This window comes from Streptomyces sparsogenes subsp. cuspidosporus (assembly GCF_039532705.1).
GTDB classification, from domain to species: Bacteria; Actinomycetota; Actinomycetes; order Streptomycetales; family Streptomycetaceae; genus Streptomyces; species Streptomyces sparsogenes.
The window spans coordinates 1-55,482 of the sequence record NZ_BAAASD010000038.1 but is presented as its reverse complement, the minus strand read 5'-3'; the positions used below and the strand labels follow the sequence as shown (position 1 = coordinate 55,482).

56 protein-coding genes (1 of these 56 only partly in view) are annotated in these 55,482 nt (G+C 73.8%); 36 read left to right on the top strand and 20 right to left on the bottom strand.

Annotated features, from left to right (window positions below; all coding sequences use genetic code 11):
* The 4 genes from ABFY07_RS32570 to ABFY07_RS32555 all read right to left on the bottom strand — a co-directional run.
* Positions 1-506 carry the start of a DUF6986 family protein gene (locus ABFY07_RS32570; protein ID WP_346177938.1) on the bottom strand. Its footprint begins 793 nt before the window's first position, so the window shows 506 of its 1,299 coding nt (coding positions 1-506); the start codon lies at positions 504-506; the stop codon falls past the left edge of the window.
* 167 nt (positions 507-673) lie between these two features.
* Positions 674-1,636: an electron transfer flavoprotein subunit alpha/FixB family protein gene (locus ABFY07_RS32565; protein WP_346177937.1), complete on the bottom strand. Its 963-nt coding sequence runs from the start codon at positions 1,634-1,636 to the stop codon at positions 674-676.
* Between the two features lie 93 nt (positions 1,637-1,729).
* Entirely contained in the window at positions 1,730-2,515 is a 786-nt protein-coding gene (locus tag ABFY07_RS32560) for an electron transfer flavoprotein subunit beta/FixA family protein (RefSeq protein ID WP_346177936.1), read from the bottom strand.
* A gap of 198 nt (positions 2,516-2,713) precedes the next feature.
* On the bottom strand, positions 2,714-3,052 hold the full coding sequence (locus tag ABFY07_RS32555) for a TlpA family protein disulfide reductase (RefSeq protein WP_346177935.1): 339 nt from the start codon (positions 3,050-3,052) through the stop codon (positions 2,714-2,716).
* 249 nt (positions 3,053-3,301) lie between these two features.
* Between ABFY07_RS32555 and ABFY07_RS32550 the strand changes: the two genes are divergently transcribed.
* Positions 3,302-4,030, top strand: a complete 729-nt coding sequence (locus tag ABFY07_RS32550; RefSeq protein WP_065966660.1) for a lysophospholipid acyltransferase family protein — start codon at positions 3,302-3,304, stop codon at positions 4,028-4,030.
* A gap of 42 nt (positions 4,031-4,072) precedes the next feature.
* On the opposite strand, the gene ABFY07_RS32545 is transcribed toward ABFY07_RS32550, so the two are convergent.
* The 3 genes from ABFY07_RS32545 to ABFY07_RS32535 are packed head-to-tail and all read right to left on the bottom strand — an operon-like array spanning position 4,073 to position 7,415.
* Positions 4,073-5,146 (bottom strand): threonine aldolase family protein, encoded by a 1,074-nt coding sequence (locus tag ABFY07_RS32545; protein ID WP_065966659.1) that lies wholly within the window; start codon positions 5,144-5,146, stop codon positions 4,073-4,075.
* Positions 5,143-5,928 carry an SDR family oxidoreductase gene (locus ABFY07_RS32540; protein ID WP_065966658.1) on the bottom strand — a complete coding sequence of 262 codons (786 nt, stop codon included), beginning with the start codon at positions 5,926-5,928 and terminating at the stop codon, positions 5,143-5,145. The genes ABFY07_RS32545 and ABFY07_RS32540 overlap by 4 nt, the downstream gene beginning before the upstream one ends.
* 44 nt (positions 5,929-5,972) lie before the next feature.
* Positions 5,973-7,415 carry a DUF6421 family protein gene (locus tag ABFY07_RS32535; RefSeq protein ID WP_346177934.1) on the bottom strand — a complete coding sequence of 481 codons (1,443 nt, stop codon included), beginning with the start codon at positions 7,413-7,415 and terminating at the stop codon, positions 5,973-5,975.
* 274 nt (positions 7,416-7,689) lie between these two features.
* Here ABFY07_RS32535 and ABFY07_RS32530 point away from each other — a divergent pair, with 274 nt between their 5' ends.
* Positions 7,690-8,373: a glycerophosphodiester phosphodiesterase gene (locus ABFY07_RS32530; RefSeq protein WP_346177933.1), complete on the top strand. Its 684-nt coding sequence runs from the start codon at positions 7,690-7,692 to the stop codon at positions 8,371-8,373.
* Between the two features lie 18 nt (positions 8,374-8,391).
* On the opposite strand, the gene ABFY07_RS32525 is transcribed toward ABFY07_RS32530, so the two are convergent.
* Positions 8,392-8,946, bottom strand: a complete 555-nt coding sequence (locus ABFY07_RS32525) for a GNAT family N-acetyltransferase (protein ID WP_065966656.1) — start codon at positions 8,944-8,946, stop codon at positions 8,392-8,394.
* Between the two features lie 116 nt (positions 8,947-9,062).
* Here ABFY07_RS32525 and ABFY07_RS32520 point away from each other — a divergent pair, with 116 nt between their 5' ends.
* Entirely contained in the window at positions 9,063-9,455 is a 393-nt protein-coding gene (locus ABFY07_RS32520) for a VOC family protein (RefSeq protein ID WP_346177932.1), read from the top strand.
* A gap of 59 nt (positions 9,456-9,514) precedes the next feature.
* Here the strand turns inward: ABFY07_RS32520 and ABFY07_RS32515 are convergent, their stop codons facing one another.
* Positions 9,515-9,847: an antibiotic biosynthesis monooxygenase family protein gene (locus tag ABFY07_RS32515; protein ID WP_065966654.1), complete on the bottom strand. Its 333-nt coding sequence runs from the start codon at positions 9,845-9,847 to the stop codon at positions 9,515-9,517.
* A gap of 131 nt (positions 9,848-9,978) precedes the next feature.
* On the opposite strand from ABFY07_RS32515, the gene ABFY07_RS32510 reads away from it, so the two are divergent.
* Entirely contained in the window at positions 9,979-10,548 is a 570-nt protein-coding gene (locus ABFY07_RS32510; RefSeq protein WP_346177931.1) for a GNAT family N-acetyltransferase, read from the top strand.
* Between the two features lie 47 nt (positions 10,549-10,595).
* Here the strand turns inward: ABFY07_RS32510 and ABFY07_RS32505 are convergent, their stop codons facing one another.
* Positions 10,596-11,552, bottom strand: coding sequence for an SDR family NAD(P)-dependent oxidoreductase (locus ABFY07_RS32505; RefSeq protein ID WP_346177930.1), 957 nt, complete (start codon positions 11,550-11,552; stop codon positions 10,596-10,598).
* A gap of 155 nt (positions 11,553-11,707) precedes the next feature.
* On the opposite strand from ABFY07_RS32505, the gene ABFY07_RS32500 reads away from it, so the two are divergent.
* The 6 genes from ABFY07_RS32500 (at position 11,708) to ABFY07_RS32475 (ending at position 16,229) form a co-directional block, all read left to right on the top strand.
* A complete protein-coding gene (locus tag ABFY07_RS32500) occupies positions 11,708-12,343 on the top strand; it encodes a DUF5134 domain-containing protein (protein WP_346177929.1) in 636 nt (211 codons plus the stop codon).
* An 84-nt stretch (positions 12,344-12,427) separates the two neighbouring features.
* Positions 12,428-13,363, top strand: coding sequence for a M56 family metallopeptidase (locus ABFY07_RS32495; RefSeq protein WP_065966522.1), 936 nt, complete (start codon positions 12,428-12,430; stop codon positions 13,361-13,363).
* 107 nt (positions 13,364-13,470) lie between these two features.
* On the top strand, positions 13,471-13,923 hold the full coding sequence (locus tag ABFY07_RS32490) for an NUDIX domain-containing protein (RefSeq protein WP_346177928.1): 453 nt from the start codon (positions 13,471-13,473) through the stop codon (positions 13,921-13,923).
* Between the two features lie 54 nt (positions 13,924-13,977).
* Positions 13,978-14,667, top strand: a complete 690-nt coding sequence (locus ABFY07_RS32485) for a phosphatase PAP2 family protein (RefSeq protein WP_346177927.1) — start codon at positions 13,978-13,980, stop codon at positions 14,665-14,667.
* Positions 14,668-14,693: 26 nt separating this feature from the next.
* Positions 14,694-15,404 carry an HAD family hydrolase gene (locus ABFY07_RS32480; protein WP_346177926.1) on the top strand — a complete coding sequence of 237 codons (711 nt, stop codon included), beginning with the start codon at positions 14,694-14,696 and terminating at the stop codon, positions 15,402-15,404.
* A gap of 156 nt (positions 15,405-15,560) precedes the next feature.
* A complete protein-coding gene (locus ABFY07_RS32475; RefSeq protein ID WP_346177925.1) occupies positions 15,561-16,229 on the top strand; it encodes a TetR/AcrR family transcriptional regulator in 669 nt (222 codons plus the stop codon).
* On the opposite strand, the gene ABFY07_RS32470 is transcribed toward ABFY07_RS32475, so the two are convergent.
* Complete coding sequence (locus ABFY07_RS32470; protein ID WP_346177924.1) at positions 16,220-17,677, bottom strand: LVIVD repeat-containing protein; 1,458 nt, start codon at positions 17,675-17,677, stop codon at positions 16,220-16,222. The two genes, ABFY07_RS32475 and ABFY07_RS32470, sit on opposite strands and share 10 nt — an antisense overlap.
* Before the next feature lie 229 nt (positions 17,678-17,906).
* On the opposite strand from ABFY07_RS32470, the gene ABFY07_RS32465 reads away from it, so the two are divergent.
* Together ABFY07_RS32465 and ABFY07_RS32460 are read left to right on the top strand one after the other, a co-directional pair.
* Positions 17,907-18,578, top strand: a complete 672-nt coding sequence (locus ABFY07_RS32465; protein WP_428837051.1) for a DUF305 domain-containing protein — start codon at positions 17,907-17,909, stop codon at positions 18,576-18,578.
* A 149-nt stretch (positions 18,579-18,727) separates the two neighbouring features.
* Positions 18,728-20,068, top strand: coding sequence for an FAD-dependent oxidoreductase (locus ABFY07_RS32460; RefSeq protein ID WP_346177922.1), 1,341 nt, complete (start codon positions 18,728-18,730; stop codon positions 20,066-20,068).
* A gap of 18 nt (positions 20,069-20,086) precedes the next feature.
* Here ABFY07_RS32460 and ABFY07_RS32455 read toward each other — a convergent pair whose 3' ends face one another.
* Entirely contained in the window at positions 20,087-20,461 is a 375-nt protein-coding gene (locus ABFY07_RS32455; RefSeq protein ID WP_065966515.1) for an ArsR/SmtB family transcription factor, read from the bottom strand.
* A 171-nt stretch (positions 20,462-20,632) separates the two neighbouring features.
* Here ABFY07_RS32455 and ABFY07_RS32450 point away from each other — a divergent pair, with 171 nt between their 5' ends.
* From ABFY07_RS32450 to ABFY07_RS32425, 6 genes are all read left to right on the top strand, one after another.
* Positions 20,633-21,730: an NADH:flavin oxidoreductase/NADH oxidase gene (locus ABFY07_RS32450; RefSeq protein WP_346177921.1), complete on the top strand. Its 1,098-nt coding sequence runs from the start codon at positions 20,633-20,635 to the stop codon at positions 21,728-21,730.
* Positions 21,731-21,871: 141 nt separating this feature from the next.
* The gene (locus tag ABFY07_RS32445) at positions 21,872-22,957 is read left to right on the top strand and encodes a WD40/YVTN/BNR-like repeat-containing protein (protein ID WP_346177920.1); all 1,086 of its coding nucleotides are present in this window, start codon (positions 21,872-21,874) and stop codon (positions 22,955-22,957) included.
* 108 nt (positions 22,958-23,065) lie between these two features.
* Positions 23,066-23,728, top strand: coding sequence for a uracil-DNA glycosylase (locus ABFY07_RS32440; protein ID WP_065966512.1), 663 nt, complete (start codon positions 23,066-23,068; stop codon positions 23,726-23,728).
* 39 nt (positions 23,729-23,767) lie between these two features.
* Positions 23,768-24,583, top strand: a complete 816-nt coding sequence (locus ABFY07_RS32435; protein WP_065966511.1) for an LURP-one-related family protein — start codon at positions 23,768-23,770, stop codon at positions 24,581-24,583.
* 3 nt (positions 24,584-24,586) lie between these two features.
* Positions 24,587-25,693 (top strand): N-acetylglucosamine kinase, encoded by a 1,107-nt coding sequence (locus ABFY07_RS32430; protein WP_346177919.1) that lies wholly within the window; start codon positions 24,587-24,589, stop codon positions 25,691-25,693.
* A gap of 11 nt (positions 25,694-25,704) precedes the next feature.
* A complete protein-coding gene (locus ABFY07_RS32425) occupies positions 25,705-26,697 on the top strand; it encodes a sirohydrochlorin chelatase family protein (protein WP_346177918.1) in 993 nt (330 codons plus the stop codon).
* Between the two features lie 96 nt (positions 26,698-26,793).
* Here ABFY07_RS32425 and ABFY07_RS32420 read toward each other — a convergent pair whose 3' ends face one another.
* A complete protein-coding gene (locus ABFY07_RS32420; RefSeq protein WP_346177917.1) occupies positions 26,794-27,846 on the bottom strand; it encodes a lactonase family protein in 1,053 nt (350 codons plus the stop codon).
* A gap of 86 nt (positions 27,847-27,932) precedes the next feature.
* Positions 27,933-29,438: an FUSC family protein gene (locus tag ABFY07_RS32415; RefSeq protein ID WP_346177965.1), complete on the bottom strand. Its 1,506-nt coding sequence runs from the start codon at positions 29,436-29,438 to the stop codon at positions 27,933-27,935.
* A gap of 250 nt (positions 29,439-29,688) precedes the next feature.
* Here ABFY07_RS32415 and ABFY07_RS32410 point away from each other — a divergent pair, with 250 nt between their 5' ends.
* The 8 genes from ABFY07_RS32410 to ABFY07_RS32375 all read left to right on the top strand — a co-directional run bounded on the left by ABFY07_RS32410 (position 29,689) and on the right by ABFY07_RS32375 (position 39,364).
* Positions 29,689-30,204, top strand: a complete 516-nt coding sequence (locus ABFY07_RS32410) for an Lrp/AsnC family transcriptional regulator (RefSeq protein ID WP_346177916.1) — start codon at positions 29,689-29,691, stop codon at positions 30,202-30,204.
* 25 nt (positions 30,205-30,229) lie between these two features.
* Positions 30,230-31,000: an HAD family hydrolase gene (locus tag ABFY07_RS32405; RefSeq protein WP_346177915.1), complete on the top strand. Its 771-nt coding sequence runs from the start codon at positions 30,230-30,232 to the stop codon at positions 30,998-31,000.
* Positions 31,001-31,076: 76 nt separating this feature from the next.
* Positions 31,077-32,009 carry a D-alanyl-D-alanine carboxypeptidase family protein gene (locus tag ABFY07_RS32400; protein WP_065966506.1) on the top strand — a complete coding sequence of 311 codons (933 nt, stop codon included), beginning with the start codon at positions 31,077-31,079 and terminating at the stop codon, positions 32,007-32,009.
* A 145-nt stretch (positions 32,010-32,154) separates the two neighbouring features.
* Positions 32,155-32,613, top strand: coding sequence for a hypothetical protein (locus tag ABFY07_RS32395; protein ID WP_346177914.1), 459 nt, complete (start codon positions 32,155-32,157; stop codon positions 32,611-32,613).
* Between the two features lie 146 nt (positions 32,614-32,759).
* Positions 32,760-34,172 (top strand): family 2B encapsulin nanocompartment shell protein, encoded by a 1,413-nt coding sequence (locus tag ABFY07_RS32390; RefSeq protein WP_346177913.1) that lies wholly within the window; start codon positions 32,760-32,762, stop codon positions 34,170-34,172.
* A 36-nt stretch (positions 34,173-34,208) separates the two neighbouring features.
* Positions 34,209-36,449 carry a family 2 encapsulin nanocompartment cargo protein terpene cyclase gene (locus ABFY07_RS32385; RefSeq protein WP_346177912.1) on the top strand — a complete coding sequence of 747 codons (2,241 nt, stop codon included), beginning with the start codon at positions 34,209-34,211 and terminating at the stop codon, positions 36,447-36,449.
* 77 nt (positions 36,450-36,526) lie between these two features.
* Positions 36,527-38,083: a bifunctional phosphatase PAP2/diacylglycerol kinase family protein gene (locus ABFY07_RS32380; RefSeq protein ID WP_346177911.1), complete on the top strand. Its 1,557-nt coding sequence runs from the start codon at positions 36,527-36,529 to the stop codon at positions 38,081-38,083.
* A 96-nt stretch (positions 38,084-38,179) separates the two neighbouring features.
* Positions 38,180-39,364 (top strand): DMT family transporter, encoded by a 1,185-nt coding sequence (locus ABFY07_RS32375; RefSeq protein ID WP_346177910.1) that lies wholly within the window; start codon positions 38,180-38,182, stop codon positions 39,362-39,364.
* A 6-nt stretch (positions 39,365-39,370) separates the two neighbouring features.
* Here the strand turns inward: ABFY07_RS32375 and ABFY07_RS32370 are convergent, their stop codons facing one another.
* On the bottom strand, positions 39,371-40,378 hold the full coding sequence (locus ABFY07_RS32370; RefSeq protein ID WP_346177964.1) for an NAD(P)-dependent oxidoreductase: 1,008 nt from the start codon (positions 40,376-40,378) through the stop codon (positions 39,371-39,373).
* Between the two features lie 6 nt (positions 40,379-40,384).
* On the opposite strand from ABFY07_RS32370, the gene ABFY07_RS32365 reads away from it, so the two are divergent.
* The 3 genes from ABFY07_RS32365 (at position 40,385) to ABFY07_RS32355 (ending at position 44,891) form a co-directional block, all read left to right on the top strand.
* Positions 40,385-40,744 (top strand): winged helix-turn-helix transcriptional regulator, encoded by a 360-nt coding sequence (locus ABFY07_RS32365; protein ID WP_346177909.1) that lies wholly within the window; start codon positions 40,385-40,387, stop codon positions 40,742-40,744.
* A 366-nt stretch (positions 40,745-41,110) separates the two neighbouring features.
* Positions 41,111-42,472, top strand: a complete 1,362-nt coding sequence (locus tag ABFY07_RS32360) for an MFS transporter (protein WP_428837050.1) — start codon at positions 41,111-41,113, stop codon at positions 42,470-42,472.
* A gap of 91 nt (positions 42,473-42,563) precedes the next feature.
* Positions 42,564-44,891, top strand: a complete 2,328-nt coding sequence (locus ABFY07_RS32355) for a heavy metal translocating P-type ATPase (RefSeq protein ID WP_346177907.1) — start codon at positions 42,564-42,566, stop codon at positions 44,889-44,891.
* 132 nt (positions 44,892-45,023) lie between these two features.
* Here ABFY07_RS32355 and ABFY07_RS32350 read toward each other — a convergent pair whose 3' ends face one another.
* Positions 45,024-45,161 carry a hypothetical protein gene (locus ABFY07_RS32350; protein WP_346177906.1) on the bottom strand — a complete coding sequence of 46 codons (138 nt, stop codon included), beginning with the start codon at positions 45,159-45,161 and terminating at the stop codon, positions 45,024-45,026.
* 107 nt (positions 45,162-45,268) lie between these two features.
* On the opposite strand from ABFY07_RS32350, the gene ABFY07_RS32345 reads away from it, so the two are divergent.
* Positions 45,269-45,940, top strand: a complete 672-nt coding sequence (locus tag ABFY07_RS32345) for a response regulator transcription factor (RefSeq protein WP_346177905.1) — start codon at positions 45,269-45,271, stop codon at positions 45,938-45,940.
* Positions 45,931-47,277 carry a sensor histidine kinase gene (locus ABFY07_RS32340; protein ID WP_346177904.1) on the top strand — a complete coding sequence of 449 codons (1,347 nt, stop codon included), beginning with the start codon at positions 45,931-45,933 and terminating at the stop codon, positions 47,275-47,277. The genes ABFY07_RS32345 and ABFY07_RS32340 overlap by 10 nt, the downstream gene beginning before the upstream one ends.
* A 16-nt stretch (positions 47,278-47,293) precedes the next feature.
* Here ABFY07_RS32340 and ABFY07_RS32335 read toward each other — a convergent pair whose 3' ends face one another.
* Both ABFY07_RS32335 and ABFY07_RS32330 read right to left on the bottom strand, forming a co-directional pair.
* Positions 47,294-48,247: a TAXI family TRAP transporter solute-binding subunit gene (locus ABFY07_RS32335; RefSeq protein ID WP_346177903.1), complete on the bottom strand. Its 954-nt coding sequence runs from the start codon at positions 48,245-48,247 to the stop codon at positions 47,294-47,296.
* Between the two features lie 140 nt (positions 48,248-48,387).
* The gene (locus tag ABFY07_RS32330; protein ID WP_346177902.1) at positions 48,388-48,843 is read right to left on the bottom strand and encodes an ATP-binding protein; all 456 of its coding nucleotides are present in this window, start codon (positions 48,841-48,843) and stop codon (positions 48,388-48,390) included.
* A gap of 215 nt (positions 48,844-49,058) precedes the next feature.
* Between ABFY07_RS32330 and ABFY07_RS32325 the strand changes: the two genes are divergently transcribed.
* The 4 genes from ABFY07_RS32325 to ABFY07_RS32310 are packed head-to-tail and all read left to right on the top strand — an operon-like array spanning position 49,059 to position 51,830.
* On the top strand, positions 49,059-49,916 hold the full coding sequence (locus ABFY07_RS32325) for a helix-turn-helix domain-containing protein (protein ID WP_346177901.1): 858 nt from the start codon (positions 49,059-49,061) through the stop codon (positions 49,914-49,916).
* Between the two features lie 32 nt (positions 49,917-49,948).
* The gene (locus tag ABFY07_RS32320) at positions 49,949-50,221 is read left to right on the top strand and encodes a DUF397 domain-containing protein (protein ID WP_065966686.1); all 273 of its coding nucleotides are present in this window, start codon (positions 49,949-49,951) and stop codon (positions 50,219-50,221) included.
* Complete coding sequence (locus tag ABFY07_RS32315; RefSeq protein WP_346177900.1) at positions 50,218-51,036, top strand: SAM-dependent methyltransferase; 819 nt, start codon at positions 50,218-50,220, stop codon at positions 51,034-51,036. Before ABFY07_RS32320 ends, ABFY07_RS32315 begins: the two co-directional genes overlap by 4 nt.
* The gene (locus ABFY07_RS32310) at positions 51,033-51,830 is read left to right on the top strand and encodes an SAM-dependent methyltransferase (protein ID WP_346177899.1); all 798 of its coding nucleotides are present in this window, start codon (positions 51,033-51,035) and stop codon (positions 51,828-51,830) included. Before ABFY07_RS32315 ends, ABFY07_RS32310 begins: the two co-directional genes overlap by 4 nt.
* Before the next feature lie 86 nt (positions 51,831-51,916).
* On the opposite strand, the gene ABFY07_RS32305 is transcribed toward ABFY07_RS32310, so the two are convergent.
* Both ABFY07_RS32305 and ABFY07_RS32300 read right to left on the bottom strand, forming a co-directional pair.
* Positions 51,917-53,317 carry a HAMP domain-containing sensor histidine kinase gene (locus tag ABFY07_RS32305; protein ID WP_346177898.1) on the bottom strand — a complete coding sequence of 467 codons (1,401 nt, stop codon included), beginning with the start codon at positions 53,315-53,317 and terminating at the stop codon, positions 51,917-51,919.
* A gap of 1 nt (position 53,318) precedes the next feature.
* On the bottom strand, positions 53,319-54,029 hold the full coding sequence (locus ABFY07_RS32300) for a response regulator transcription factor (RefSeq protein WP_346177897.1): 711 nt from the start codon (positions 54,027-54,029) through the stop codon (positions 53,319-53,321).
* A gap of 228 nt (positions 54,030-54,257) precedes the next feature.
* Between ABFY07_RS32300 and ABFY07_RS32295 the strand changes: the two genes are divergently transcribed.
* On the top strand, positions 54,258-55,482 hold a 1,225-nt coding region (locus tag ABFY07_RS32295), incomplete at its 3' end, for a glycosyltransferase family 4 protein (RefSeq protein ID WP_346177896.1).

Genomic DNA, 55,482 nt, shown 5'->3' with positions numbered 1-55,482 from the left:
AGGGTGCGGATGCCCCGGTCTCGGACGGCGGCTTCCATGCACTTCATGCGGATGCCGACGTACGGCGGCGCGGTGCCGTCCGCGACGGCCGCGGCGACCAGGGAGGCGGCGCGGGCGGCCGCGGCGTCCTCCTCGGCGTCGGGGCGCGGGCCGTAGCCGTCCTCGAAGTCGATGCGCAGGTCTTCCACCGGCTCGCGCTCCAGTTTGCCGCGCACCCGCTGGTAAACCGGTTCGGCGAGGTCGTCCCGGAGGCCGAGGACGGCGGCCAGCGCGGCGGGGTCGGGGGCGTGTGCGTCGAGCGCGGCGAGGGCCTGGTCGCCCCAGGCGCGGACGGTGCCCGCGGTGAGGAGGTCGGCGGGGACGTAGACGGTGTGGACGGGCTGGCGGGTGCCGGGGTCGCCGGGGTAGCGGCGCGCGAGTTCGGCGTCCACGCCGGCGAGGGAGGCGGCGATGCCGTCCCGCACGGCGCCGGGAAGGCTTGTCGCGAACGTCTCTGACCGCTCCATCCGCACACCCTCGCCTTTCGCGATACGGAATCCAGAATCCGCCAAGCGAACTTATCGACGGCCGGATCGCAGGTCAACACCGCCGCGGGAACGCGCGGACGCCCGAAAACCCGGACGGCCCCCGCGCACGGCACATCGTCCGCGTGCGGGGGCCGTACGGCGAGGGGTCAGCCCTTGCGCGTCTTGATCTCCTCGGTCAGCTGCGGGACCACCTCGAAGAGGTCGCCGACCACGCCGTAGTCGACGAGGTCGAAGATCGGGGCCTCGGCGTCCTTGTTGACGGCCACGATCGTCTTCGAGGTCTGCATGCCGGCCCGGTGCTGGATCGCGCCCGAGATACCGGTGGCGATGTACAGCTGCGGGGAGACCGACTTGCCGGTCTGGCCGACCTGGTTGGTGTGCGGGTACCAGCCGGCGTCCACCGCGGCGCGCGAGGCGCCCACGGCGGCGCCGAGCGAGTCGGCCAGCGCCTCGACGATCGGGAAGTTCTCCGCGCCGCCGACGCCCCGGCCGCCGGAGACCACGATGGCGGCCTCGGTCAGCTCCGGACGCCCGGTGGACTCGCGCGGCGTACGGGAGGTGATCTTCGTGCCGGTGGCCTGGTCCGAGAAGGTCACGGACAGCGGCTCGACCGTGCCGGCGGCCGGCGCGGCCTCCACGGCCGCCGAGTTCGGCTTGACCGTGATGACCGGCGTGCCGTTGCTGACCCGGGACTTGGTGGTGAAGGCGGCGGCGAACACCGACTGGGTCGCGACCGGGCCCTCGGCGCCGGCCTCAAGGTCGACGGCGTCGGTGATGATGCCCGAGCCGATCCGGAGGGCCAGCCGGGCGGCGATCTCCTTGCCCTCGGCGGAGGAGGGCACCAGCACGGCGGCCGGGGAGACGGCCTTGTAGGCGGCCTGCAGCGCGTCCACCTTCGGGACGACGAGGTAGTCGGCGAACTCGGGCGCGTCGGCGGTCAGCACCTTGACCGCGCCGTGCTCGGCGAGCACCGGGGCGGCCGTGTCGGCGCCCGGGCCCAGGTGGACGGCCACGGGCTCGCCGATCCGGCGGGCCAGGGTCAGCAGCTCGAGGGTGGGCTTACGGACGGCGCCGTCCACGTGGTCGACATAGACGAGGACTTCAGCCATGGGAATCGATCTCCTGCGGGAAAGGTACGGGCGGTTGGCGGTGCGTCGGGCGCGGCCGGGTCAGCGGAAAGGCCGACCCGCGAGACCGCCTCCTCAGATGAACTTGCGCTCCGCGAGGAACGCGGCGAGCTGCTTACCGCCCTCGCCCTCGTCCTTGACGATCGTGCCCGCGGTGCGGGCCGGGCGCTCCGTGGCGCCGTCCACCGCGGTCCAGGCGCCCTCCAGGCCGACCTCGTCCGCGTCGATCTCCAGGTCCTCCAGGTCCCAGGAGGTCACCGGCTTCTTCTTGGCGGCCATGATGCCCTTGAAGGACGGGTAGCGGGCCTCGCCCGACTGGTCCGTCACCGACACGACGGCGGGCAGCGAGGCCTCCAGCAGCTCGCTCGCGGTGTCGCCGTCCCGGCGGCCCTTGACCGTGCCGTCCTCGACCGAGACCTCCGACAGGAGCGTGACCTGCGGGACGCCCAGGCGCTCGGCCAGCAGCGCCGGGAGCACGCCCATGGTGCCGTCGGTGGAGGCCATGCCGCAGACGACCAGGTCGTAACCGGTCTTCTCGATCGCCTTGGCCAGCACCAGGGAGGTGCCGATGACGTCCGTGCCGTGCAGGTCGTCGTCCTCCACGTGGACGGCCTTGTCGGCGCCCATGGACAGCGCCTTGCGCAGCGCGTCCTTGGCGTCCTCGGGCCCGACGGTCAGCACGGTGATCTCGGCGTCGTCCGCCTCTTCGGAGATCTGCAGCGCCTGCTCGACCGCGTACTCGTCCAGCTCGGAGAGCAGGCCGTCCACGTCGTCGCGGTCGACGGTCAGGTCTTCGGCGAAGTGCCGGTCGCCGGTGGCGTCGGGCACGTACTTCACACAGACAACGATCCTCAAGCTCACGCCGGCTCTCCTACTGCATCGTCTCTTCGTCAGCTGCCTTGTGCAGGCAGCATAGGCGCCATCGGTTGCGGATTCCGGCCGGTCGGCGACCGGGACCGCCCTGCACCGATCGAAATATTACTCGCCAGTACATCCAGGGTGTTCCCCGTAGGCAACCCGGTTGAACTGTGACCTTGCCAACGGCCGCGCCCGGTGGGCTCAGATCACCGCGCCGAGCGCCGCGATCACGTCCGCCGTGCGGGGCTGCCCGGCCGCGCGGCGCACCACGCGCCCCCCGGCGTCCAGCACCAGCACCGTGGGGGTCCGTACGACGCCCAGCCCGCGCACCAGGTCCAGACGCGCCTCGGCGTCGATCTCCAGATGCGCCACGCCGTCCACCATCCGGACGACCTCGGCGAGGACCCGCCGGGTGGCCCGGCAGGGCTGGCAGAAGGCGCTGGAGAACTGCACGAGCGTCGCCCGCTCCCCCAGCGGCGCGCCGAGCTCCGCCGCGCCCAGCCGTACACCGTCGTCCGTCCCGCCCTGCCCGCTTCGCACCCGCCGTCCTTCCGTTCGCCGCCGGCTCCGCCCCCCGCCGGTTGCAGCGCCGGGACACCCCCGGGCATTCCTCTCCGCGCCCGCCCCGGCGCACGCTCCGCCCCGACGTGATGAGGATCTCCCGGCCGGAGAGGTCCGCCCGGTAGGCAGACCGGCACGCCATGGGGCACCATCTGCCACAAGACCGAACCTACGGCCGCGTAACTTCAGTCGGGAGAGCCCTCCCAGGAGAAGATGAAGGGTCCCCCTATGGCAGAGCTCGTCTACCCGCCGGTGATCGGTGTCGCCCGCACCATGTTCAAGGCGCTGGACCTGCGCTTCGACATCAAGGGCACCGAGAACATCCCCAAGCGGGGCGGTGCGGTTCTGGTGAGCAACCACATCGGCTACCTCGACTTCGTCTTCTGCGGGCTGACCGCCCGTCCGGCCAAGCGGCTGGTGCGCTTCATGGCCAAGGAATCCGTCTTCCGGCACAAGGTCGCCGGTCCGCTGATGCGCGCCATGAAGCACATCCCGGTGGACCGCGCGGCGGGCATGGACGCGTACAAGCACGCGCTGCGGGCGCTGCGCTCGGGGGAGATCATCGGGGTGTTCCCCGAGGCGACGATCTCCGAGTCGTTCACCCTCAAGAACTTCAAGTCGGGCGCGGCCCGGCTGGCCCAGGAGTCGGGGGTGCCGCTGCTGCCGATGGCGCTGTGGGGCACCCAGCGGCTGTGGACCAAGGGCCACAAGCGGGATCTGGGCCGCAACCACTTCCCGATCACGGTGCGGGTGGGCGCGCCCATGGAGGCCGATCCGACCGAGCCGTCGGACACGCTGACCGAGCGGCTGCGCACCCGGGTGCAGGAGCTGCTGGAGGCGGCGCAGCGGGCGTATCCGGTGCGGCCGAAGAACGCGGAGGACACCTGGTGGGTGCCGGCCCACCTGGGCGGCACCGCGCCGGCCCCGGCGCAGGCGGCCGGGCGGGGCCACCACTGACCCCGCCCTGACCGGGTTCCCGCCCGGTCCCCGCCCGGACCGTCAGGCCTTGCCCATCTCCTCGCGGAGCGCGGCGACGAAGCCGTCCACGTCCTCCTCCGTGGTGTCGAAGGAGCACATCCAGCGCACGTCGCCCGCGGCCTCGTCCCAGAAGTAGAAGCGGTAGCGCTTCTGCAGCCGTTCGGCCACGTCGTGCGGCAGCCGGGCGAAGACGGCGTTGGCCTGGACCGGGTGGAGGATCTTCACCCCGTCCACCGTGCGGACCCCCTCGGCCAGCCGCTGGGCCATGGTGTTGGCGTGGCGGGCGTTGCGCAGCCACAGGTCGCGGGCGAGCAGCGCCTCCAGCTGTACGGAGACGAACCGCATCTTGGACGCGAGCTGCATGGACAGCTTGCGCAGGTGCTTCATCCCGCGCACGGCGTCCGGGTCGAGGACCACCACGGCCTCGCCGAAGAGCATGCCGTTCTTGGTGCCGCCGAAGGACAGCACGTCCACGCCCACCGCGTTGGTGAAGGCGCGCATCGGCACGTCCAGGGACGCGGCGGCGTTGGCCAGCCGAGCCCCGTCGAGGTGCACCTTCATGCCGCGCTCGTGGGCGTGGTCGCAGATGGCGCGGATCTCGTCCACCGTGTAGACGGTGCCCAGCTCGGTGTTCTGGGCGAGGGAGACCACCTGGGGCATCGCCCGGTGCTCGTCGTCCCAGCCGTACGCCTGGCGGTCGATGAGCTCGGGGGTGAGCTTGCCGTCCTCCGTCTCCACGGTGAGCAGCTTCAGCCCGCCCACCCGCTCGGGGGCGCCGCACTCGTCGACGTGGATGTGCGCGGTGTCGGCGGCTATGACCGCGCCCCAGCGGTCGGTGAGCGCCTGGAGGGCGACCACGTTGGCCCCGGTGCCGTTGAAGACCGGGAACGCCTGGGCCGCGGCCCCGAAGTGGCTGCGCATGACCCGCTGCAGATGCTCGGTGTACTCGTCCTCGCCGTAGGCGACCTGGTGGCCGCCGTTGGCGAGGGCGAGCGCGGCGAGGATCTCCGGATGGGCTCCCGCGTAGTTGTCGCTGGCGAATCCGCGCAGCTCGGGGTCGTGGTGGCGGCGGGCGTCGGTGCGCCCTGGGTTCACGGCTCGGGGGTCAGCCACAGACGGGTTCCGTTCACTTCCCGGGCGGGCCGGTCCCAGAGTCCGGTGATGGCCTCGGCCAGCTCCTTGACGTCCGTGAAGCCCGCGAACTTCGCGTTGGGGCGCTCCGCCCGCATGGCGTCGTGCACCAGCGCCTTGACCACCAGGATGACAGCGGCCGCGGCCGGGCCGCCCTCGTCCCCCAGCTTGTGGAAGGAGTCGGCGAGCGCGAGGGTCCAGGCCTCGGCGGCCGCCTTGGCGGCGGCGTACGCGGCGTTGCCGGCGGTGGGCTTGGAGGCTCCCGCCGCGCTGATCATCACATAGCGCCCCTTGCCGCTGCGCAGCAGGGCGTCGTGGAAGGCGAGCGAGGTGTGCTGGGCGGTCCGGATCAGCAGGTCGTGGAGGGTGTCCCAGTGGGCGAGCGGGGCGTCGGCGAAGGTCTTGCCACCGCGCCAGCCGCCGACCAGGTGCACCAGGCCGTCCACCCGGCCGAACTCCTTCTCGGTGCGGTCGGCCCAGGCGCGGGCGGCGCGCAGGTCGAGCAGGTCGACGGTGTCACCGGTGACGGTGGCCCCGCCGTGGGCGTAGCGGGCGGCGTCCACGGCCTCGGCCAGGCGGGCCGGGTCCGCGTCGGAGGCGACGACGGTCGCTCCGGCCTCGGCGAGGCGGAGCAGCACGGCGCGGCCCGCCGGGCCCGCCGCGCCGGCCACCGCGACCACGGCGCCGTCCAGGGGACCCCCGTTGCTCGGCTCGTTGGGGGTGGGGCTCGACGTCAGGGTGGTCATGGTCGTCGCCTCCTCGTGCCCTCCGCTGTCCCCTGCCACCGGCTTCACGCCGCCTCCCGGAGGTCGCTGTCGGCCGTGATGCCCTTGGTGGAGGCGACCACATCGCGCAGCTTCTTGGCGAGCGCCTCGTAGAACATGCTGAGCGGGAACTCGTCGGGGAGCACCTCGTCGACCAGTTTGCGGGGCGGCCGGCTGAGGTCCAGGGCGTCGGGGCCCTTGGCCCACACCGAGCCGGGGTGCGGGGACAGGTAGGACGAAACCAGCTCGTACGCCTTGAACCAGTGGACGAGCTTGGGGCGGTCGATGCCGTCGCGGTAGAGCTTCTCGATCTCGCCGCACAGCTGGTTGGTGACCTGCGGGGCGCGGTCCCAGTCGATGTGCAGGGTGTTGTCCGTCCAGCGTACGACGTCGTGCTGGTGCAGGTAGGCGAAGAGCAGCTGGCCGCCGAGCCCGTCGTAGTTGCGCACCCGGTCGCCGGTGACGGGGAACCGGAACATCCGGTCGAAGATCACGGCGTACTGGACGTCGCGGGCCTGGGCGACCCCTTCGGCCTCCAGTTTCACGGCCTCCTTGAAGGCGGTGAGGTCGCAGCGCAGCTCCTCCAGTCCGTACATCCAGAACGGCTGGCGCTGCTTGATCATGAAGGGGTCGAAGGGCAGGTCGCCGTGGCTGTGGGTGCGGTCGTGGACCATGTCCCACAGGGCGAACGCCTCCTCGCAGCGCCGCTGGTCGTCGAGCATCCCCCGGACGTCCTCGGGGAGCTCCAGGCGCAGCGTCCGGACGGCGGCCTGGCTGACCCGCCGGAAGCGGGCGGCCTCGCGGTCGCAGAATATGCCTCCCCAGCTGAAGCGCTCAGGGACCTCGCGGACGGCGATGGTCTCGGGGAAGAGGACCGCGGAGTTGGTGTCGTAGCCGGAGGTGAAGTCCTCGAAGGCGAGCCCGAGGTAGAGCGGGTTGTCGTAGCGGGTGCGCTCCAGCTCGGCCAGCCACTCGGGCCACACCACGCGCACCACGACCGCTTCGAGGTTGCGGTCGGGGTTGCCGTTCTGCGTGTACATCGGGAAGACGACCAGGTGCTGCAGGCCGTCGACGCGCCGGGCGGCGGGCTGGAAGGCGAGCAGCGAGTCGAGGAAGTCGGGCACCTCGAATCCGTCCTCGGCCCAGCGGCGCAGGTCGGCGACGAGCGCCCGGTGGTAGGCGGCGTCGTGCGGCAGCAGCGGGGCCAGCTCCTCGACGGCCTGGACGACCTTCTCGACGGCGGCCCGGGCCCGGGAGGGGGTGGGTGCGCCGTCGGCCTCGAAGTCGATGGAGCCGTCCTTGGACTGCCAGGGCCTGATGGTCTCCACGGCGTCCTTGAGCAGGGGCCACGACGGGTGTTCGATCACCCGAGCCGCACGGTCCGCGGCCTCCCCACGGACCGTACCGTCAGCACGGTCCGCAGACAGAATGCCACCCTCCGCCACCATGGACGAAAGAATTTCCGTCACAGCAACACCTCCACCGAAGAAATTCACGTGAAGCCACCGTATCCATCGATGGATCAACCACTCAAGTGCTGCTGCCGGAAAATGTTCTGCCCCACCCCCTCCACACCGATGTTTTTCCTGTGTCGCCCGGTCGTACACCCTCCCTTCGCCGGCCCGCGCCCGCCTCGCGGCCCCGCCTCAACCCCCGCGTCACAGTCGGCCGTTAGGCTGAGCGCCGCTTCGGGCAGCCGCCTCGGCACGACCAGCAGAGCCGACAGAACAGCGAGACACCGTTTTGACCTTTCTCACCATCGGACACCGCGGAGTGATGGGCGTCGAGCCGGAGAACACCCTGCGGTCCTTCCTGCGGGCCGAGCGCGAGGGCCTGGACGTCATCGAGCTGGACCTGCATCTGAGCAAGGACGGCGCGCTGGTGGTGATGCACGACGCCGAGGTGGACCGCACCACCGACGGCGAGGGCCCCATCAGCGACTTCACCCTCGCCGAGCTGCGCGGACTCGACGCCGGCCAGGGCGAGCGCATCCCCGTCTTCGAGGAGGTCGTGGACGCGGTCGGGGCGCCCCTCCAGGCCGAGATCAAGGACACCGCGGCCGCGCGGGCGCTCGCGGAGGTGATCACCCGCCGTGATCTGCTGGACCGCGTGGACGTGCTCTCCTTCCACGACGAGGCCCTCGCCGAGATCCGGACCCTGCTCCCGGAGGCCCGCACCGCGCTGGTCGCCAGCCGCTACGGGCTCGATGTGATCGACCGGGCCCGGGCGGTCGGCGCAGGAATGCTGGTCCTCAACATCCGCAGGCTCACCCTGGAGCTGGTCCAGCGGGCCCACGCGGCCGACCTCAAGGTCATCGGCTGGACGGTGAACACCCCGGACCACCTCAAGCTGGCCCGCGGGCTCGGCCTGGACGGCGGCACCACCGACTTCCCGGAGATCAAGCGGGCGGCCCGCTACACCGCGTGACCGCCCGCGCCGCGCCCCTCACCCCAGCGGCTTGACCAACAGCTCGAACTCGAGACCGGCGCGGCGCGGAATGCCGAAGCGCTCGTCGCCGTACGGGAAGGGCGTCGTCCTCCCCGTACGGGCGTAGCCGCGCCGCTCGTACCATGCGATGAGTTCCTCGCGGGCCGAGATCACCGTCATGTGCATCTCCCGCGCGCCCCACTCGGCCCGCACCAGCCGCTCCGCCTCGGCGATGATCGCCTTGCCGAGCCCGCCGCCCTGCAGCGCGGGGCGCACCGCGAACATCCCGAAGTACGCGTGCTCGCCCCGGTGCTCCAGCTGGCAGCAGGCCACCAGCTCGCCACCCCGCTCGACCACCAGCATCCGGCTGCTCCCGTCCCGCACCACGGCCGCGACCCCCTCGGGGTCCGTGCGCTGCCCGTCCAGCAGATCGGCCTCCGTCGTCCACCCCGCCCTGCTGGAGTCCCCGCGATAGGCCGACTCGATCAGCGCGACCAGCGCCGGCACATCGGCCTCGGTCGCGGCCCGGAAGGTGAGCTCGGCGGCGGGCCGAGCGGCGTCCACGGTGTCCATACGTCGGATGTCCTCTCCCTGCTTGCGATCCCCCGCCGCTCGCGGTCCCCGCTGCTGACGACACCGGGGGCGGCGGCAATCGACCCTAACCCGCCGCCGGTGCGTAGGGTCGGGCCATGGTGCACGTACTGAGCAGCCGCACCCTGCTGCGGCCGACCGACCCCGAACGCTCCCGCGCCTTCTACGGCGAGGCCCTCGGCCTCGCCGTCTACCGGGAATTCGGCGAGGGCCCCGAGCGCGGGACGGTCTACTTCCTCGGCGGCGGCTTCCTCGAGCTGTCCGGCCGCTCCGAGACACCCCCCGCCCCCGGCCTCCAGCTGTGGCTCCAGGTCGCCGACGCCCACGCGGCTCACGAGGAGCTCGCGGCCCGCGGCGTGGAGGTGCTGCGCCCGCCGCGGAAGGAGCCCTGGGGCCTGATCGAGATGTGGATCGCCGACCCGGACGGGGTCGACATCGTGATCGTCGAGGTCCCCGGGGACCATCCGCTCCGCTACCGACCCGGGATGTAGCGGCGTTCATCGGCCGGCCGGCGGCCGGGATGCCTCTCAGTCGCGGTGGAAGATGCCTCTCAGTCGCGGCTGAAGGAGTAGGCGCGCTCCACCCGCGCGACCTCGATGCTGTAGGAGGCGTACCAGCGTTCGCGCCCGAGCCGCTGTGCTTCGAGATGTTCGGGGTGGGCCTTCCAGGCCGCTATCGAGGCCTCGTCCGCGTAGTAGATGACGACGAGGTCCCGGCCGTCCTCGCCCGTCAGCGACTCGCGGCCCAGATAGCCGGGCTGCGCCTCGCCGAGTTCGGCCATGCGCTCGCTCATCGCCGCGTAGCCTTCGAGGTCCGCGGTCGGCCGGGTGGTGATGATGACCGCGTAGTACGGCGGCTCGGGGCGGACGAACGAGGTGGTCATGCGACAGGCCCTCCGTCAGTAAGGAGCGTACGGCGCAAGGCTACTGACATGATCCTCCGGTGACCACCGTCCGGCGGCCGCGGCCCCGTGGGGCCGCCGGACGGCGATCCGCGGCCGCGTATCCTCGCCCGATGGACAAGATCGCTGTGCGGCTGGAGGCGGAGGCCGCCCCGGGAGCGCCCGCGCTGTTCCTGCGCCCCTGGGGCCCGGCGGACGCGGCCGGCCTGGTCGAGTGGTGCCGGGACGACGCCCTGCGCCGCTGGACGAGGACGGACGTGGACGACGAGGCGGGCGCCGCGCGATGGATCCAGGAGCAGCAGCGGGGGTGGGCGGCGGGAGACCGCTTCGCCTTCGCCGTGGCCGAAACCCACCCCGGGGCGGCCGACGGGCGGGTGGCCGGGCACGTGGTGCTCAAGAACCTCAGCCCCGGCTCTCCCTCGGCCGAGGTCGGCTACTGGACGGCCGCGCACGCGCGCGGCCGGGGGGTGGCCCCCCGGGCGCTGCGTGCCCTGACCGACTGGGCCTTCGCCACCTTCGCCGGTGACGGGCTGACGCGCCTGGAACTGCTGCACCAGGTGGACAACGCGGCGTCGTGCCGCGTCGCGCAGAAGAGCCGGTACGCCCTGGCCTCGGTCCTCCCCGCCGCGCCGCCCGCGTTCCCGCTGGAGGGCCATCTCCACGTACGGACGCGCGACGTCTGAAGCCGCGACGTCCGAAGCCGCGACGTCCGAAGCCGCGACGTCCGAAGCTACGAGAACGAGTCCAGGCCGGTGAGTTCGCCGGAGACCTCCCACAGCCTGGCCGCCGCCTCGGGGTCCACGGCCCAGGGCTTGACCCCGCCGATCAGCATGTCGTCCGTGGTGGCGGGCTCGGCGATGTCGCAGTCCTGGCAGTACGCGCCGCCGTGGCCGTCCAGCAGGGGCGAGGTGGCGGCCCACACGGCCGTCGCCGCGCCCTGGGCCGGGGTCTTGAAGCCTTCGGCGGGCTTGCCGTCGGGGGTGATCCAGCCCTGGGCGAGCTGTTCGTCGTGGGGGATGTGCCGCTGCAGGGGGGTGAGGATGCTGCCGGGGTGCAGGGCGAAGGCGTGCACCCCACGGTCCGCGCCCAGCGTGTCGAGGTGGCGGGCGAAGAGGGCGTTGGCGGTCTTGGACTGGGCGTAGGCCAGCCACCGGTCGTAGCCGGTGCGGAAGTGGAGGTCGTCCCATCGGATGTCGGAGAGGAAGTGTCCCGACGAGGCCACCGACACCACCCGCGCCCCGCCGGGGACCAGTGCCGGGCCGAGGCGGTTGACGAGGGCGAAGTGGCCGAGGTGGTTGATGCCGAAGTGGGCCTCCCAGCCCGGGCCCACGCGGGTCTCCGGGCAGGCCATCACGCCCGCGTTGGCGATGAGGATGTCGAGGGCGCGGCCGGTGTCCAGGAAGCGGTCGGCGAAGGCCCGTACGCCCTCCGGGTCCGCCAGCTCCAGCTCCCACACCTCCGTGCCCGTGACGCCGCTCAGGGCGGCGCGCGCCGTGTCGGGCCGGCGCGCGGGGACGACGACCCGGGCGCCGGCCCGGGCCAGGGCCCGGGTGGTCTCCAGGCCGAGGCCGGAGTAGCCGCCGGTGACCAGGGCGGTCCTGCCCGTCAGGTCGATGCCGGTGAGTACGTCGTCCGCCGTGCTGTGCGCGCCGAAGCCGCTGCCGATCCTGTGTTGCTCGGTGATCATGTCCCAGGACGCTAGGAGTTGGAGTGCGCGCGAAGTCAAGCGCGCGGCGGGCCCGGGATCCGGGGCCGCGCTCCCCCGTTGCCCCCGTGCGCTCCCGTGTGCGGGGCCCGCGCCGGGCAGCCTCCCGGGGATCCGTCCGTCCCGGGAGGTGCGCCGTGCACGGACCGCCGCTCGCCGGCTGGCTGCTGGTCGCGCTGTGCGCGGCCACGGGGTCGTACTGCCTGCTGCGCATGCGCGGCGAACCGCCCGGCCGGCTGCGGCGGGCCGCGGGGGCGGAGGCGCTGATGGGCTGGGGGATGGCGGTGATGGCGGTGCCCGCCGCGGCGCTCGATCCCCGGCCGTGGGGCCCGCCCGTGCTCGCCGCGGTGTTCGGGGTGGCGGCCGTGCGGGCGCTGCTGCCCGGGCGGCGCGACGGCGGGCCGCTGGGGCATCATCTGCACCACGCCGTCGGGGCGTCGGCGATGGTCTACATGGCGCTGGCGATGGCGGTGGGCGGCCCGGCGGGGGGCCATGGCCACGCCGGGCACACGGGCCAGGAGCGGGTGCCCGGCGGGGTGCCTCCGCTCACCGGCGCGCTGCTGGTGTACTTCGCCGCGTATGTGGTGTGGTCGGCGACGCGCCGCCTGGTGCCGGCCGCGCCGACCGGCGGGGCGGGGCCCGGTTCGGCGGCCGGCTCGGGCGGCGGGGCCGGCGATCCCGGCGGCCTCGCCTGGTCGCGGCGGCCCGAACTGGCGGAGGCCTGCAGGCTGTCCATGGGAATCGGGATGTTCGCGATGCTCCTGACCCTCTGAGGTGACACCGAGGGCGGCGTGGCGTACGTCACTTCGCTCGCCGGACCGTACCCGGCCCCGCACCGCCCTCATAGGCTGACGGCCATGATGGTCCCTCTCGCGCTGATGGGCCTCGGCGCTCTGGCGGCGGCAATGGCGCCCCGTCTGCTGGCCCGGTCCGACTGGGCCGACCGCGAGCCCGTGCTCGCCCTGTGGGTGTGGCAGTGCGTGGTGGTCGCGGTGTTGCTGTGCTGCGGGCTGACCATGGCGCTGACCGCGGCCGCCGCCTCGCAGGCCGTGCGCGGCAATGTCTTCGCCCCCGCGCCGCACGGCGTGGTGGAGGCGTACGCGCTGTCCGCGTACGGGCCGTGGGCCGCGCCGGTCGCCGTCGCGCTGGCCTGCGGTGCCGGGTGGACGGCCGTGATGCTGACGCGGGAGATCGGCCGGGCGCGGACGCGGCGCAAGCGCGGCCGGGCCGAACTGCTGGAGCGCTGCCCGGTCCTGCCCGGGGAGGAGTCCACCGGGAACCGCCTGGTGGTGCTGGAGGGCGAGCGCCCCGAGGCGCGGTGGCTGCCCGGCACTCCGCCGCGCCTGGTCATCACCACGGCGGCGCTGCGCCGGCTCGACGGCCGCCGGCTGGACGCCGTGCTGGCGCACGAGCAGGGGCACGCCCGGGCCCGCCACCACTGGCTGCTCCACTGCTCGTCCGCGCTGGCCGTCGGCTTTCCGCAGGTGCCGGTGTTCGCGGCCTTCCGCGACCAGGTGCACCGGCTGGTGGAGCTGGCCGCCGACGACGCCGCCTCGCGCCGCTTCGGCCGGCTGACCACCGCGCTCGCGCTGGTCGAACTGAACGAGCACCGCGGGGTGTTCGGTCCCGTCCCGGCCCAGCTCGCGGAGGTCCCGCGGCGGGTGGACCGGCTGCTCGCCCCCGCCGCGCGGCTCTCCCCCGCCCGCCGGTTGCGGCTGACGGCCGCGGCGGCGCTGGTCCCCGTCGTCCCGCTCGTGGTCACGCTGGTCCCCGCACTGCGGGTGCTGGGCTGAGCTGACCTTCTAGCGGTGCGGCGGCGTACGCGCGGAAATCCTTCGCCTCGCCGGGGTGCTCACGACTACAGTCACGCGCTGTCACCTCTATCGGAAGGCAGCACCGCATGGACCCCGCAGTCTCCGCACGCCCTGGCGACCGGGCGCTGACGGCCCCCACCGTCTCCTGTGTCTTCGTGTGTCACGACGGCGAGGGGCGCGTCCTGCTCGCCCGGCGCGGCGCGGGGGCGCGCGACGAGCCGGGGACCTGGGACACCGGGGCCGGGGCGCTGGAGCACGGCGAGTCGTTCGAGGCGGCCGTGGCGCGTGAGGTCCGCGAGGAGTACACGGCCGAGGCCCTGCGGGTCGAGACGATCGGGGTCCGCAACATCCTGCGCGGCGAGCCCGTCTCCCACTGGGTGGCCGTGGTGTGCGCGGTGGAGGTGGACCCGGCCCGGGTCGCGATCGGCGAGCCGCACAAGTTCGACGCGCTGGGCTGGTTCGGCCTGGACGACCTGCCCGCCCCGCGCCATTCCCAGCTGGAGGAGACCCTGGCCCTCTTCCGCGCCCGGCGGAGCTAGCCGGGGCCGCCCGGCGCGCGACGCGCGCGCCCGGCGGTGCGCGATCATCGAGTCATGCACCTCGTGAAGCTCCCCGCCGTACGTGCCGCCGCCGTGCTCGCCGCGCTCTTCGTGGTCCTGCTGGTGCTGGTCGTGACCGGCTGGAGACCGATGGAGGACGCGGACCAGGACATCGCCGGGGCCCTGCACCGTACGGCGGTGACGCACCACGGCTGGACCGAGGTCAACAGGGTGCTCACCGACTGGGTGTGGGACCCGTGGATGATGCGCCTGGGGACGGCGCTGATGGCGGGGTGGCTGCTGTGGCGCCGGGAGACGCTGCTCGCGATGTGGGTGGTGGCCACCGCCGCCCTGGGGACGGCGCTGCAGCAGGGCGTCAAGGCGGCGGTCGGCCGGGAGCGGCCGCACTGGCGGAACCCGGTGGACTCGGCGCACTACGCGGCCTTCCCGTCCGGCCACGCGCTCACCGCGACGGTCGCCTTCGGGCTGCTGCTGTGGGTGATGGCGCGCCGGGGCGCGCGGGCGGTGTGGCTGAGGGTCGTGGGGCTGCTCGCCGTGGTGTCCGTGGCCGGGGTGGGGTTCACCCGCGTGTACCTGGGGGTGCACTGGCCCACCGACGTGCTGGCCGGCTGGCTGCTGGGGGCCGCGCTGGTGTGCGCGGCGATGGCCGCGTATCCGGGTCCGGCGGCCGGAGAGGCCGGAGCGGACCAGCCGGCCCGGGAGGCGCCCGCCTCACCCCGGTGACGCCGCCCGCCTGGAACGATGGGGGCATGACGATCAAGGGCGCGCTCTTCGACTTCTCCGGGACCCTCTTCCGCGTCGAGCCGACCGACGCCTGGCTGCGGGCCGTGCTCGACGCGTCGGGCACGGCCGTGCCGGAGGAGGATCTCCAGCGGTACGCCCGGCGGTTGGAGGAGGCGGGGGCGCTGCCGGGCGGCGCCCCGCCGCGGGTGGTGCCGCCGCATCTGGCCGGGGTGTGGGAGTCGCGGGACCGCACCGCGGAGGACCACCGCGCCGCCTACACGGGGCTGGCCCGCCAGGTGCCGCTGCCGCGTCCCGAGCTGTACGACGCGCTGTACGACCGCCATATGCGGCCGGCCGCCTGGCGGCCGTACCCCGACGCGGCCGAGGTGCTGGGCGAGTTGCGGCGGCGGGGTGTGCGGATCGCGGTGGTCAGCAACATCGGCTGGGACCTGCGGCCGGTGTTCCGGGCGCACGGCCTGGACGAGTCCGTGGACGCCTATGTGCTGTCGTACGAGCACGGCGCGCAGAAGCCGGACCCCCGGCTGTTCCAGGTGGCGTGCGAGGCGCTCGGGGTGGCCCCGGCGGACGCGGTGATGGTGGGCGACGACCGGCGGGCCGACGCGGGGGCGGCGCGGCTGGGGTGCCAGGTGCGCCTGGTGGACCATCTGCCGGTGGAGCGACGCCCCGACGGGCTGCGGCCGGTCCTGGAACTCGCGGGCGGGCCCGCGGCGCCGTGACGCCCGGTCAGGGGCGCGGTGGATCCGTCGATTTCGGACGATCCCCCGCGTCGCCCGAAATCGACGGAACATCGGGGCCGCCAGGGCACGGTGGCGGACAACCCGAGACCGCACTGAGTATATTGGCCAGGAGCCAGTCAACGCAGGAGTTACAGGATGTCCCCCCGCAGCGCTTCGGTCAATGAGGAATTGCGCCGCCGCTCCCAGGAGCGTCTGCTGCAGGCGACGGTGGAGCTGGTCGGCGAGCGCGGATACGAGGCGACCACCCTCGCCGACATCGCCGACCGGGCCGGGGCCGCGCGCGGGCTGGTCTCGTACTACTTCCCCGGCAAGCGCCAGTTGCTGCAGACGGCCGTGCACCGGCTGATGCACCTGGAGCTGGCCAGGGGGCTGGAGCGCGAGCCGCTGCCGGACGGGGCGGACGCGGGCCGGGAGTGGCTGGCCCGGGCGATCGACGCGATCCTGGGGCTCGCCGTGGAGCGGCCGCGGCTGATGCGGACGCACATGGCGGGCATCCTGACGGCCGAGGGGTTCATCCAGTGCCCCGAGCAGCAGCGGCTGGCCGCCCTGCTGCGGGAGACGATGGTCCGGTACGGATCGCCGGACCCGGACGCCGACTACCGGCTGTTGCGCGCTCAGCTGATGGGCGCCGTGGTGGCGATCCTGCTGCCGGGGGCGCCGATGCCGGCGGAGCGGCTGCGGGCCGAGCTGTTCCACCGCTACGGGCTGGACTGGGATTTGGGTGTCCCGCCGGGCCCTGAGGGGACCGGCGGGACGAAGGCCCCGGACGACCGGCGGTCGCCCGGGGCGGACGGTCAGCGGTAGTCGGGCTGCGTCTGCACGTTCAGCTCGCGCAGCCGCACCGACCGGGCGCCGTCGGTGCGCCGGTCGTCGATCCTCAGGACGTCGAAGCCCTTGGCGATGTCGTTGGAGTAGATGTAGCCGTTGTAGTAGTAGGCGGACCAGGCGCCGCCGCCGACGAGGGTGTCGGCGGAGAGGGGGCCGCGCTCGAAGTAGCCGATCTCCTTGGGGTGCTCGGAGTCGGTGAACTCCCAGATGGACACGCCGCCCTGGTACCAGGCCTGGACCATGATGTCGCGGCCCTTGACCGGGATCAGCGAGCCGTTGTGGGCGACGCAGTTCTCGGTGTCCGCCTGGTGGCGCGGGATCTTGTAGTAGCTGCGGAAGACCAGCTTGCGGCGGTCGCCCTTGCCGACGATGTCGTAGATGCCGTCCGCGCCGTGGTCCGGGCCGACCTCGGCGTTGCAGGTCGCGGCCCCGCCGCCGCCGAGTTCGTCGGTGAACACGACCTTGTCGCCGCGCTCGTTGAAGGTCGCCGAGTGCCAGAAGGCGAAGTTGACGTTGTCCTCGACCCGGTCGATGACCCGCGGCTTGGCGGGGTCGGCGATGTCGAGCAGGATGCCGTCACCCATGCAGGCACCCGCCGCCAGCTTCAGCTCGGGGAAGGTGGTGATGTCGTGGCAGCCGGTCGTCTTGGAGACGCCGGGGTTGGTGGGCGCGCCCGGGTTGCCGCCGTCCGGGAAGAGCACCGGGAAGTCGATGACCGCGGACTTCTCGGGCGCGCGGCGCGGCACCTTGATGACGGAGATCCCGTCGTGCGGCGGCTGGCAGTCCGGGAAGCCGGCGTCCGGGGAGTAGGAGGAGACGTAGATGTAGACGTTGTCCCGCTCGGGCACCAGGGTGTGGGTGTGCGAGCCGCAGGACGTCTCGACGGCGGCGACGTACTTGGGGGCGGTCTTGTCGGTGATGTCGAAGACCTTCATGCCCTCCCAGGACGACTTCTCCGTGGCGGGCTGCGTGGTGCTGTTGCAGGAGTTGTCGCTGCGCGAGGAGTCCGTGGACAGGAAGAGCAGGTTCCCGGAGACGCTGACGTCGTTCTGCGAGCCCGGGCACAGCACCTGGCTGACGGTCCTGGGGGCCTTCGGGTTGCTGATGTCGTAGATGACGAAGCCGTCGTAGTTGCCCGCGAAGGCGTACTTGCCCTGGAAGGCCAGGTCCGAGTTGGTGCCCTTGAGGGCCTGCTTGGGGATGTTCGTCAGATGGCTGACGTTGTCGCTGTGGACGATCTCGTCCACGCCGGGTATCTCGCCGTCCTTGATGGCGGCTCTGACGTCGTCGGCCTGATCCTTCGTCACCCGTTCACTCGTGGGGGTGGCTCCGGGGTCGGGCGTCGCGGCCGCCGGGCTCGCCGCGAACAGCGAGGCGAGGAGGCCGAAGGCGGCCACGGCCGTACCGAGGTGCCTGGGTCGCATCGGAGATCTGTGGCGCACCTGGAGTCTTTGCCACGGCTTCAACTGCGTCCTCCCTTGTCTTCCGTCGGGATTGAACGATGGCGCGGGGGGCGGGTCCTGGGCAGTATGGCTCGATCCATGTACACCTCAACAGTCGGCAATGAACATGTAACGAAAATCTCTAGTCAGGAGCAGTCCTTGACGTGCTAATACGGTCAGCACAGCCCACAAAACGACGCTGGAGGCCACGGTGTTGAACCGGCGTACGACCACGACCGCGCGCGCGGCCTCGCTCGCGGCGGCGGTGGCCGCGGCCCTGGCGCTGGCCCTCACCGGCTGCGAGGCCGGGGGCGGCGCCAAGGCCGACAGCCCGGGCGGGAGCGCCGGGCCCTCGGTGATCGCGCCGGGCAAGCCCGGGGAGCCGGCCAAGAAGCTGTCCGCCGAGGAGGCGGCGAAGGCGAAGGACGACGACTCGCCCAACTCGGCCGACTTCACCTACGTACGCATGATGATCCAGCACCACCGGCAGGCCCTGGTGATGACCGATCTGGTGGCCGACCGGGCGGAGTCATCGAAGGTCAAACGGCTCGCACGGCGCATCTCCGCGGGGCAGAAGCCGGAGATCGAGGCGATGAAGGGCTGGCTGCGCACCAACGGCGGCACGGCGGACCACGAGGGCGGGCACGTGCACGGGGACATGCCCGGCATGGCCACCCAGGACCAGCTCGACCGGCTGCGCGCGGCCCGCGGAGCCGGCTTCGACAAGCTCTTCCTCGAGCTGATGATCACTCATCACGAAGGGGCGATCTCCATGGCCTCGGACGTCCTGTCCCAGGGCAACAACGTGCGGGTGGAGGAGATGGCGGACGACGTCATCGCGCAGCAGGGCGCCGAGATCCAGCGGATGCGGCAGCTCGGGTAGCGGGCGCCCGGGCCCCGGGCGCCCGCCGGTGCCGGGACGTCAGCTTCCGGCCCGGCCGTCACCCGGGAGCCTGGCATCCGGCGCGTAATGCCGGATCGGGGCACCGGCCGGGTGCGATGCTGGAGTCATCCTCCGGAAGGAGCTCCGCCGTGCTTCGCGTCGCAGTCGTCGGGTCCGGGCCGAGCGGGGTCTACGCCGCCCAGGCGCTCGTCCAGCAGCAGGCCGTGCCGGAGGTGGCGGTGGACGTCCTGGACCGGCTGCCGTGCCCGTACGGCCTGGTGCGCTACGGGGTCGCCCCGGACCACGAGAAGATCAAGTCCCTGCAGAACACCCTGCGCGCGGTGCTGGAGCACCCGCGGATCAGCTTCCTGGGCAATGTGCCGGTGGGGCCCGCGCCGCTGGTGCCGGAGCGGCTGCTCGGCCTCTACCACGCGGTGGTGTACTGCGTCGGGGCGGCGGCCGACCGCCGGCTCGGCGTCCCCGGGGAGGACCTGCCGGGCAGCTTCTCCGCGACCGAGTTCGTCTCCTGGTACAGCGCCCACCCCGACTCGGCGATCGACGCCTTCGCGCTGGGCGCGCGCTCCGCCGTGGTCATCGGGGTGGGGAACGTCGCGGTCGACGTGGCGCGGGTGCTGGCCCGCGGGGCGGAGGAGCTGCGCGCCACCGATGTGCCGCACGCCGCGCTCGGCGCGCTCGCCGCCAGCCGGATCACCGACGTCCACATGGTCGGCAGGCGCGGCCCCTCGCAGGCCAAGTTCACCACCAAGGAGCTGCGCGAGCTGGCCACGCTCACCGGCGCGGATGTGCTGGTGCGGCCCGAGGAGCTGGCGCTCGACCCGGCGTTCGCCGACCCGTCGGGGCTGCCGGGGCCCGGCCGGCGCAATGTGGAGGTGCTGCGCGACTGGGCGCGCCGCGCGCCCGCCGGCCGGCCGCGCCGGATCCACCTGCGCTTCTTCCTGCGCCCGGCGGCCCTGCTCGGCGAGGAGGCCGTGCGGGCGGTGCGGTTCGAGCGGACCGCGCCGGACGGGACGGGCTCGGTCGTGGGGACGGGCGAGTTCGAGGACGTGCCGGCGGAGCTGGTCCTGCGCTCGGTCGGCTACCGGGGGGTGCCGCTGCCCGGGCTGCCGTTCGCCGCGGACAGCGGAACGGTCCCGCACGAGCGGGGGCGGGTGCTGCGCGGCGGCGCGCCGTCGCCCGGCGAGTACGTGGCGGGGTGGATCAAGCGGGGTCCGACCGGGGTCATCGGGACCAACCGGCCGTGCTCCAAGGAGACGGTGGCCTCGCTGCTGTCCGACGCGGACGCCCTCCTCGCGCGCCCGGTGGCCGGGGATCCGCGGGCGGCGCTGAGCGCGATGGGCCTGGAGCCGGTGGAGTGGCCCGGCTGGCTGCGGATCGAGGCGGCGGAGGCGGCGCTCGGGCGGACGCTGGGGCGCGCGCGGGTGAAGATCCCGGACTGGCCGGGGCTGCTGACGGCGGCGCGCGACGGCTGAGCCGCGGCCCGGCGGGGCTCAGCCCCCGTCGCGGCCGAGGCGCAGGTCCTGGTCGGCGGCGGCGCGCAGGACGCTGTCGAGGAGTCCGGGGAACAGCGCGTCCAGGTCCTCGCGGCGCAGCGCGTTCATCTTGGCGGTGCCCCGGTAGATCTGGTTGATCACGCCGCACTCCCGCAGCACCCGGAAGTGGTGGGTGGTGGTGGACTTGCTCACCGGCAGGTCGAAGACCGAACAGGACAGCTCGCCGGTCTCCCCCGCCAGGGTCCGCACCACCCGCATCCGCATCGGGTCGGACAGCGCGTGGAGCACGTCCTCGAGGCGAATGGCGTCGCGCGCGGGGTGCTCCAGCGAGCGGCCGGACGACGGTGGCTGGACGGTGGTTCGCGGCTGCACGACTGCTCCTCGGTGCCTCGTTTCAAGACCTCATTGTACGAGGATCTTCGTAATTTGACATCCGCCGTACTACGAGGCTTATCGTACTAGCGTCCCTGTGGAACGTCCCCGCGAAACGTCCCTGTGGAACGTCCCCGTGAAACCACGCGCCGACGCGAGATGGAGCCTGCCGTGAGCGCACTGTTCGAGCCCTACACCCTGCGGTCGCTGACCATTCCCAACCGGATCTGGATGGCGCCCATGTGCCAGTACTCCGCCGAGGTCAGCGGCGCGCTGGCGGGGGTGGCGGGCGACTGGCACTTCTCGCACTACACCTCGCGGGCCAGCGGCGGCACCGGCCTGATCCTGACCGAGGCGACCGCCGTCAGCCCCGAGGGCCGGATCAGCCCCGCCGACCTGGGCCTGTGGAACGACACCCAGGCGGAGGCCTTCCGCCGGATCACCACCTTCCTCAAGGAGCGCGGCACCACCCCGGGCGTCCAGCTGGCCCACGCCGGGCGCAAGGCCTCGACGGGCCGGCCGTGGGAGGGCGGCGGACCCGTGGCCGAGGAGCGGGGCGGCTGGCGGCCGTACGGGCCCAGCCCGGTGCCGTTCGACGAGGGCTACCCGGTGCCCCTGGAGCTGACGGCCGAGCAGCTGGGGGAGATCGTCGGGCAGTTCGCGGACGCGGCCCGGCGCGCGCTGGCCGCCGGGTTCGAGGTCGCCGAGGTCCACGGCGCGCACGGTTATCTGATCGGCGAGTTCCTCTCCCCGCACAGCAACCGCCGCACCGACGAGTACGGCGGCTCCTTCGAGAACCGGACGCGCTTCCCGCTCGAGGTCGTGGACGCGGTGCGCGCGGTGTGGCCGGACGAGCTGCCGCTGTTCTTCCGGATCTCGGCGACCGACTGGCTGACCGAGAACGCCTCCGACGACCGCGAGGGCTGGACGGTCGAGGAGACCGTGCGGTTCGCGCGGGAGCTCCAGGCGCACGGCGTGGACCTGCTGGACGTCTCCAGCGGCGGCAACGCGCCGCGGGCGCGGATCCCCGTCGGCCCCGGCTACCAGGTGCCGTTCGCCGCCCGCGTCAAGGCGGATACCGGGATGCCGGTCTCCGCGGTCGGCCTGATCACCGAGCCGGAACAGGCCGAGAAGATCGTCGCCAACGGGGAGGCGGACGCCGTGCTGCTCGGCCGCGAGCTGCTGCGCGACCCGTACTGGGCGCAGCGCGCGGGACGCGAGCTGGGCGCGGCCGCCACGGTCCCGGCGCAGTACGGCTACGCCGTCTGAGCTGGGGTGACGCGGTGAAGCGGGCCGTTGTCGGTGGCGGGGTGCAGACTCTGTGATGTCGGACACATCAGGCCGGACACATCAGTCGGGTACATCAGGCCGGGCACATCAGGTCGGGCACATCGCAGGGAGTGATACCCCATGGACGACGTCCTGCTCGCCATCGGCACCCGTAAAGGGCTGTTCCTCGGGCGCCGCCGCGGCGGCGGCTGGGACCTGACCGGCCCGCACTTCCCGATGCAGGCGGTGTACTCCGTCGGCGTCGACACCCGCCGCGCCGTGCCCCGGCTGCTGGTCGGGGCCGACAGCTCGCACTGGGGCCCCTCGGTCTTCCGCTCCGACGACCTCGGGCGCACCTGGCACGAGCCGCCCGCGCCCGCGGTGCGGTTCCCGGAGGGCACCGACACCTCGCTGGAGCGGGTCTGGCAGCTGCACCCGGCCGGGCCCGCCGCGCCCGAGGTGGTCTACGCGGGCACCCAGCCGGGCGCCCTCTTCCGGTCCGACGACGGCGGGGAGACCTTCGCGTTCGTCCGGGGCCTGTGGGAGCACCCGCAGCGGCCGGAGTGGGGCGCCGGCTTCGGCGGCCAGGCGATCCACACGGTCGTCACCGACCCGCGCGACCCGGGTGCGGTGCTGGCGGCGGTGTCCTCGGGCGGGGTCTACCGGTCGGCTGACGGCGGGGCGAGCTGGGCCCCGTCCAACACCGGACTCAAGGCGGAGTTCCTGCCCGACCGGTACCCCGAGTTCGGCCAGTGCGTGCACAAGATCGCGCCGGACGCGGTGGACCCCGCCCGGCTGTATCTGCAGAACCACGGCGGTGTCTACCGCAGCGACGACGCCGGGGCGAGCTGGTCGGAGATCGGCAAGAGCCTGCCGGCCGACTTCGGGTTCGCGGTCGCCACCCACCCCCGGCGCGGCGGCGTGGCGTATGTGTTCCCGGTCAGCGACGGCTCGGACCGCTATCCGCCCGGCTACCGCTGCCGGGTCTTCCGCACCGAGGACGCGGGCGCGTCGTGGACCGCGCTGTCCGCCGGGCTGCCGGAGGGGGACCACTACGGGGTGGTGCTGCGGGACGCGCTGCGCACGGACGACGCCGACCCGGCGGGCGTCTACTTCGGCAACCGCAACGGCGAGGTGTACGCCAGCGCGGACGAGGGCGACAGCTGGCGCCTGGTCGCCGAGCACCTTCCGGACGTACTGTGCGTGCGGGCGGCGGTGGTGGGGTGAGCGGCCCTGAGCGGATGAGCGGCCCGATCGGGTGAGCGGCCCCTGATCCGGTGAGCGGGCGCGGGGCCACGCGCCGAGCCACTAAAGTGACGCGACGTGGCACGACCCTTGAACGAGATCGTAGAAGCAGGCTGGGCCAAGGCACTTGAGCCGGTCGAAGGACGCATCGCCGCGATGGGCGACTTCCTGCGGGCCGAGATAGCGGCGGGGCGCACCTACCTCCCCGCCGGGCGGAACGTGCTGCGCGCCTTCCAGCAACCCTTCGACGAGGTGCGCGTCCTGATCGTCGGTCAGGACCCCTATCCGACGCCGGGCCACGCCGTGGGGCTGAGCTTCTCGGTGGCCCCCGACGTGCGGCCGCTGCCCGGCAGTCTGGAGAACATCTACCGCGAGCTGCAGACCGACCTCGGCCTGCCGCGCCCGTCCAACGGCGATCTGACCCCGTGGACCGAGCAGGGGGTGCTGCTGCTGAACAAGGCGCTGACCACCGCGCCGCGCAGGCCCGCCGCGCACCGGGGCAAGGGCTGGGAGGAGGTCACCGAGCAGGCCATCCGGGCGCTGGCCGAGCGCGGCCGCCCCCTGGTGTCCATCCTGTGGGGCCGCGACGCCCGCAACGTACGCCCGCTGCTCGGCAGCCTGCCGGCCATCGAGTCCGCGCACCCCTCGCCCATGTCCGCCGACCGTGGCTTCTTCGGCTCGCGCCCGTTCAGCCGCGCCAATGAGCTGCTCGCGCGACAAGGGGCCCAGCCGGTGGACTGGCGCCTTCCCTGACGGCTTCCGTCCAGGTGGGCGGCGGGTAGTCTGCCCGCCATGACGACACATCCGAACACCCCTGCGGGCTGGTACGCCGACCCGCAGGGCACGCCGAACCTGCTGCGCTGGTGGGACGGCGCGCAGTGGACCGAGCACACCCACCCGGGGCAGCCGGGGCAGGCGCAGCAGCAGGCCCAGCCGGTCGCCGACCCGGCGAAGATCCAGCGCCAGGTGCAGCAGCAGGCGGGCGTCGCCCCGGCTCACGCCGGCGGCGGCACGCTCTTCACCGAGCCGGTGCTGGTGGTGAACCAGAAGGCCAAGCTGATCGAGCTCACCAACGAGTACAGCGTCTTCGACCAGCACGGGCGCACCATCGGGTCGGTGGTCCAGGTCGGTCAGAGCACGCTCAAGAAGGTGGCTCGGTTCGTGTCGAGCCTCGACCAGTTCATGACCCACAAGCTGGAGATCCGGGACGCCCAGGGGCAGCCGCATCTGGTGCTCACCCGCCCGGCGAAGTTCATCAAGTCGAAGGTGCTGGTGACCCGCCCGGACGGCCAGCCGGTCGGCGAGATCGTCCAGCAGAACGCCATCGGCAAGATCAACTTCGCGATCCAGGTGAACGGCCAGCAGATCGGCGCGATCAAGGCGGAGAACTGGCGGGCCTGGAACTTCGCCATCGTGGACCACACCGGCGGCGAGATCGCCCGGATCACCAAGACCTGGGAAGGTCTGGCGAAGACGATGTTCACGACCGCGGACAACTACGTCCTGCAGATCCACCGCCAGCTGCCCGACCCGCTGCTGAGCCTCGTCGTGGCCACCGCGCTGACCGTGGACACGGCGCTCAAGCAGGACGCGCGCGGGTTCGGCTGACCGGTGGGCGGCCAAGCGGAGCGGGCATACGTACTCGGGATCGACTCGGGCGGCTCCGGCGTCCGGGTCGCGCTGGCCCGCGCCGGCACCCGGCCCGAGGGTGGCGACGACGGCCCGGCCCCCGGTCCGACCTGGTCCTCGCCCACGCCCGCCGTGGTCGGCGAGCGGGGCATCGACGCGGAGAGCCTGCTGGCCCGGGTGGTGCCGGCGGCCCGCGCGCTGCTGGACGAGGCGGGGGCGGACGGTGTGGCGGCGCTGTGCGTCGGCGCCGCGGGCATGGCCACGCTCGGCGACGACCTGCGCGCCAGGCTGCCGGAGGCACTGGCGCGTTCCCTCGGCGCCCGGCGGCTGGTCCTGGCGGCCGACGGGGTGACCGCCTACGTGGGGGCGCTGGGCCAGCGGCCCGGAGCGGTGATCGCGGCCGGCACGGGCCTGATCGCCCTGGGCGCCCTGCCCCACGACGCGGGGGGCGGGGGCGGCGGCTGGCGCCGCGCGGACGGCTGGGGGCATCTGCTCGGCGACTGCGGCGGCGGGGCCTGGATCGGCCGGGCCGGTCTCGAAGCGGCGATGCGCGCGTACGACGGGCGGGAAGGCGGCTCCCGGGCGCTGCTGGCCCGCCTGGAGGCGGTCTTCGGCCCGGCGGGCGAGCTGCCCGGGAAGCTGTATCCGCGCCCCGACCGGCCCGCCGTGCTGGCCTCGTTCGCACCCGAGGTCGGGCGGTGCGCGGACCGGGACCCGGTCGCGGACGCGATCCTGCGGGACGCGGCGCGGCACATCGCGCAGGCCGCGGAGGCGGTCTGTCCCGCGGTCGAGGGGGGCGCGGTGGCGCTCACCGGCGGGCTGTTCCGCATGGGCGACCCCCTGCTCGCGCCCCTGCGCGCCGAGTTGGCGACACGGCTGCCGCACGCCCGCGTGACGGAGGCCGCCGGGGACCCGCTGACCGGCGCGGTGCGCCTCGCCTCGGCGCTGGCCACGGACTCGCTGCGGCTGCCCGTGGACGCGGCGCTGCTGAGCGTCGTACGGGGCGGCCCGGACGGCACGACTCGGCAAATGGGGACAGATGGCCCCCCGTCGGCCCCTCCCGAACAGTCGATCACAACAAGCGACTAACATGCGGCGCCATGAGCTCCCCCACTGGGCCCGCGTCCGGCCTGCCTGTACGAATGCCGCGTCCCCGCCAGCCCGGACGGCACCGCCGGCCGGAGCCCGTGGTCGCCCCCGTCGGCGCCCCTCCGCTGGTACTCGCCGTCCCGGGCTCCCCTGACGACGCCATCCGGAGCCTGGCCGAGGAGGTCGTGAGCATCGCCCGCTCCGAGCTGCCCGGCCTGGACGCCCGGATCGGTTATGTGGACGCCGAAGGCGAGAGTGAGGACTTTCCGGCGCTCGAGGCCCAGCTCACCCGAGCCGCCCAGGAGCGCGGCGAGCGCGCGCGGCGGGCCGCCGAGGCCGCCAAGGCCGAGGCGGAGGCCCACGGCGGGGAGGGCGAGGCCGTCGCGGAGGCCGCCGCGGCCGCCAAGGCCGCCGTCGCGGCCGACGACGCCCCGTCCGCGGTCGTGGTGCCGCTGCTCGCCGGGCCGGACAACGCGCTGCTGCGCCGGATACGCCAGGCGGTCAAGCACAGCGGCTCCGCCGCCGAACTCACCGACGTCCTCGGCCCGCACCCGCTCCTCGCCGAAGGCCTGCACGTCCGCCTGTCGGAGGCGGGCCTGGCCCGCGCCGACCGCGCCCGGCTCTTCACGGTCGCGACCGCCGCGGACGGGATCATCCTGGCCACGGTCGGCGGCGCCGAGGCGGCCCAGGCCGGTGGCATCACCGGCATGCTGCTCTCCGCGCGCCTGGCCGTGCCGGTGATGGCCGCCGCGCTGGACGAGGACGGGGCCGTGGTCCGCGTCGCCGAGCAGCTGCGCTCGGCGGGCTCCTCCCGGCTCGCCCTCGCCCCGTACCTGATCGGCCCCGAGGTCGCCGCCGACCTCCCCGCGGCCGCCGCCGAGGAGGCGGAGTGCGCCGCCGCGGAGCCGCTCGGCGCCTACCCGGCCGTGGGCAAGCTGGTGCTGTCGAAGTACGCGACGGTGCTGGGCATCAAGCTCCAGCAGCCGTCCCCCGCCCTGCGCTGACACGGCGCCGGCCCCCACGGGAGAGCGGCCGGGCCCGCCGTGCGCGGCCGGCCGCGCCGCTCGGCCGGGGACCGGGTGGCGGGCCGGCCGCGCCGCTCAGCCGAAGACGACGCAGGACGCCGCCGGGACGTCGAGGGAGCCCGCCAGGGTCGGCACGCCCGTGGCCGGGTCGACGCGGAACCAGGTGACATCGCCCGAGCGCTGGTTCGCCGCGTAGAGGTGCCGACCCGAGGGAGCGAGGGTCAGGTCGCGCGGCCAGTGGCCGCCGCAGGGCGTGGTGGCGACCAGGGTCATGGTGTCGCCGGACGCGTCGAGGGCGAGGGTCGTGACGCTGTCGTGGCCGCGGTTGGCCACCCACGCGAAGCGGCCGTCGCCGGAGACGACGACCTCCGAGGGGAAGGTGGGGACGTCCGTGCCGGCCGGCAGGACACCTGCCTCGCCGAGCGGGTCGAGGACGCCGGACGCCGCGTCCCAGCGGCACACCGTGACCGTCGGCTCCAGCTCGCCCACCACGTACGCGCGGTCGCCGCGGGGGTGGAAGGCGAGGTGGCGCGGGCCGCTGCCGGGGCGCAGCCGGACCTCGCGGTGGAGGCGCGGCGGGGTCTGCCCCGCGCCCAGGGCGTACACCCACACCGAGTCCGTGCCCAGGTCGACCGCCAGGAGCCAGCGGCCGGAGGGGTCCGGGTGGACGGCGTGCGCGTGCGGGCCCTCCTGGCGGTCGGCGTCGGGACCGCCGCCCTCGTGGCGCAGCACCGCGGACGGTTCGGCGAGCGCGCCGTCGTCCCGTACGGGGAGCGCGGTGACGCTCCCGGAGCCGTAGTTGGCGGTCAGGAGGCATCCGGCGGCGAGCGCGAGGTGCGTCGGGCCGGCGCCGCGCACGGGCACCGGGGGGCCGAGCGGGGCGGGGGGCCGCGCCGGGTCGGCGACGCGGAAGGCGGCGGCCGCGCCGTCGTCCGTCTCGCTCACCGCGTAGAGGACCTCGCCGCCGGGCGCGAGCGCGAGGAAGGAGGGGTTCGGCACGGCGTCCGTGGTGTGCCGGGCGCTCAGCGCGCCCGTCTCCGGGTCCACGGCCGCGACCGTGACGCCGGCGCCGCCCTCCGAGGTGAACGATCCGATGTACGCCCGCTGTCCACTGCCTGTCCGGCTCACCACGCTGCCCTTCCGCCGACTTACGGTCGGAGCCGACCGTAGCGTACCGGTCTAGACCAGCCCGCGTACCCGCGCTCTCGCGCGCGTCACGCCCCCGCCAGGGGCGTCCTCGCGCCCCCGAGCAGGGGCGCCGCGAGGGCGGTGAGCGACGCCTCCAGGCCGTGCAGATGCGCCAGCGCCCGCTCCGCGCCCGGGTGGGGGTGCGGCTCGGCGCCCGGGGCCGGGAGTCCGGCGGCGGGGCGGGCCGCGGGGTTCACCAGGCGTCCCACCGCGGCCTCGACGCGGAGGCAGGCGGCGGTCAGCCGGGCGTCGTGCGAGGCGTCCGGGTCGGCGGCGACCTCGGTGAGGCCGCGCGCCTGACGGGCGCAGTCGTCGAGGGACACCATCACCTGCCGGGCCCGCGCCTTGCGGGCGCGCAGCGGGCTGAGGGGGTGCAGCAGCGGGGCGACCGACATCCGCAGCCGGCCCAGCACCGCTTCCAGCTCGGCGACCCGGGGCGCGGGGTCGGCGGCCGGGTCGCCCGCGAGCCGCCGCGCGGATTCGGCGGCGCACTCCCGTACGCAGTGCAGGGCGCGCCTGATCCAGGCGTCGGTCGCGGCGTGCGTGGTGATCGGCAGAACGAACGTGACGGCGAGGGCCGCGCCGAGGGCGCCGACGGCCGTCTGCTCCAGGCGCAGCGCGAGCAGCCCCGGGTGGAGCACGCCGAGAAGCCCGTAGAGCAGCCCGGCCAGCAGCGTGACGAAGAACATCATCCAGCTGTAGGACAGGGGCGCGGTGTAGAAGATGCCGAAGACGCAGGCGGCGAGGAGGGCGAGGGTGGGCGCGGGGGCGCCGTGCAGCGGCACCGCGATCAGCAGCCCCGCCGCGATGCCGCCCACCGTGCCCACGACCCGGCGGAAGCCGCGGACCAGCGTCTCGCCGCGGGAGGCGGTGTTGACGAAGATCCACCAGGCGGTGCCGACGGCCCAGTACCAGCGCTCCTGGGAGACGGCCTGCCCGACGGCGAGCGCGAAGGCGCAGGCGGCGGCCGCCTGGAAGGCCTGCCGGGTGGCCGGGTGGGCCGTCCCCCGCCCGGCCGCGGGCGGCGCCGGGGCGGCGGGCGGCGGGGTGCGGCGCTCGATGCGCCAGAGGCCGAAGCGCACCCCGGCCGCCGTGGCGAGCGCGAGCAGCACCGCGGCGCACAGCTGCGGCAGGCGGTCCGGCACCGCGTGGAGGAACTGGGTGGCGAAGAACATCATGAAGGCGAAGATGCCCAGCGCGTTGCCGCGCGGCCCGTGGCGCCGGGCGGCGACGCCGCAGAAGACGACCGCGAGGAAGGCCGCGTCGCGGGCGAGCGGCCGCTCGTGCAGCGCGGTGGCCAGGGCGAGCACCGGAAGACCGGCGAGCGGGAGCAGCGCGGTGGTGACCGCCTGGCCCCGCACGGTGGGGTCGGCGACGGTGAACAGGGCGAGCAGCGCCGCGAGCCCGCCGGTGACCGCGGCGGCCGGCGGCAGGCCGGCCGCCACCACGGCGGCCACGGCCAGGCCGATGCCGAGGACGGCGCGCGCGGAGGCGCGCAGCCGCACCCGCCCCGGGTCCGGAGCCACGAACACCCTCTTCAGCCGCACCGCTTCCCCGCTCCCTCTCGGCGCCCGCGCGTGAAAAAGGCGCCGCGGGATCCGCAGCGCCATTGACCCCGTCATCACAGCACGGTCAAGGCGCCTGGCTCAAGAGAGGCCGGGATCGCTGGGCCATTGGCACAGTCCTGCCCGTCATCGGCGGGCCGGAGGAGAGCCAATGGCCCCTTGGCGTACAGTCGCCTTCCGCAGAGGTCGGAGACAGCCGGAGGGAGGGCTTCCGCTCATGGCGGCGGCAGTGGACGCGCTGGACGCGAAGATCCTGCGGCTGCTCCTGGAGCAGCCGCGCACCAGCGTGCGCGAGTACGCCCGCGTCCTGGGCGTCGCGCGCGGCACCGTGCAGGCGCGGCTGGACCGGCTGGAGCGCGCGGGGGTGATCACCGGCTACGGGCCGAGCGTGTCCCCCTCCGCCCTCGGCCATCCGGTCCTGGCCTTCGTCCATATCGAGGTGACCCAGGGCTATCTGGACGACGTCGGCGACGCGCTGGCCGGGGTGCCCGAGATCCTCGAGGCGTTCTCGATCACCGGCGCCGGGGATCTGCTGACCCGGGTCGTGGCGCGGGACAACGAGCACCTGGAGGACGTCGTCCAGCGGCTCATCCGGCTGCCCGGGGTGGTCCGCACCCGCACCGAGATGGCGCTGCGCCAGCGGGTGGCCCACCGGGTGCTGCCGCTGGTCGAGTCGGTGGGGCGGGCGGCGGCGGGCGGGCGCGACCGGGCGGGGGCCCGTCGGGAGGGCTGACCGCCCGCTTGGCATGCTGGTGCCCATGACGTCCCGCGCCACGCCCCCGCCCCGCACCCCCGCGGTGCTCTTCGACCTGGACGGCACGCTCGTGGACAGCGAGCCGCACTACTACGAGGCGGGGCGGCTGACCCTGGAGCGGTACGGCGTCACGGGCTTCACCTGGGAGCGGCACCTGCGTTTCCTCGGCATCGGCACCCGCGAGACGCTGGAGATCCTGCGCCGCGAGCACGGTATCGACGCGCCGGTGGACGAGTTGGCCGCCGTCAAGAACTGGCACTACCTGGAGCTGGTCCGCACCTCTGCCAGGGCCTTCCCGGGGATGCGCGCGTTCGCGGAGCGGCTGCGCGCCGCCGGGCACCCCGTCGCCGTGGCGTCCGGGTCCTCCCGCGCCGCGATCGACGCCGTACTGGAGGCGACCGGTCTGGGCCCGCTGCTGACCGTGCGGGTCTCGGCGGAGGAGGTGGGCCGCGGGAAGCCGGAGCCGGATGTCTTCCTGGAGGCCGCGCGCCGACTGGGCGTCGCCCCCGCCGACTGCGTGGTGGTGGAGGACGCGGCACCCGGGGTGGAGGCGGCGCGCCGGGCGGGCATGCGCTGCATCGCGGTCCCCTACGCCCCCGAAGGCGGCGCCCCGGGCGGCGTGCCCGACGGCGAGGCCCCGGGCGGCGGCGCCCCGGGCGGGCGCGACGAGCCGGGGGGCACCGCCCCGTTCGCCTCGGCCGGGCTGCTCTTTGCCGGCGGCCAGCGGGAGTTCGACGCCGAGGCCGCCTACGCCTGGGCGGCATCCGGTAACTGACGCCCCGGCCTCTTCCCTTCCGTCCCTCGATGACATGATGCGCTCGCCCATGAACTCACGAGGAGATGGAGGGCATATGGGAAGATCTGGGGGAACCGCGGTGCGTCGCTGGGGAGCGGCCGTCATCGCTTCCACGGCCGCCCTGTCGGTCGCGCTGCCCACGTCGAGCGCCCAGGCCGCCGGCGGCCCGTCGGGCATCAGCGCCAAGGGCGCGTACCTGTTCGACAGCGGCGCGAACAAGCAGCTGTGGGCCAAGGCGGCCGACACCAAGCGGCCGATGGCGAGCACCACGAAGCTCATGACCGCGGTCGTGGTGCTCGACACGAGGGGGGTGGACCTCGGCAAGAAGGTCGCCGTCAAGCAGTCGTACATCGACTACGTCGCCCGGGTCGGCGGCAGCAAGGCCGACCTGAAGAAGGGGGACAAGCTCACCGTCAAACAGCTGCTGTACGGCCTGATGCTGCCGTCCGGCTGCGACGCGGCCATGGCCCTCGCCGACACGTTCGGCACGGGTGACACCACGGCCAAGCGCACCAAGTCCTTCATCGGGAAGATGAACAAGAAGGCCGCCGCGCTGGGGATGACCAAGACCCACTACGACACCTTCGACGGCATATCGGACGGGGGGCAGAACTACACCACGCCCCGCGACCTGACCAAGCTGGCCCGGCACGCGCTCGGCAACTCCACCCTGGCCACGGTCGTCAAGTCCGTGGACACCATCCAGAAGGCCCCCGCGGCCAACGGCAGGACCAGGACGTACTACTGGAACAACACCAACCGGCTGCTGGGTTCGTACAGCGGCGCGATCGGCGTCAAGACGGGCACCGGCACGGCGCCCGGCAGGTGCCTCGTCTTCGCCGCCAAGCGCGGCGGACGCACGATCGTGGGCGTGATCCTCAACGCCCCGAAGCGGTACCCGGACGCCAAGAAGATGCTGGACTGGGCGTTCAACACCCGCACCACGGTGAAGTGGCGCCAGCTCCCCGAGGGCGCGCAGCAGGACTGATCACCGCCCTGTAGCCCCCGGTGGCCGACGCCCCGCCCGGACGACCTTTTCCGGGCGGGGCGTCGCGCGTGTCCTCGCGCGGGGGGCGCCCCGGTCACGGTCGTGCCCGAGCACGCCGGGAGCGGGCGCTGCGCCCGCTCCCGGCGTGCTCGGCCGGGGAGTGCTCCCCCGGCGCTCGCCGGGGCCGCCGGCCGACTCATTGGCCCGGCGGGAGGCCTGCGGGCTGCTCGACGCCCGGGCGCTGGAGGTCGTCCCGGGCATCGACGCCCGGGACCCGGACGCCGGCTTCGGCCGGTGGGCCTGCGACTGGACGAGCACCACCGGCCCCCTGGGGGTGGGGCTGAGGTTCGACCAGGGCTTCTTCTCCCTTCCGGAGAACAGCCGGTTCACCAGGCTCAGCGGACACGACGCCGTCGTGATGCCGGGGTACGAGGGTGAGGGCACCTGCGCGGTCGAGGTGTTCGCCCACGCGGGCCGGAGCCACGCCGACGGGCCGACCGAGAGGGTGCGCCTGGTCCTCAGCGGGGCACGCGCCGGGGACCGGCCCTGCGAACGGGCCACCGCCCTCGCCGAGTCGGCCGCCGCCGCCCTGCCGGGCGGCTGACCGGCGACCTGATCGTTAAACCCCGGCGATCTCACGGTCATCCGATCTGATGAGCCGCGTCCGCCGTTCCCGCTCCCGTCGCCCAACGGCCCCTAGCGTGCTGGTTGTTCGCGCCCAACCCCCCGCACGCAAAGGAGACACGGCTGATGTCGGTAGACGCGGCCAGCGAAGCGCAGCCGGAACCGCAGGAGCAGCTCAGCCTCGGCACCGCCGCCGCACGCAACCTCGCCACCACCACCAAGTCCGTACCGCAGATGCAGGGGATCACCTCCCGCTGGCTGCTCAAGGTGCTTCCGTGGGTGCAGACCGAGGGCGGGGTGTACCGGGTCAACCGGCGCCTGACGTACACGGTCGGGGACGGACGCATCGAGTTCGTGAAGACCGGCTCGCGGGTCCAGGTCATTCCGCGTGAGCTCGGCGAGCTGGCGGTGCTGCGCGGCTTCGAGGACGTGGGCGTGCTGACGGCGCTCGCCAACCGCTTCGTCCAGCGCGACTTCGAGGCCGGCGAGGTGCTGGTGGAGGAGGGCACGGCCGCCGACCACCTCTATCTGATCGCGCACGGCAAGGTGCAGAAGACCGGCAGCGGCGCGTACGGCGAGCCCACCCGCCTGGGCGTGCTGGGAGACGGCGACCGGTTCGGCGAGCAGTGCCTGCTTCGCGCCGACTCGACGTGGGAGTACACCGCCAAGGCCGTCACCAGCGGCACCTTGCTGGCGCTTCCGCAGCGCGAGTTCACCTCGATCGTGGAGGGCTCGCCCGCCCTCCAGGCGCATGTCGCCGAGTTCGCCGCGCTCCCCCGGCAGCGGCAGAACGAGCGGGGCGAGGCCGAGATCGCGGTGTCCTCCGGCCACGTCGGCGAGGTGGACCTGCCCGGGACCTTCGTCGACTACGAGCTCCATCCGCGCGAGTACGAGCTCAGCGTCGCCCAGACCGTGCTGCGGGTGCACACCCGGGTGGCGGACCTCTACAACAAGCCGATGAACCAGACCGAGCAGCAGTTGCGGCTGACCATCGAGGCCCTGCGCGAGCGGCAGGAACACGAGATGATCAACAACCGCGAGTTCGGGCTGCTGCACAACGCCGAGTACAGCCAGCGGATCCAGACCCACTCCGGCCCGCCGACCCCGGACGACCTCGACGAGCTGCTGAGCCGTCGCCGCGGCTCGCGGTTCTTCTTCGCCCACCCGCGCACCATCGCCGCCATCGGCCGCGAGCTGAACTCCCGCGGCCTCTACCCCGACCACGTCGATCTGAACGGCAACAAGGTGCCCGCCTGGCGCGGGGTGCCCATCCTGCCCTGCAACAAGATCCCCATCACCAAGGAGCGCACCAGCTCCATCATCGTCATGCGCACCGGGGAGGACGACCAGGGCGTCGTCGGGCTGCACCAGACGGGGCTGCCCGACGAGTACGAGCCCGGTCTGTCCGTGCGGTTCATGGGCATCGACGAGAAGGCGCTGATCTCCTACCTCGTCACGGCCTACTACTCCGCGGCCGTCCTGGTGCCGGACGCGCTCGGCGTCCTGGAGAACGTCGAGATCTCCCACGGGCGCGACTGACCGTCCGTCCCCGACACGACGAGAGGTGAGGCGCGGATGTCACAGCCCTTCGAGCTGCCGGACTTCTACGAGCCCTATCCGGCCCGGCTCAATCCCCATCTGGCGGCGGCCCGGGAGCACTCCAAGCGATGGGCCCGCGCGATGGAGATGATCGAGGGGTCGGGCGTGTGGGACGAGTCCGACTTCGACTCCCACGACTACGCCCTGCTCTGCGCCTACACCCACCCGGACGCGCCGGCCGAGGTGCTGGCCACGGTGACCGACTGGTACGTGTGGGTGTTCTTCTTCGACGACCACTTCCTGGAGAGCTTCAAGCGCAGCCAGGACATGGCCGGCGCCAAGGCGTATCTGGACCGGCTGCGGGCCTTCATGCCGGTGCGCCCGGAGGAGGAGGCCGCCGGGGAGCCGGGGAACGCGGTGGAGCGGGGCCTCGCCGACCTGTGGGCCCGTACCACACCGGCCATGTCCCCGGGCTGGCGGCGGCGGTTCGCCGAGGCCACCCGGCATCTGCTCGAAGAGAGCATGTGGGAGCTGTCCAACATCCGCGAGGGCCGGGTGGCCAACCCGCTGGAGTACATCGAGATGCGCCGCAAGGTCGGCGGCGCCCCCTGGTCCGCCGGCCTTGTGGAGTACGCGGCGGGCGCGGAGGTGCCCGAGCCGGTCGCGGCGAGCCGGCCGCTGCTGGTGCTCAGGGACGCGTTCGCCGACGCGGTGCATCTGCGCAACGACCTGTTCTCCTATCAGCGGGAGGTCGAGGACGAGGGGGAGCTGTCCAACGGCGTGCTGGTCTTCGAGCGGTTCCTGGGCTGCGACACCCAGGCGGCCGCCGACGCCGTCAACGACCTGATCACCTCACGGCTGCAGCAGTTCGAGCACACCGTGTTCACCGAGCTGCCGCCGCTGTTCGCGGAGGCCGGCCTGGATCCGCGGTCCTGCGCGGACGTCCTCACCTACGCCAAGGGGCTGCAGGACTGGCAGTCCGGCGGCCATGAGTGGCACCTGCGCTCCAGCCGCTATATGAACGGCGGCGGGGCGGGCACCCCCGGCGGGGCGGGGCTCCCGGGCGGGCCGACGGGCCTGGGCACCTCGGCGGCCCGCGTGGTCACCTCGCTGGCGGCCACCTTGCCGTTCCGGCTCAGGAGCCATGCGCACCCGCCCCGCCGGGCGGTCGGACCGGTGCGGCTCCCGGATCTCCACATGCCCTACCCGGCCCTGCTCAGCCCCCATCTGGACCGCTCCCGGGAGAACGTCGTGGGATGGGCGCGGCGGATGGGGATGCTGGACGTTCCGCCCGGGCTCCCCGGCTTCGGCATCTGGGACGAGCACAAGCTGCGGGCCTTCGACTTCGCGCTGTGCTCGGCCGGCATCCACCCGGACGCCACCCTGGAGGAGCTGGACCTGACCACCGGCTGGCTCACCTGGGGCACCTACGCGGACGACTACTACCCGGCCGTCTTCGGGCGCACCTTCGACCTGGCCGGCGCCAAGGCGAGCAACGCCCGGCTGGCGGCCTTCATGCCGGTGGAGTCCACCGCCACGCCCGTCCCGCTGAACGCGCTGGAGCGGGGCCTGGCCGACCTGTGGTCGCGTACGGCGGGGCCGATGGAGGTGAGCGCGCGCCGCGCCTTCCGCCGCACCATCGAGGACATGACGGACAGCTGGATCTGGGAGCTCGCGAACGAGATGGAGCACCGCGTCCCGGACCCGGTCGACTACATCGAGATGCGCCGCAAGACCTTCGGGGCGGACCTGACCATGAGCCTGTCCCGGCTGTCCCACTGGCCCGAGATGCCGCCCGAGGTGCTCGGGGCCCGTCCGGTGCAGGCCATGGAGCACGCGGCCGGGGACTACGCGGGGCTGCTCAACGACCTCCACTCCTTCCGGAAGGAGGTCGAGTTCGAGGGCGAGATCCACAACTGTGTGCTGGTGGTCCAGGACTTCTTCGGCTGCGGTGTTCCCGAGGCCCTGCACATCGTCGGCGACCTGGCCAACTCCCGGATGCGCGAGTTCGAGCGGATCGTCTCCACCGAGCTGCCGGCGATGGCCGAGGACCTGGCGCTGGACGCCACGGTCCGCGCCACGCTCGACGGTTACACGCGCGAACTGCAGAACTGGATGGCCGGGGTCCTGGTCTGGCACCGGCAGTGCCGCCGCTACACGGAGTCCGAGCTGCGGCGTCCGGTGGGCCTGCCGCCGCGGACCTCGTACGGCCCCACGGGTCTCGGCACCGCGGCCGCCCGCCTCGCCGCGCCCGCGACCGGGATGCCCGCCGTCTGAGGGGCGCGGACGGCGCGGATCGACCCCGACGGGCAGGAAAATGGCGTGCCGGGGCCGATCCGGGATACGCATGTGCCATGAGACCTATCAGTGACCTCGACCGACGGCTGTTCGCGCGGGTCGCGGCCGGCCGGCTGCGCGGCGCCCACCCCCTGCTGCCCCGGCTCACCCGCGCGGCCAACCACGGCAAGCTGTGGTTCGGCACCGCCGGGGTGCTGGCCGGGGTCGGCGGCCGGACCGCCCGGCGCGCCGCGGTGCGCGGGGTCGGGGCGCTGGCCGCCGCGTCGCTGGCGTCCAACCTCGTGGTCAAGTGGACCGTGGAGCGCCGCCGTCCGGTCATCGACGGCGTGCCGCTGATCCGCCGGCTGGCGAAGCAGCCCTGGACCAGCTCCTTCCCCTCCGGGCACTCGGCCTCCGCGGCCGCCTTCGCCACCGGCGTCGCCCTGGAGTCCCCCGGGTACGGGATCCTCGTCGCCCCGCTCGCCGCCGCGGTGGCCTTCTCCCGGGTGTACGTGGGGGTGCACTACCCCAGCGACGTCCTCGCCGGGATCGCCGTGGGCGTCGGCGCGGCCGCGCTGACCTGCCGCTGGTGGCCCCCGCGGCCCACCGTCCCGGCGCGGGCGCGGCCGCGGGTCTCGGCCCCGGCGCTGCCCGAGGGCGAGGGCCTGGTGGTGGTCGTCAACCGCCGGTCGGGCGTCGCCACCCCGGGGGCCACGCTGACCCCCGCCGAGCAGCTGCGGGTGCTGCTGCCCGCCGCCGAGATCCTGGAGTGCGGGCCGGAGAACGACCTCGGGGCGCTGCTGGACCGGGCCGCCAGGCGCGCCGCCGAGCGGGCCGGGGCGCTGGGGATCTGCGGCGGGGACGGCAGCGTCAACGCGGCGGCCGCGCTGGCCGCCGAGCGCGGGCTGCCGCTGGCCGTCTTCCCCGGCGGCACCTTCGACCACTTCGCCCTGGACGCGGGGGTGCCCGCCCTCGAGGACACGGTGCACGCGGTGACCCGGGGCGACGCCGTGGCCGTGGACCTGGCCCGGGTGACCCCGCTGCCGGGCGACCGGCCGGCCGGACACTTCGTCAACACCTTCAGCCTGGGGATGTACCCCGAGCTGGTGCGGGTCCGCGAGAGCCTGGAGGGCCGGCTCGGCAAGTGGCCGGCCACCGCGGTGGCGCTCGCGCGGGTGCTGCGCACCGCGACGCCCATGGAGATCGAGGTGAACGGCCACCGGCGGCGGCTGTGGGTGCTGTTCGTCGGCAACGGCCGCTACTCCCCCGAGGGGTTCGGCCCGGCGTACCGCGAGCGGCTGGACGACGGGCTGCTGGACGTCCGGGCCGTGGACGGGGACCAACCCCTGGCCCGCACCCGGCTGCTGGCCGCCGCCCTCACCGGAACGCTGGGGCGCTCCCGGGTGGTGACGGCGCGGCGGATGCGGCGGCTGACCCTGTCGGGCCTGCACGACGTGGACGTCCGCGCCTACGACGGCGAGGTCGCGCCCTCCCCCGCCCAGGCGCTGGTGATCGACAAGCTGCCCGGGGCGGTGACCGTCTACCGCCCGGCCCAGCCGCTGAACGAGCTGGCGCAGCGCGCCCGTACGGCCACCGCCACGGCGCGCTTCCGGAGGGCCGTACTGCGCCGGTAGTACGCGCAATGGGGGCTCAGGGACGACGACGCGGCGGTCGGAACCCGTCATCGTGGAGGACATGGACGACGACCGACCGGCCCAGGGGGCCCTGACGTGACCTCCCTGGCTCTCTCCGTGCTGCTGGCCCTGGCCTCGGCGGTCTGCTACGCCGCCGGAGCCATCCTCCAGGAGCACGTCGCGGCGACGACGCCGCCCCGCCCGTACGCCGCGCTGCGCCGGGGCCGCTGGTGGACGGCGGTGGTGCTCAACGGGACCGGCGCGGTCCTCCATGTGCTGGCGCTGGCGTACGGGCCGCTGAGCGTGGTGCAGCCGCTGGGCGCGCTGACCATCGTTTTCGCGCTCCCGATGGCCGCGGTGTTCGTGCGGCGCCCGGTGGGCGCGGCCGGCTGGCGGGGGGCGGTGCTGGCCACGGCGGGGCTCGCCGGGCTGCTCTCGCTGAGCGGTTCGTCGGGGTCAAGGGCGCTGGCGGACCAGGAGCGGGTCACGGTGGCCGTGGTCACGGTGAGCGCGATCGCGGTGCTGGCGGTGGCCGCGCGCTGCTCGCGCCGCCCCGGAGTGCGCAGCGTGCTGCTGGCCGCGGCGGCGGGGGCCGCCTTCGGCGTCTCCTCGGTGTTCACCAAGAACGTGACCGTGGAGCTGGAGTGGGACGCGTGGGCCTCGGGGCTGCCCAGCCTGGCCGTGATCGGCCTGCTGGCCGGGGCCGGGGTGCTGCTGTCCCAGGCGTCGTACCGGGGTGCCGGGCTGGCCTCGCCGCTGGCGACGGCCACCGTGGTCAACCCGGTGGTGGCGACGGCCGTGGGCGTCACCGCGCTGGGTGAGCACTTCCGCCACGGCGCGCCCGGCGCCCTGTTGGCCGTGGTCGCGGCGCTGGTCGCCGGCACGGGTCTGGTCATGCTGACCGTGCACGGCGTGGAGGCGTCGGCGAAGGCGGCGAGCCCGGCGGACGCGGACAGGACGAACGCGGGCGACGCGGTGGAGCAGGTGGGCGAGGCGGCGGGTCCGGGCGGCGGGCGGCCGGACGACACGGACGGGACGGACAGGACAGACGAGACGGACCGGAGGGGTGGACCGGGCGGCGGGGCGGCGGAGCCGGACGGGGGTGCGGGCGGCGCCGGCGCGGACGTCGGTCGCCCGCCCCGGCTGGTCCCCCGCATCCCCCGCCCGGCCCGAGGGGCCGACGACCGCCTGCCGCGCGGCCGCCGCTCATCCCGGCGGCGCCCCTCACCCGACCAGCGGCGGTCGGTCCGTGGCGAGCCGGTCCTCCAGGACCGGACCTAGGGAGGGCTAGGCCCGGGTGCGGAGCAGGTGCACCAGGCCCGACAGGTCCTCGTGGCCGTGGCCGTCCGCGACGCGGCGGGCCATGAGCGGCCCGAGCGGGGCGAGGAGTTCGGGGCTGACGCCCTGCTCCTCCGCGGCCTCCAGTAGGTGGTGGTAGGCGGCCGCCTGCATGGCGAGGTTGGAGACCACGCCCTGGGCGTGGTCACCGCTGTCGATCTGCGCGGCGAAGCCGGCCACGGCGCCCGACATGCTGTTCAGCCAGCGCTGGAGCATCGGCGCGAAGTCGGCCGCCTTGATGCCCTCGCTGCCGGTGAGCGCGAAGGCGTGCAGGATGCCGGAGAACATGCCGTACATCCCGCTGAGCAGGGCGATGTCCTGCAGGGGGGCCAGCGCGGCGTCCTCGCCCAGGTAGTGGCTCTGCGCCAGGGCGTCGAGCGCCGCCCGGTGGGTCTCGAAGACGCTCCGCGATCCGCTGTAGAGCACGAAGGCGGCGGGGGTGGCGATCATCGGGGGGACGGCCATGATGCCGCCGTCGAGGTAGTCGGCGCCGCGCTCCGCCGCCCATGCGGCCATCTCGCGGGCCTGGCGCGGGGTTCCGCTGGTCAGGTTGGCCACGGCCGTGCCGGACAGCGCCCCGGCCACCGGGTCGAGGGTCTGCCGCACGGAGTCGTAGTCCAGCAGGCACACCACCACCAGCGGGCTCGCCGCGACGGCCTCGGCGACCGTCTCCGCGCGCAGCGCGCCCTCGGCGACGAGCGCTTCGGCCTTGGCGGCCGTGCGGTTCCAGACGGTGGTGCGGTGTCCCGCCTTCAGCAGGGCGCGGGCCAGTGCCGTGCCCATGTCGCCCAGGCCGAGGACGGTCACGGGGGTGTTGCTCATGTTCGGGTGCTCCCGTTGCTCAGGTGATGCTCGGTCGTATCGGTCTCGGCGCGCCTGCCTTGAGCCTTGCCGCTCGCTGTACGGTGGGCAAGTACGGACTTGAAAGTGCGTACTTACCTTGAGGTCAGTGGGGATGGGGTCATGAGGAAGCGGCCATATGTCTGTGGCCTGGACGCGGCTGTGGATGTCATTGGCGGCAAGTGGAAGGTGCTGATCATTTGGGCGCTCGATTACCAGCGGTGCCGGTTCGGTGAATTGAAGCGACTGGTCCCGGGGGTGAGCGAAAAGGTGCTCACCCAGCAGCTGAGGGAGTTGGAGGCGGACGGGATCGTCCACCGGGAGATCTATGACCAGGTGCCGCCCAAGGTGGAGTACTCGCTCACCGAGCTGGGCGAGGATCTCAATGCTGCGCTCAAGCCGCTGGGCGCCTGGGGAAGGAATCGGCTGGCCGCTCTGGGCGAGCTCTCCCTGCACGAACGTCAGCAATTGACGGGCAGCTGAGACAGCGGGTTCCGGGGTCGTGCCCCGGAAGCCGCCGCCCCCGCGGTGGACCGCTTTCCAGGTGCCGTCCAGGTAGTAATGGATGTCCACGTCGGTGTTGTTCACCTTCGTGATCCAGGCGCGTTACGCATGCCAGTTGCCGGGTGAGGAAATCCCGACGGTGGTGCTCGACACGTCCGACGACATGCGGAAGGTATTGAACCAGTTGTTGGAGTTTCACCACAGCCCCAAGGGCCCCATACCGCCTCAAGGGTCTGTGTTAAGCGGAGGTTAGCTCTGGGCCCCGGGGCTGTACTCCGCACACCTCGCGCGTCGAAGCTGCCACCCGCGGCGGCGTCCCCCCGGGGCGGGCCGCCACTCACCCGCATGCTCGAGGAGGCCCCTGTGTCCGTCAGCAGTTCCCCCGCGCCCACGGCGCGCACACCGTGGCGAGCCGTGATCGGCGGATCGATCGGCAACCTGGTCGAATGGTTCGACTGGTTCGTCTACGCCAGCTTCGCCACGTACTTCGCCGCGTCCTTCTTCCCCAAGGGCGACCCGACCGCGCAGCTGCTGAACACCGCCGGCATCTTCGCCGTCGGCTTCTTCATGCGCCCGGTCGGCGGCTGGCTGCTGGGCCGCTACGCCGACCGGCGCGGCCGCAAGGCCGCCCTCACCCTCACCGTGACCCTGATGTCGACCAGCGCGCTGCTCATCGCCATCGCGCCCACCTACGACCAGGTCGGCTACTTCGGCGCGGCGGTGCTGCTGGTGGCCCGGCTGCTGCAGGGCCTGTCGGTCGGCGGCGAGTACGCGGCGAGCGCGACATATCTGACGGAGGCCTCCCAGCCCGGCCGCCGCGGCTTCGTGTCCAGCTTCCAGTACGTGTCCATGACCGCCGGCCAGCTGATCGGCCTGGGCCTGCAGATCGTGCTCCAGCACACCATGTCCGACGACGCGCTGCACTCCTACGGCTGGCGCATCCCGTTCATCGTCGGGGCCGTGGCCGCGGCCGTGGTCTTCTGGCTGCGGCGCAACCTGCTGGAGACCGAGGTGTACGCCGAGGCCGACTCGGACACGGCGGGCGAGCGCGGGACCCTCGGCGAGCTGCTGCGCCACCGCAAGGAGGCCGCCCTCGTCATCGCGCTGACCATGGGCGGCACGGTCGCCTACTACACGTACACCACCTATCTCACCAAGTACCTGTCCAACACGGCGGGGCTGAGCAAGTCCGACGCCTCACTGGTCAGCTTCTGCGCCCTGTTCGTGTTCATGCTGCTCCAGCCGCTGGCCGGGGCGCTGTCGGACCGGATCGGGCGCCGCCCGCTGCTGATCACCTTCGGCGTCGGCTCGATGCTGGCCACCGTGCCCATCATGACCGCGCTGTCGCACGCCGACACCTTCCTCGGCGCGCTGCTGCTCTCGCTCGCCGCGCTGGTCGTCGTCACCGGCTACACCTCCATCAACGCCGTGGTGAAGGCCGAGCTGTTCCCCACGCATGTGCGGGCGCTCGGTGTCGCCCTGCCCTACGCGCTGGCGAACGCCCTGTTCGGCGGCACCGCCGAATACGTGGCGCTGTGGTTCAAGAACGCGGGCGCGGAGTCCGGGTTCTACTGGTATGTCTCGGGCTGCGCGGCCGTGTCGCTGGTGGTCTACCTGACCATGCGGGAGACCCGGGACACCTCCCTCACCCAGGCCCGCTCCGAGGAGCCCGCCGCGCCCGCGGAGGCGACCCGGACCGCCGTCTGACCACCGGCTGACCGCCGGCTCCGCGCGGCCGGACCGGCGCCGAGATGTGCCGGACCGGACGCGGGCCGAGGATGGACACCAGAGGTGTGCCATGAACCCCTTCTCCGCCACGGGGCCGGCCCGCCGTTCGGCGGCCGCCGTCCTCGCGCGCCTGGAACCGTCCCTCCTCGCCGTCACGGCGGCCGCTCTGACGGCCGGCGGTGTGGCCTGGGCCGTCGGTGCCGGCGGGCTCGCGGACCTGTGCTGGGGGCTGGGGACCGTGGCGGCCTTCGTCCCCGCGGTGGGGTGGGTCGTGGCCGCGCTGCGTCGCGGGCACGCGGGCGTGGACCTGCTCGCGGTCCTGGCCCTCGGCGGCACCCTGGCCGTGCGCGAGTACCTGGCCGGCGCGCTGATCGCCCTGATGCTGGCCACCGGCCGCACCCTCGAGGCCGCGGCGAGGCGGCGTGCCTCCCACGATGTGCGGGCCCTGGTGGAACGCGCGCCGCGCACGGCCCGGCGCGTCACCGACGCCGGGGCGCGCTCGGTGCCGCTCGCCGAGGTGGCGGTCGGCGACCTGCTGGTGGTGGGCCCGGGAGAAGTGGTCCCGGTCGACGGCCGCCTGGAGAGCGCCACGGCCGTGTTCGACGAGTCGGTGCTCACCGGGGAGGCCGTTCAGGTCGAGCGGGCGAAGGGCGAGGCCGTACGCAGCGGGGTGATCAACGCCGGCGGCGCCTTCGACCTGAGGGCCACCGCCACGGAGCGGGACAGCGCCTATGCCGAGATCGTAAGGCTGGCTCGGCAGGCCGGCGCGGAATCCGCGCCCGTGGTGCGCCTGGCCGACCGGTACGCGGCCTGGTTCCTGCCCCTGTCCCTCGCGGTGGCCGGGGTGGCCTGGCTGCTCAGCGGATCCGCGGTACGGGCGGTGGCGGTCCTGGTGGTCGCCACCCCGTGTCCGCTGCTGCTGGCCGCGCCGGTCGCGATCGTCTCCGGGCTGTCCCGTGCCTCACGCCTGGGTGTGGTGGTCCGCGGTGGCGGGGCTCTGGAGAACCTCAGCCGAGCCCGCACCCTGCTGCTGGACAAGACGGGCACCCTTACCGGCGGCCGCCCCCGGGTGCTCGACGTCGCCGCGGCACCGGGGTGGAAGCCGGCGCAGGTGCTGCGCCTGGCGGCCGCACTCGACCAGTACTCCCCGCATGTGCTGGCCCACGCCATCGTCGACGCCGCCCGGGAACGCGGACTGGGACCGCCCGTGGCGTCGAACGTCACCGAGGATCCCGGCCGGGGCGCCTCGGGCACCGTGGACGGGCACCGGGCGTCCATCGGCCGGATCGACACCGCGGGGGCCGCGCCGTCCTGGGCCGCGGGGGTGGACAACCGCGCCCTGCTCGACGGTGCGGCCGTCGCCTGGCTGACCGTCGACGGTCAGGTGGCCGGCGCCGTGCTGCTGCGCGATCCCATCCGCTCCGACGCGCCGAGGACCCTGCGCCACCTGCGGGCGGCGGGCGTCGAGCGGATCATGATGCTCACCGGTGACCGCGCCGAGCCCGCCCACGAGGTCGCCGCCGTGCTCGGCCTCGACGGCGTACGGGCCGAGCTCAGCCCCGCGGACAAGGTCGCCGCGGTCCGCGCCGAACGCGACCGCGCCGTCACCGTCATGGTCGGCGACGGCGTCAACGACGCCCCCGCGCTCGCCGCGGCGGACGTCGGGGTGGCCATGGGCGCCCGCGGTTCCACCGCCTCCTCCGAGGCCGCCGACATCGTGCTGACCACCGACCGCGTGGACCGTCTCGCCGATGCCGTCACCATAGCCGGACGGGCGCGGCGCATCGCCGTACAGAGCGCGTTGGGCGGGATGCTGATGTCGCTCGCCGCCATGGCCGCGGCCGCCGTCGGCCTGCTGCCGCCCGCCGCCGGCGCCCTGCTCCAGGAGGGCATCGACGTCGCGGTCATCCTCAACGCCCTGCGGGCTCTGCGCGTAGACCAGGCTGCCCGGCCGGCTCTCGCGCCGGCCGCCGAAGCCCTCATCCACCGCTTCGCCGCCGAACACGACGATCTCCAGGACGTCCTCGAGGCGGTGCGCGCCGCGGCCGACCGCCTCTCCGACAGCTCCGGCCCCCAGGCCCTGGCGGCCGTCGAGGAGACGCACCGGCTCCTGACCGAACGGCTCCTGCCGCACGAGTACGCCGAGGAGCACCAGCTCTACCCCGCGCTCGCTCCCACGCTCGGCGGCCCCGAGGCCACCGCCACCATGAGCCGCGCCCATACCGAGATCGAGCGTCTTTCCCGGCGCGTCGCCACACACCTGCGCCTGGCCCACGCCCGCGGCGGCCTCGACGCCGATCAACTCGACGATCTGCGCTCGTGTCTCTATGGGTTGCACACCGTCCTGCGGCTGCACTTCTCGCAGGAAGAGGAGAGCTACTTCTCCCTGGCCCCGTGACAGCGCCCCGTGACAGCGAGAGGGTGCCGGGCGGCAGCCGCGCCGGAGGCGGTCCGGCCGGCCGGCGCGAAGCCTCGGCCGGCCGGACCGCCTCGCGTATGTGCGAGCCCCTCGCGGGTTCCGCCGGGGCGGTCAGCCCAGCTTGTTGAGCGCCTGCCGGAAGGCCGCCTCGTGCTTGGCCTCGTCGGCGGCGGTGTCCCGGAAGTAGCGGCCCGCACGGACGCAGCGCCGCCCTTTCGACGGCCCACCCGGGTGAATACCGACCGTCACCGGCTGCCTCCTCCCCGCGCCCTTCGAGCGCGCCCCCCCCAGGGGTGCCCGCCCGGGACCGCCTCCGTCCCTGGACTTCAGGCCGGGGAGCAGGTCAACCTACGCCCATGCGTATTCTCCTGGTCGAAGACGACGACCGGCTGGCGGCGGCGCTGACCGCCACCCTCGACCGGCTGGGGCACCAGGTCGCCCGCGCCGGGCGCGGGGACGACGCCCTGCGGCTCAAGGACGGCAACGACTTCGTCCTGCTCGACCTGGGCCTGCCCGACATGGACGGCCTGGAGGCGCTGCGCCGGCTGCGCCGCGCCTCCGCCGTCCCGGTCATCGTGCTCACCGCCAGGTCGGAGGAGCGGGATGTGCTGCGCGGCCTGCGCGGCGGCGCCGACGACTACCTCGTCAAGCCGTTCCGCACGGCCGAGCTGGTGGCCCGCATGGAGGCCGTCGTACGGCGGGGCACCCGCCCGCTGCCCGCGTCCGGCCCGGTGGTGGCCGTGGGCGGCGTCCGCATCGACCTGGCCGCCCGGCAGCTGGAGGTGGACGGCCGGCCGGTCGCCCTCACCCGCCGGGAGTTCGACGTGCTGGCTCTGCTGGCCCGCGAGCCCGGGGTGGTCCGCAGCCGGGAGGAGATCCTGGACGCGGTGTGGGGGGACCTGCTGCTGTCGGCCTCCCGCTCGCTGGACGTGCACATCGCCGGGATCCGCTCCAAGAGCGGCTGCCCGTGGCTGGTGGAGACGCTGCGCGGCACCGGATACCGCCTGGGAAGCGGCGGATGCAGCTGAGGATCCTGAGCGTCTACACCGTGCTCATCGCCTGCCTGGTGACCGCGCTCGCCGTGCCCTTCTCCCTCGCGTACTCCTCGCACCGCACCGGCCGGCTGCTGCTGGAGCGGCGCGCGGACGCCACCCGCTTCGCCGAACTGGCCGACCAGGCGATCCGCGACGGGGACACCTCCGGGCTGGTCCAGGAGGTGTCCCGCTACCACCGGCTGTACGGCACCGCGGTGGAGATCCGCGACCGGGACGGCAAGCGGGTGGCGGGCGGCGGGGCCTGGGCCGAGGACCCCGCCGAGCGCGCGCTGTCCGGCCGCACCACCGCCGGCCTGCCCCTGGTCACCCCTTTCGGCCCCGCCTCGGCCCGGGTCGCGGAGCCGGTGGGCCGGGACGCGCAGGTCTTCGGCGTGGTGGTGATGAAGGTGTCCACGGCGGCGGCCCGGCGCGATGTCGCGCTGGTCTGGGCCGCCATCGCGGCCGGCTCGGTGGTCGCCGTGCTCTGCGCCCTGATCGCCGCCCGCAGGCTGGCGCGGTGGATCCTGCGCCCGGTGACCGAACTGGACCTCACCACCCGCGCCATCGCCGAGGGCAGGATGGACGCCCGGGTGCGCGACGGCGGCCGCGGCCCGGCCGAGCTGCGGCTCCTGGAACGCCGCTTCAACACGATGGCCGACGCCGTCTCGGCCGCCCTGGAGCGGCAGCGCGCCTTCGTCGCGGACGCCTCCCACGAGCTGCGCACCCCGCTGACCGTGCTGTCCCTGCGGCTGGAGAACCTGGAGCCGCACCTGACAGAGGAGGGCTCCGAGGAGTTCGCCGAGGCCCTGGCCGAGGTGGACCGGCTCGGACGGCTCACCGAGGACCTGCTGGAACTCGCCCGGGTCGAGGCAGGCACGGCGGCGCCCGAACCGATCACCCTGGCGGCGCTGCGGGAGCGGCTGGCCATCTGGCACGACGTCTACGCGGCACGCGAGCTGACCCTGGCCGTGGAGCTGGACGAGCCGGGCCCGGCCACCGCCCCGCTGCCCGCCGCGGCCGCCCGGATCGCCGACATCGCCCTGGACAACGCGGCGAAGTTCGTGCCCCCGGGCGGCACGGTCACGGTCCGTCTGGAGGGACGCGTGCTGCGGATCGCCGACGACGGCCCCGGGCTCGCGGCCGAGCAGCTCGACGCGGCCCTGGGCCGCTTCTGGCGCTCCCCCGGCCACGGCAACGTCCCCGGCAGCGGGCTCGGCCTGGCCATCGCCTCGGAGCTGGCCCGCGCCGCCGACTGCGAACTGGCCCTGCGGCCCGCCACGCCGCACGGCCTCGTCGTCGAGGTGCGGCTGCCGGACGGCTGGACCGGCTAACGGCTCGACCGGTCGGCTAGCCGTAGACCTCGCGGTAGTACGCCGCCGCCCCCGGGTGCAGCGGCACCGTGCCGGTGTTGATGGCGTACCGCTCGTCGAGCCGGCTGCCGGGGGCGTCCGGGACCGGGAGGCGGCCGCGGGCCTCGAAGAGGACGCCGGTCACGGCGCGGGCCGTGTCGTCGGCGAGGCCGGTGCGGCAGACCAGATAGCTGGGGGTGGCGACGGTCGCGACCGGGGCGCGCAGGCCGTACACCCCGGCGGGGATCGAGACGCTCTCGTAGACGGGGCCGTGCTCGCGGCGCAGCGCGGGCGCCAGGCCGCCGAGCGGGACGAGACGGACGGGGCGGCGGCGGGCCAGCCGTGCGATGGCCCGGGTCGGCGCGCCGCCGGACCAGAAGAACGCGGCCACCTCCCGCCCGGTCAGCGCCGCGATGGACTCGTCGAGGCCCAGCCGTACGGAGTGGATGCGGCGTACGCCCGCGGCGGCGAGCACCCGGCCGGCGGTCACCGAGGTGCCGGACTCGGCCGCGCCGAGGGACACCGTGCGCCCGGCGAGCCGGCCCGGCTCCTCGATCGGCGAGTCGGCGGGCACGACGAGATGGAGGTAGTTGAGGTAGAGCCGGGCGAGCGCGGCGACGGGCGCGGGGCCGGGGAAGATGCCGCGTCCCGCGGTGGCGTCGGCCGCGCTGTCGGCGAGGGCCAGGGCCAGGTCGGCCCGGCCGTCGCCCAGCATGCGCAGGTTCTCCACGCTCGCCGCGGTGGTGAGCACGCGCACCGTGAGCCGGTCGTGGGCCCGGTGCACCTCGTCGGCCAGCCGGCTGCCGAAGATCGCGTACGGTCCGCCCCGAGGGCCGGTGGCCAGCCGGACCCGGCCGGTGGGGCCGTCGCCGGCGCATCCCTGGAGGGGGCCCGCCGCGAGGGCGCAGCCCGCCGTGAGGGTCAGCAGACGGCGGCGTGGAAGGGCGGGCACCCGGTCATGCTAACGACGCCGGGGCGGACGGGAACGGGCAGGCCGGGGCGGTGGCGGGCAGGAAGGGGCAGGCCGAGGCGGCCGGACAGACGCACCCAGGCCGGAGAGGCTCGGACCAGGGCCGGGCAGGCCGGGGCGGCTCAGACCAGGGAGGTGAGCTGGGCCCACACCACCCGGCCGCCGTTCAGCCCGGGGCGGTCCCCCCAGGCCGCGGCCATGGCCCGGACCAGCGCGAGCCCCCGCCCGCCCTCGTCCTCCGCGCTCGCCTGGCGCGGGGCCGGTCCGGCGGATCCGCCGCCCTGGTCGGCCACCTCGACGTACAGCGTCCGGCGCGCCTCCGCCCGCAGGACGCAGAGGATCTGCTCGCTGCCGGTGTGGACGAGGGCGTTGGTGAACAGCTCGGACATCACCAGCTCCGCCGCGTCGCAGACGTCCTCGCAGAATCCCCAGACCGGCACCCGGGAGCGGACCCGGCGGCGGGCGGCGGCCACCGACGCGCCCAGCGCGGGCAGCTGGAACCTCTCCTGGCGGACCCCGGCGTCGAATCCGCCGGGGAGCAGCGGGCGGGCCATCGTCATGCGTTGAGGCAGTGCCACGGCCGTTCGCCTTCCGTCTACCGGTGGGGGGTTCGAATGCCGCAAGTCGGCGACGCGCCAGCCCCTTTGGGACCGGTCACCCTCTCACTATCGATGCTGTACACGTCAGTTGGCAAGCGGCGTTCTGCAAAATGCAGAATAGCCAGAGCACTCTGTTCGGGTTCATCCCGAGCGTGGCACACTGAGGCCCACAAGACCGTCCGAGGAGGTAAGGCGTGGGTGAAGCGCGGTCTGCCCCGACCGTCGGGCAGATGGTCCTCGGCATGCGCCTGCGGGACCTTCGCGAGAAAGCCGGCGTCGGCTACGACGAGGCCGCCAGAGCGCTGCACGTCAACCAGACGACGGTACGCAGGATGGAGAAGGCCGAGGTCGGCCTCAAACTCCCCTACGTCGAGAAGCTGTTGCAGACCTACGGGGTCGACCAGGAGGAGATCGAGACCTTCCTCTCCCTGGCCGAGGACGCCAACAGACCCGGCTGGTGGCATCGCTTCCGCGATGTCCTGCCGGACTGGTTCAGCCTCTATGTGAGCCTCGAGGGTGCGGCCAGCCGCATCCGCGCGTACGAGCCCCACTTCATCCCCGGACTGCTGCAGACCGAAGACTACGCACGGGCGCTGCTGAGCATCGGATTCCCACAGGCCGACCCCGAGGAACTCGACCGGCGGGTCGCCCTGCGGATGGAGCGTCAGGAACTGCTCAACCGACCCGACGGACCTCATCTGTGGGTCGTGATGGACGAGCCGGTGTTCCGCCTGCCCATCGGCGGACCGGACGTCATGCGCGCGCAGATCGACCGCCTCATCGAGGCCATCCAGATGCCGAACGTCACCTTGCAGGTGGTGCCGTTCGCCGCCGGACCGCACCCGGGCATGGGCGGACCGTTCCAGCTCTTCCGGTTCCAGATCCCGGAACTGCCGGACATCGTCTATGTCGAGGGACTGACCGGGGCCGGCTATCTCGACGAACGCGCGGACGTGGCCGCCTACTTGGAGGCCCTCGACCGAATGGGCACCCAGGCCACACCGGCGCGGCGCACGGAGGCCTTCCTCCGTGAGATTCGCAAGGAGCTCTGACCGTGGATCAGGTGGATCACATTTACAACGGCATGCCGGCCAAGCACCTCGGTGCCGAAGGCTGGCGCAAGCCCTGGAGCGGCCCGAACGGCGGCGCCTGCGTCGAGGTCATGAAGCTGAGCGACGGCCGCGTGGCGCTGCGCCAGTCGACCGACCCCGACGGCCCCGCGCTGATCTACACCCCCCTCGAGATCGAGAAGTTCATCCAGGGCGCCAAGGCCGGTGCCGCGGACTTCCTCCTCACCCGTACAGAACCGAACCTGACCACCTCGGCGGGTACCGCAGCAGAACGGAGGGCCGCATGAGCGAGCGCCACCTCGCCCCCGGCCGGATCGACACCACCAAGCCGCACCCGGCCCGGATGTACGACTACTACCTGGGCGGCAAGGACCACTACGAGGTGGACGCGGAGGCCGCCGCCAAGGTGATGGCCGTCCATCCGACTGTGAGGCTCAACGCCCACGTCAACCGGGGCTTCATCCACCGGGCGACCCGCTGGCTGGCGGGCGAGGCGGGGATCAGGCAGTTCCTCGACATCGGCACCGGCATCCCCACCGAGCCCAACCTCCACCAGGTCGCCCAGAGCGTCGCCCCCGACGCCCGCGTCGTCTACACCGACAACGACCCCATCGTGCTGGCCTACGCCCAGGCCCTGCTGAACGGCACCCCCGAGGGGCGCACCGCCTACGTCGAGGCCGATGTGCGCGAGCCGCGGAAGATCATGACGGCTCCGGAGCTGTTGGAGACGCTCGACCTCGACCGGCCGGTGGCCCTGTCGGTCAACGCGCTCTTCCACTTCATCCCGGAGGAGGCGAAGCCGTACGAGATCGTCCGCGAGCTGATGGACCCCCTCCCCTCGGGCAGCTATCTGATGCTCTCGCACTCCACCCACGACTTCTCGGCGGACACCTGGCGGAAGGTCATCGCGGTCTACAAGGAGAACGGGATCCCCTTCATCACCCGCTCCAAGGACGAGGTCGCGGGCTTCTTCGAGGGCATGGAACTCGTCGACCCGGGCGTCTCGGAGCCGCACCACTGGAAGCCGGACGCCGATGAGCGTCCCGGGGACATTCGCAGCGCGGACATATCGATGTGGGCGGGGGTCGCACGCAAGCCATGAACACGATGAACATCGACACCACCAAGCCGCACTCGGCACGGATGTACGACTACTACCTCGGCGGCAAGGACCACTACCAGGTCGACGAGGAGGCCGCCGCCCATGTCATCGCGGTCTTCCCGGGCATCAAGACCTGTGCCAGGGAGAACCGTTCCTTCATGCACCGGGCGACCCGCTGGCTGGCGGGCGAGGCGGGCATCCGGCAGTTCCTCGACATCGGCACCGGCATCCCCACCGAGCCCAACCTCCACCAGGTCGCCCAGAGCGTCGCCCCCGACGCCCGGGTGGTATACACCGACAACGACCCCATCGTGCTCGCGTACGCCCAGGCCCTGCTGAACGGCACCCCCGAGGGGCGCACCGCCTACATCCAGGCGGATGTGCGCCAGCCCGAGCGCATTCTGGACGCCCCCGAGCTGCACGAGACGCTCGACATGAGCAAGCCGGTGGCACTCTCCCTCAACGCGCTGTTCCACTTCATCCCGGACGGCGACAAGCCGTACGAACTCGTCCGGCAGCTGGTCGAGCCCCTGCCCTCGGGCAGCTATCTGATCCTGACCCACTGCACCCCGGACTTCGCCCCCGAGACGTGGGAGAAGGTCATCGACATCTACGCCAAGGGCGGCATCCCCGCCCAGGTGCGCAGCAGGAGCGAGGTCGAGGCGTTCTTCGAGGGCCTGGAGCTCATCGAGCCGGGGGTGCAGGAACCGCATCTGTGGCGGCCCGACGGCGAGCCCCCCGCGCTCGACAGCGCGGACGTGTCGTTCTGGGTGGGGGTGGCCCGCAAGCCCTGAGGCGTCTCACGGATCCGGGCTTCACGGCTTCACGCTTCACGGCTTCAGGCTTCAGGGGCTTCAGGGCTTCTTCGGGCTTCAGGTCTTCACGGGTGTCGCGTGGCGTCGCCGACCGTGAAGCCCACCACCGCGCCGCCGCCCGGCCGCCGCTCGGCGAACACCGTCCCGCCGTGGGCGGCGGCCACCTCCCGGACGATGGCCAGCCCGAGCCCGGAGCCCGGCAGGCTGCGGGCCCCGGGCGCGCGGTAGAAGCGGTCGAAGACCCGCTGCCGGTCCTCCTCCGCCACCCCGGGACCGCGGTCGAGGACCGCCACCCGGCCGCGGCGGACGACCACCTCGATGGGCGCGGTGCCCTCCTCGTCGAACTTGGCCGCGTTCTCCACCAGATTGGTGATGGCGCGCTGGAGGGCCCCCGCGCGGCCCTCCACGACGGTGTCGTCCGCGGTCACGGTGATCTCCCGGCCGGTGCGGCGGCGGGCCAGGCCGGCCGCCCGGTGCGCCACCTCGCCGAGCGGCGTGGCCACGCTCGGCTCGTCGTCGCGCTGCCCGGCCGCCAGGCTGACCAGCTCGTTCACCAGGTCGGTCAGCTCCCGGGTCTCCCCCGTGAGATCGGCGAGCAGCTCCTCGCGGGCCGCCGGCGGCAGCTCCTCGAAGCGGCGCAGCAGCGCGATATTGGTCCGCAGCGAGGTGAGCGGGGTGCGCAGTTCGTGTCCGGCGTCCTGGACCAGCCGCCGCTGGTCGTCCTTGGAGCGGGCGAGCTGTCCGAGCATGCCGTCGAAGGCCCGCCCCAGCCGGCCCACCTCGTCCTCCCCGGTGACCGGCACCGCCACGTCCATCCGTCCGGTGGCCGTCACGCTCTCGGCGATCCCGGTCAGCCGCACCAGCCGCCGGGTGATCCGCCCGGCCAGCCACCAGCCCACCACCCCGGCCGCGGCGATGGCCGCGCCGACGAACAGCGCCGTGCGCTTCTGGAGCTCCCGCAGCAGGTCCTCGCTGTCGCTGAACTGCTGGGCCACCTGCACCGCGCCCCGGCCGGCGCCGAGCGAGACGGTGGCCATCCGGAACTGGTCGTCCCCGATCTCGACGTCCCGCCGCGCCACCAGGCCCGCCGTACGGGACGCCGCCATCCGGCGCTCGGCGTCGCCCACCGGCAGGACGGGGCTGCCCCGGTCGGCGACGGTGCCCGTGGGGCGGATGATCTGGATGTCGGTGCCGGTGGGGCGGCGGAGGTCGTCGCGCGGGCCGTCGTGGTCGGGGTCGTCCTGGACGTAGACCTCGTAGCCGAGCGGCTGTTGCCGGACCTGGTTCCGCAGATCGTGGACCACCCCGCCGAAGACGCTCTGCTGGTCGGCCCGCACCAGCCTGGCCGCCGCGCCGTAGCTGAGGAAGCCGACCAGGAGCGTGACGGCGGCGGCCACCGCCGCGAAGGAGATCGCGAAGGTGACGCGCAGGCTGGACCGGGGGCGGCGCGGGCGCGGGAGCCGCACGTCACGCCTCCCTGAGGGTGTAGCCGACGCCCCGTACGGTGTGGATGAGCGGGACCAGGCCGGGCTGGTCCACCTTGCGGCGCAGATAGCCGATGTAGACGGCGAGGTTCTTGGACCCGGGGCCGAAGTCGTAACCCCATATGCGGTCGTAGATCGTGGCGTGGTCCAGCACGATGCCGCTGTTGCGCGCCAGCAGCTCCAGCAGGTCGAACTCGGTGCGGGTGAGCTCCAGCTCCGTCCCGGCCCGCCACACGCGCCGGGCGGAGGGGTCCAGGCGCAGGTCGGCCACCTGGGTGGTGCCGTCGGGACCGGGCTCCTCCTGCGCCGGCCCGGGGGCCGGGGCGGCGCGGCGCAGCAGGGCGCGCAGCCGTGCGAAGACCTCGTCCACCTCGAAGGGCTTGGCCACGTAGTCGTCGGCGCCCGCGTCGAGACCCTCGATCCGGTCGGCGGTCTCCACCCGGGCGGTCAGCATGAGGATCGGGGTGCGGTCGCCCTCCGCGCGCAGCACGCGGCACACCTGCAGCCCGTCCAGGCCCGGCATCATCACATCCAGCACGATCACGTCCGGCCGCTCGCGGTGGACGGCGGCCAGCGCCTCGATGCCGTCGGGGACGGCGGTGACCCGGTAGCCCTCCAGCGACAGGGCCCGCTCCAGCGCGTGGCGGATGGCCCGGTCGTCCTCGGCGAGCAGCACGGTGTTGTACGTCGTCACACCCCGAGTCTGCCAAGCCGGACGGGCGACGGGCGTCGCAGGGCCCCCCGTGGCCTGGCTTCTTACCCGGCTCTCACCTTGTTCACGCAGCCGGTTTACCGTGGCCGGTCAGGGTATGCGCAACGATCCGGGGGACCGCGGTCGCCACGCGGCGAGGCCGCGGACCGATCGCCGCCGGCTGCCGCCGGGTGGTCGCCCCGGTGTTGTCACCGGCCGGAAAGACACCACATGAAGATCGCATTCCTGCTCCACAACGTCTACGCGATCGGCGGAACCATCAGGACCACGCTGAACCTGGCGGCGGCCCTGGCCGAGCGGCACGATGTGGAGATCGCCTCGATGCAGCGGCACCGGGAGACGCCGCGCTTCACCGTGGACCCCCGGGTGCGGCTCGTCCCGCTGGTCGACACGCGTCCGAGCGGCCTCGACGCGCTCGACCCGCGGCTCGGCGAGCCCGCCCGGGTCTTTCCCTCCGCCGAGAAGCGGTACCGCCAGTACAGCCGGCTGCACGACGAGCGGGTCGAGGAGTACCTGCGCGGCTGCGACGCCGACGTGATCATCGGCACCCGTCCCGGCGCCAATGTCTACATAGCCGAGTTCGCCCCGCGCGGGGCGCTGCGCATCGCCCAGGAGCACCTGCGGCACGACGCGCACAGCAAGGCGCTGCGGGCCGAGCTCGCCCGCCACTACCGCGCGCTCGACGCCGTGGTGACCACGACGGAGGCGGACGCGGCGGTCTACCGGGCGAAGATGCCGCTGGCGGGCGTACGGACCCTCGCGATACCCAACAGCGTGCCGGCGCCCTCGGTCAGCCCCTCCGACGGCACCGCGCCGGTCATCGCCGCGGCCGGCCGGCTGGTCCGCGGCAAGCGCTTCGACCTGCTGATCGAGGCGTTCTCGGCGGTGGCCGCCAAGCGCCCCGAGTGGCGGCTGCGGATCTACGGCGGGGGCGCCGAGCAGGAGCGGCTGCAGGACCTCATCGACCGGCTCGGCCTGTCGGAGAGCGCCCGCCTGATGGGGCCGCATCCGTCGATCGAGGCGGAGTTCGCCAAGGCGTCGCTGGTCGCGGTGGCCTCGGACGCCGAGTCCTTCGGCATGACGATCGTCGAGGCGATGCGCTGCGGGGTCCCCGTGGTGAGCACCGACTGCCCGCTCGGGCCCGCGGAGATCATCGAGGAGGGGGTCACCGGCCGGCTGGTGCCCACCGGGGACAAGGACGCCCTCGCCGCCGCGCTCCTGGACCTCGTCGAGGACGCGCCCGCCCGCCGGGCGATGGGCGCGGCCGCCCTGGAGGCCGCGCGGGCCTACGACCCGGAGCCGATCGCCCTGCGCTACGAGCGCCTCTTCGAGGACCTGGCGGCCAGCCGCCTCCCCCGCGCCTGGCAGCGCGGCCGCGCCGCGGCCCGCCGCCGCGGGGGGCGGGTGGCGCGCCGGTGGCTCGCCGCGGCCCGCC

What these genes read in the sequence shown, in the direction of transcription:
- ABFY07_RS32565 (WP_346177937.1), bottom strand. Translation starts at nt 1,636, where the DNA reads ATGGCTGAAGTCCTCGTCTATGTCGACCACGTGGACGGCGCCGTCCGT.
- ABFY07_RS32550 (WP_065966660.1), top strand. Translation starts at nt 3,302, where the DNA reads ATGGCAGAGCTCGTCTACCCGCCGGTGATCGGTGTCGCCCGCACCATG.
- ABFY07_RS32540 (WP_065966658.1), bottom strand. Translation starts at nt 5,928, where the DNA reads ATGACCACCCTGACGTCGAGCCCCACCCCCAACGAGCCGAGCAACGGG.
- ABFY07_RS32525 (WP_065966656.1), bottom strand. Translation starts at nt 8,946, where the DNA reads ATGGACACCGTGGACGCCGCTCGGCCCGCCGCCGAGCTCACCTTCCGG.
- ABFY07_RS32520 (WP_346177932.1), top strand. Translation starts at nt 9,063, where the DNA reads ATGGTGCACGTACTGAGCAGCCGCACCCTGCTGCGGCCGACCGACCCC.
- ABFY07_RS32515 (WP_065966654.1), bottom strand. Translation starts at nt 9,847, where the DNA reads ATGACCACCTCGTTCGTCCGCCCCGAGCCGCCGTACTACGCGGTCATC.
- ABFY07_RS32510 (WP_346177931.1), top strand. Translation starts at nt 9,979, where the DNA reads ATGGACAAGATCGCTGTGCGGCTGGAGGCGGAGGCCGCCCCGGGAGCG.
- ABFY07_RS32505 (WP_346177930.1), bottom strand. Translation starts at nt 11,552, where the DNA reads ATGATCACCGAGCAACACAGGATCGGCAGCGGCTTCGGCGCGCACAGC.
- ABFY07_RS32495 (WP_065966522.1), top strand. Translation starts at nt 12,428, where the DNA reads ATGATGGTCCCTCTCGCGCTGATGGGCCTCGGCGCTCTGGCGGCGGCA.
- ABFY07_RS32490 (WP_346177928.1), top strand. Translation starts at nt 13,471, where the DNA reads ATGGACCCCGCAGTCTCCGCACGCCCTGGCGACCGGGCGCTGACGGCC.
- ABFY07_RS32485 (WP_346177927.1), top strand. Translation starts at nt 13,978, where the DNA reads ATGCACCTCGTGAAGCTCCCCGCCGTACGTGCCGCCGCCGTGCTCGCC.
- ABFY07_RS32480 (WP_346177926.1), top strand. Translation starts at nt 14,694, where the DNA reads ATGACGATCAAGGGCGCGCTCTTCGACTTCTCCGGGACCCTCTTCCGC.
- ABFY07_RS32475 (WP_346177925.1), top strand. Translation starts at nt 15,561, where the DNA reads ATGTCCCCCCGCAGCGCTTCGGTCAATGAGGAATTGCGCCGCCGCTCC.
- ABFY07_RS32470 (WP_346177924.1), bottom strand. Translation starts at nt 17,677, where the DNA reads ATGCGACCCAGGCACCTCGGTACGGCCGTGGCCGCCTTCGGCCTCCTC.
- ABFY07_RS32445 (WP_346177920.1), top strand. Translation starts at nt 21,872, where the DNA reads ATGGACGACGTCCTGCTCGCCATCGGCACCCGTAAAGGGCTGTTCCTC.
- ABFY07_RS32435 (WP_065966511.1), top strand. Translation starts at nt 23,768, where the DNA reads ATGACGACACATCCGAACACCCCTGCGGGCTGGTACGCCGACCCGCAG.
- ABFY07_RS32425 (WP_346177918.1), top strand. Translation starts at nt 25,705, where the DNA reads ATGAGCTCCCCCACTGGGCCCGCGTCCGGCCTGCCTGTACGAATGCCG.
- ABFY07_RS32410 (WP_346177916.1), top strand. Translation starts at nt 29,689, where the DNA reads ATGGCGGCGGCAGTGGACGCGCTGGACGCGAAGATCCTGCGGCTGCTC.
- ABFY07_RS32405 (WP_346177915.1), top strand. Translation starts at nt 30,230, where the DNA reads ATGACGTCCCGCGCCACGCCCCCGCCCCGCACCCCCGCGGTGCTCTTC.
- ABFY07_RS32400 (WP_065966506.1), top strand. Translation starts at nt 31,077, where the DNA reads ATGGGAAGATCTGGGGGAACCGCGGTGCGTCGCTGGGGAGCGGCCGTC.
- ABFY07_RS32390 (WP_346177913.1), top strand. Translation starts at nt 32,760, where the DNA reads ATGTCGGTAGACGCGGCCAGCGAAGCGCAGCCGGAACCGCAGGAGCAG.
- ABFY07_RS32385 (WP_346177912.1), top strand. Translation starts at nt 34,209, where the DNA reads ATGTCACAGCCCTTCGAGCTGCCGGACTTCTACGAGCCCTATCCGGCC.
- ABFY07_RS32380 (WP_346177911.1), top strand. Translation starts at nt 36,527, where the DNA reads ATGAGACCTATCAGTGACCTCGACCGACGGCTGTTCGCGCGGGTCGCG.
- ABFY07_RS32365 (WP_346177909.1), top strand. Translation starts at nt 40,385, where the DNA reads ATGAGGAAGCGGCCATATGTCTGTGGCCTGGACGCGGCTGTGGATGTC.
- ABFY07_RS32360 (WP_428837050.1), top strand. Translation starts at nt 41,111, where the DNA reads ATGCTCGAGGAGGCCCCTGTGTCCGTCAGCAGTTCCCCCGCGCCCACG.
- ABFY07_RS32355 (WP_346177907.1), top strand. Translation starts at nt 42,564, where the DNA reads ATGAACCCCTTCTCCGCCACGGGGCCGGCCCGCCGTTCGGCGGCCGCC.
- ABFY07_RS32345 (WP_346177905.1), top strand. Translation starts at nt 45,269, where the DNA reads ATGCGTATTCTCCTGGTCGAAGACGACGACCGGCTGGCGGCGGCGCTG.
- ABFY07_RS32340 (WP_346177904.1), top strand. Translation starts at nt 45,931, where the DNA reads ATGCAGCTGAGGATCCTGAGCGTCTACACCGTGCTCATCGCCTGCCTG.
- ABFY07_RS32320 (WP_065966686.1), top strand. Translation starts at nt 49,949, where the DNA reads ATGCCGGCCAAGCACCTCGGTGCCGAAGGCTGGCGCAAGCCCTGGAGC.
- ABFY07_RS32315 (WP_346177900.1), top strand. Translation starts at nt 50,218, where the DNA reads ATGAGCGAGCGCCACCTCGCCCCCGGCCGGATCGACACCACCAAGCCG.
- ABFY07_RS32310 (WP_346177899.1), top strand. Translation starts at nt 51,033, where the DNA reads ATGAACACGATGAACATCGACACCACCAAGCCGCACTCGGCACGGATG.